General features: G+C 59.6%; 57 protein-coding genes and 2 pseudogenes (1 of these 59 only partly in view). 36 read left to right on the top strand and 23 right to left on the bottom strand.

All coding sequences use genetic code 11. From position 1 onward, the window contains the following. From ACESMW_RS04300 to ACESMW_RS04315, 4 genes are all read left to right on the top strand, one after another. The coding region (locus tag ACESMW_RS04300) for an ATP-binding cassette domain-containing protein (RefSeq protein ID WP_372985840.1) at positions 1 to 958 on the top strand (958 nt) is incomplete at its 5' end. 182 nt (positions 959 to 1140) lie between these two features. Continuing rightward, positions 1141 to 1710, top strand: coding sequence for a DUF1415 domain-containing protein (locus ACESMW_RS04305; protein WP_372985841.1), 570 nt, complete (start codon positions 1141 to 1143; stop codon positions 1708 to 1710). A 201-nt stretch (positions 1711 to 1911) separates the two neighbouring features. After that, the gene (locus tag ACESMW_RS04310) at positions 1912 to 2643 is read left to right on the top strand and encodes a spermidine synthase (RefSeq protein ID WP_372985842.1); all 732 of its coding nucleotides are present in this window, start codon (positions 1912 to 1914) and stop codon (positions 2641 to 2643) included. A gap of 16 nt (positions 2644 to 2659) precedes the next feature. After that, entirely contained in the window at positions 2660 to 3562 is a 903-nt protein-coding gene (locus ACESMW_RS04315) for an NAD-dependent protein deacetylase (RefSeq protein ID WP_372985843.1), read from the top strand. A gap of 182 nt (positions 3563 to 3744) precedes the next feature. Here ACESMW_RS04315 and ACESMW_RS04320 read toward each other — a convergent pair whose 3' ends face one another. Beyond that, complete coding sequence (locus ACESMW_RS04320; RefSeq protein WP_372985844.1) at positions 3745 to 5157, bottom strand: sodium-dependent transporter; 1413 nt, start codon at positions 5155 to 5157, stop codon at positions 3745 to 3747. A gap of 93 nt (positions 5158 to 5250) precedes the next feature. Then, the gene (locus ACESMW_RS04325; RefSeq protein ID WP_372985845.1) at positions 5251 to 6351 is read right to left on the bottom strand and encodes a Glu/Leu/Phe/Val family dehydrogenase; all 1101 of its coding nucleotides are present in this window, start codon (positions 6349 to 6351) and stop codon (positions 5251 to 5253) included. Positions 6352 to 6667: 316 nt separating this feature from the next. Between ACESMW_RS04325 and ACESMW_RS04330 the strand changes: the two genes are divergently transcribed. Together ACESMW_RS04330 and ACESMW_RS04335 are read left to right on the top strand one after the other, a co-directional pair. Further along, on the top strand, positions 6668 to 7408 hold the full coding sequence (locus ACESMW_RS04330) for an AzlC family ABC transporter permease (protein WP_372985846.1): 741 nt from the start codon (positions 6668 to 6670) through the stop codon (positions 7406 to 7408). Further along, the gene (locus ACESMW_RS04335; RefSeq protein WP_092001409.1) at positions 7405 to 7716 is read left to right on the top strand and encodes an AzlD family protein; all 312 of its coding nucleotides are present in this window, start codon (positions 7405 to 7407) and stop codon (positions 7714 to 7716) included. Before ACESMW_RS04330 ends, ACESMW_RS04335 begins: the two co-directional genes overlap by 4 nt. Here ACESMW_RS04335 and ACESMW_RS04340 read toward each other — a convergent pair. Then, positions 7645 to 8481 carry a DUF3750 domain-containing protein gene (locus ACESMW_RS04340; protein ID WP_372985847.1) on the bottom strand — a complete coding sequence of 279 codons (837 nt, stop codon included), beginning with the start codon at positions 8479 to 8481 and terminating at the stop codon, positions 7645 to 7647. The two genes, ACESMW_RS04335 and ACESMW_RS04340, sit on opposite strands and share 72 nt — an antisense overlap. An 86-nt stretch (positions 8482 to 8567) precedes the next feature. On the opposite strand from ACESMW_RS04340, the gene ACESMW_RS04345 reads away from it, so the two are divergent. The 3 genes from ACESMW_RS04345 to ACESMW_RS04355 are packed head-to-tail and all read left to right on the top strand — an operon-like array spanning position 8568 to position 10742. Further along, positions 8568 to 8783 carry a dodecin gene (locus ACESMW_RS04345; protein ID WP_092001404.1) on the top strand — a complete coding sequence of 72 codons (216 nt, stop codon included), beginning with the start codon at positions 8568 to 8570 and terminating at the stop codon, positions 8781 to 8783. Between the two features lie 55 nt (positions 8784 to 8838). After that, on the top strand, positions 8839 to 9387 hold the full coding sequence (locus ACESMW_RS04350; protein WP_372985848.1) for an isochorismatase family protein: 549 nt from the start codon (positions 8839 to 8841) through the stop codon (positions 9385 to 9387). Between the two features lie 17 nt (positions 9388 to 9404). Beyond that, positions 9405 to 10742 carry a nicotinate phosphoribosyltransferase gene (locus ACESMW_RS04355; RefSeq protein WP_372985849.1) on the top strand — a complete coding sequence of 446 codons (1338 nt, stop codon included), beginning with the start codon at positions 9405 to 9407 and terminating at the stop codon, positions 10740 to 10742. Between the two features lie 18 nt (positions 10743 to 10760). On the opposite strand, the gene ACESMW_RS04360 is transcribed toward ACESMW_RS04355, so the two are convergent. Together ACESMW_RS04360 and ACESMW_RS04365 are read right to left on the bottom strand one after the other, a co-directional pair. Then, the gene (locus ACESMW_RS04360) at positions 10761 to 11426 is read right to left on the bottom strand and encodes a hypothetical protein (RefSeq protein WP_372985850.1); all 666 of its coding nucleotides are present in this window, start codon (positions 11424 to 11426) and stop codon (positions 10761 to 10763) included. Between the two features lie 55 nt (positions 11427 to 11481). After that, complete coding sequence (locus tag ACESMW_RS04365; protein ID WP_372985851.1) at positions 11482 to 12636, bottom strand: GNAT family N-acetyltransferase; 1155 nt, start codon at positions 12634 to 12636, stop codon at positions 11482 to 11484. 171 nt (positions 12637 to 12807) lie between these two features. Here ACESMW_RS04365 and ACESMW_RS04370 point away from each other — a divergent pair, with 171 nt between their 5' ends. Together ACESMW_RS04370 and ACESMW_RS04375 are read left to right on the top strand one after the other, a co-directional pair. Continuing rightward, positions 12808 to 13494 (top strand): response regulator transcription factor, encoded by a 687-nt coding sequence (locus ACESMW_RS04370; protein WP_372985852.1) that lies wholly within the window; start codon positions 12808 to 12810, stop codon positions 13492 to 13494. An 8-nt stretch (positions 13495 to 13502) separates the two neighbouring features. Next, positions 13503 to 14810, top strand: coding sequence for a sensor histidine kinase (locus ACESMW_RS04375; protein ID WP_372985853.1), 1308 nt, complete (start codon positions 13503 to 13505; stop codon positions 14808 to 14810). Here ACESMW_RS04375 and ACESMW_RS04380 read toward each other — a convergent pair. Further along, complete coding sequence (locus ACESMW_RS04380; RefSeq protein WP_372985854.1) at positions 14769 to 14981, bottom strand: hypothetical protein; 213 nt, start codon at positions 14979 to 14981, stop codon at positions 14769 to 14771. The genes ACESMW_RS04375 and ACESMW_RS04380 overlap by 42 nt on opposite strands. Before the next feature lie 12 nt (positions 14982 to 14993). Between ACESMW_RS04380 and ACESMW_RS04385 the strand changes: the two genes are divergently transcribed. The 6 genes from ACESMW_RS04385 (at position 14994) to ACESMW_RS04410 (ending at position 21387) form a co-directional block, all read left to right on the top strand. Next, positions 14994 to 15599 (top strand): YigZ family protein, encoded by a 606-nt coding sequence (locus ACESMW_RS04385; protein ID WP_372985855.1) that lies wholly within the window; start codon positions 14994 to 14996, stop codon positions 15597 to 15599. An 86-nt stretch (positions 15600 to 15685) separates the two neighbouring features. Beyond that, positions 15686 to 16213, top strand: a complete 528-nt coding sequence (locus ACESMW_RS04390) for a DUF4136 domain-containing protein (protein ID WP_372985900.1) — start codon at positions 15686 to 15688, stop codon at positions 16211 to 16213. 24 nt (positions 16214 to 16237) lie between these two features. Continuing rightward, positions 16238 to 16591: a translation initiation factor Sui1 gene (locus ACESMW_RS04395; protein ID WP_372985856.1), complete on the top strand. Its 354-nt coding sequence runs from the start codon at positions 16238 to 16240 to the stop codon at positions 16589 to 16591. Positions 16592 to 16725: 134 nt separating this feature from the next. Next, positions 16726 to 17979: a D-amino acid dehydrogenase gene (locus ACESMW_RS04400; protein ID WP_372985857.1), complete on the top strand. Its 1254-nt coding sequence runs from the start codon at positions 16726 to 16728 to the stop codon at positions 17977 to 17979. A 236-nt stretch (positions 17980 to 18215) separates the two neighbouring features. Beyond that, positions 18216 to 19946, top strand: coding sequence for an alkaline phosphatase D family protein (locus tag ACESMW_RS04405; RefSeq protein WP_372985858.1), 1731 nt, complete (start codon positions 18216 to 18218; stop codon positions 19944 to 19946). A 10-nt stretch (positions 19947 to 19956) separates the two neighbouring features. Next, the gene (locus ACESMW_RS04410; RefSeq protein WP_372985859.1) at positions 19957 to 21387 is read left to right on the top strand and encodes an alkaline phosphatase PhoX; all 1431 of its coding nucleotides are present in this window, start codon (positions 19957 to 19959) and stop codon (positions 21385 to 21387) included. 96 nt (positions 21388 to 21483) lie between these two features. Here ACESMW_RS04410 and ACESMW_RS04415 read toward each other — a convergent pair whose 3' ends face one another. From ACESMW_RS04415 to ACESMW_RS04450, 8 genes are all read right to left on the bottom strand, one after another. Then, entirely contained in the window at positions 21484 to 23127 is a 1644-nt protein-coding gene (locus tag ACESMW_RS04415) for a fatty acid--CoA ligase (RefSeq protein WP_372985860.1), read from the bottom strand. Between the two features lie 153 nt (positions 23128 to 23280). Continuing rightward, a complete protein-coding gene (locus tag ACESMW_RS04420; protein ID WP_092001367.1) occupies positions 23281 to 23562 on the bottom strand; it encodes a pyrimidine/purine nucleoside phosphorylase in 282 nt (93 codons plus the stop codon). Positions 23563 to 23762: 200 nt separating this feature from the next. Then, positions 23763 to 24095: a Na+/H+ antiporter subunit G gene (locus ACESMW_RS04425; protein WP_372985861.1), complete on the bottom strand. Its 333-nt coding sequence runs from the start codon at positions 24093 to 24095 to the stop codon at positions 23763 to 23765. 9 nt (positions 24096 to 24104) lie between these two features. Further along, the gene (locus ACESMW_RS04430; RefSeq protein WP_372985862.1) at positions 24105 to 24374 is read right to left on the bottom strand and encodes a K+/H+ antiporter subunit F; all 270 of its coding nucleotides are present in this window, start codon (positions 24372 to 24374) and stop codon (positions 24105 to 24107) included. Continuing rightward, complete coding sequence (locus tag ACESMW_RS04435; protein ID WP_372985863.1) at positions 24371 to 24859, bottom strand: Na+/H+ antiporter subunit E; 489 nt, start codon at positions 24857 to 24859, stop codon at positions 24371 to 24373. Before ACESMW_RS04435 ends, ACESMW_RS04430 begins: the two co-directional genes overlap by 4 nt. Continuing rightward, a complete protein-coding gene (locus ACESMW_RS04440) occupies positions 24859 to 26376 on the bottom strand; it encodes a monovalent cation/H+ antiporter subunit D (RefSeq protein WP_372985864.1) in 1518 nt (505 codons plus the stop codon). Before ACESMW_RS04440 ends, ACESMW_RS04435 begins: the two co-directional genes overlap by 1 nt. Beyond that, positions 26373 to 26744 (bottom strand): Na+/H+ antiporter subunit C, encoded by a 372-nt coding sequence (locus ACESMW_RS04445; protein WP_372985865.1) that lies wholly within the window; start codon positions 26742 to 26744, stop codon positions 26373 to 26375. Before ACESMW_RS04445 ends, ACESMW_RS04440 begins: the two co-directional genes overlap by 4 nt. Beyond that, complete coding sequence (locus ACESMW_RS04450) at positions 26744 to 29545, bottom strand: monovalent cation/H+ antiporter subunit A (RefSeq protein WP_372985866.1); 2802 nt, start codon at positions 29543 to 29545, stop codon at positions 26744 to 26746. Before ACESMW_RS04450 ends, ACESMW_RS04445 begins: the two co-directional genes overlap by 1 nt. A gap of 405 nt (positions 29546 to 29950) precedes the next feature. Between ACESMW_RS04450 and ACESMW_RS04455 the strand changes: the two genes are divergently transcribed. Next, positions 29951 to 30970, top strand: a complete 1020-nt coding sequence (locus ACESMW_RS04455; protein ID WP_372985867.1) for a CNNM domain-containing protein — start codon at positions 29951 to 29953, stop codon at positions 30968 to 30970. 18 nt (positions 30971 to 30988) lie between these two features. On the opposite strand, the gene ACESMW_RS04460 is transcribed toward ACESMW_RS04455, so the two are convergent. Beyond that, on the bottom strand, positions 30989 to 31153 hold the full coding sequence (locus tag ACESMW_RS04460) for a hypothetical protein (RefSeq protein ID WP_372985868.1): 165 nt from the start codon (positions 31151 to 31153) through the stop codon (positions 30989 to 30991). 169 nt (positions 31154 to 31322) lie between these two features. Between ACESMW_RS04460 and ACESMW_RS04465 the strand changes: the two genes are divergently transcribed. Continuing rightward, positions 31323 to 33128: an acyl-CoA dehydrogenase gene (locus tag ACESMW_RS04465; protein WP_372985869.1), complete on the top strand. Its 1806-nt coding sequence runs from the start codon at positions 31323 to 31325 to the stop codon at positions 33126 to 33128. A 196-nt stretch (positions 33129 to 33324) separates the two neighbouring features. Here the strand turns inward: ACESMW_RS04465 and ACESMW_RS04470 are convergent, their stop codons facing one another. After that, the gene (locus ACESMW_RS04470) at positions 33325 to 34593 is read right to left on the bottom strand and encodes an alkane 1-monooxygenase (protein WP_372985870.1); all 1269 of its coding nucleotides are present in this window, start codon (positions 34591 to 34593) and stop codon (positions 33325 to 33327) included. Positions 34594 to 34793: 200 nt separating this feature from the next. Here ACESMW_RS04470 and ACESMW_RS04475 point away from each other — a divergent pair, with 200 nt between their 5' ends. The 4 genes from ACESMW_RS04475 to ACESMW_RS04490 all read left to right on the top strand — a co-directional run bounded on the left by ACESMW_RS04475 (position 34794) and on the right by ACESMW_RS04490 (position 38159). Next, positions 34794 to 35051 (top strand): hypothetical protein, encoded by a 258-nt coding sequence (locus ACESMW_RS04475; RefSeq protein ID WP_092001332.1) that lies wholly within the window; start codon positions 34794 to 34796, stop codon positions 35049 to 35051. A gap of 90 nt (positions 35052 to 35141) precedes the next feature. Continuing rightward, positions 35142 to 35447 carry a hypothetical protein gene (locus ACESMW_RS04480; RefSeq protein ID WP_372985871.1) on the top strand — a complete coding sequence of 102 codons (306 nt, stop codon included), beginning with the start codon at positions 35142 to 35144 and terminating at the stop codon, positions 35445 to 35447. Between the two features lie 155 nt (positions 35448 to 35602). Beyond that, a complete protein-coding gene (locus ACESMW_RS04485) occupies positions 35603 to 37642 on the top strand; it encodes a PhoX family protein (RefSeq protein WP_372985872.1) in 2040 nt (679 codons plus the stop codon). A gap of 154 nt (positions 37643 to 37796) precedes the next feature. Beyond that, the gene (locus tag ACESMW_RS04490) at positions 37797 to 38159 is read left to right on the top strand and encodes a DUF4870 family protein (protein ID WP_092001321.1); all 363 of its coding nucleotides are present in this window, start codon (positions 37797 to 37799) and stop codon (positions 38157 to 38159) included. A gap of 8 nt (positions 38160 to 38167) precedes the next feature. On the opposite strand, the gene ACESMW_RS04495 is transcribed toward ACESMW_RS04490, so the two are convergent. Further along, complete coding sequence (locus ACESMW_RS04495) at positions 38168 to 38548, bottom strand: DUF6316 family protein (RefSeq protein ID WP_343811130.1); 381 nt, start codon at positions 38546 to 38548, stop codon at positions 38168 to 38170. Between the two features lie 420 nt (positions 38549 to 38968). Here ACESMW_RS04495 and ACESMW_RS04500 point away from each other — a divergent pair, with 420 nt between their 5' ends. The 3 genes and pseudogenes from ACESMW_RS04500 to ACESMW_RS04510 form a co-directional block, all read left to right on the top strand. Beyond that, positions 38969 to 40027 carry an OmpA family protein gene (locus tag ACESMW_RS04500; protein WP_372985873.1) on the top strand — a complete coding sequence of 353 codons (1059 nt, stop codon included), beginning with the start codon at positions 38969 to 38971 and terminating at the stop codon, positions 40025 to 40027. A gap of 101 nt (positions 40028 to 40128) precedes the next feature. Next, positions 40129 to 40431 (top strand): annotated as a pseudogene (locus ACESMW_RS04505) (thrombospondin type 3 repeat-containing protein); the annotation flags it as partial. Between the two features lie 96 nt (positions 40432 to 40527). Continuing rightward, positions 40528 to 41445: pseudogene (locus ACESMW_RS04510) on the top strand (thrombospondin type 3 repeat-containing protein); the annotation flags it as partial. A 517-nt stretch (positions 41446 to 41962) separates the two neighbouring features. Here ACESMW_RS04510 and ACESMW_RS04515 read toward each other — a convergent pair. Beyond that, on the bottom strand, positions 41963 to 42253 hold the full coding sequence (locus ACESMW_RS04515; protein ID WP_372985874.1) for a hypothetical protein: 291 nt from the start codon (positions 42251 to 42253) through the stop codon (positions 41963 to 41965). A 129-nt stretch (positions 42254 to 42382) separates the two neighbouring features. Then, positions 42383 to 43696: an MFS transporter gene (locus ACESMW_RS04520; protein WP_372985875.1), complete on the bottom strand. Its 1314-nt coding sequence runs from the start codon at positions 43694 to 43696 to the stop codon at positions 42383 to 42385. A 170-nt stretch (positions 43697 to 43866) separates the two neighbouring features. Here ACESMW_RS04520 and ACESMW_RS04525 point away from each other — a divergent pair, with 170 nt between their 5' ends. From ACESMW_RS04525 to ACESMW_RS04535, 3 genes are read left to right on the top strand one after another with little or no spacing between them, the layout of a single operon-like run. Beyond that, a complete protein-coding gene (locus ACESMW_RS04525; RefSeq protein ID WP_372985876.1) occupies positions 43867 to 44703 on the top strand; it encodes a 23S rRNA (adenine(2030)-N(6))-methyltransferase RlmJ in 837 nt (278 codons plus the stop codon). Positions 44704 to 44734: 31 nt separating this feature from the next. Then, positions 44735 to 45997, top strand: coding sequence for a hypothetical protein (locus ACESMW_RS04530; RefSeq protein ID WP_372985877.1), 1263 nt, complete (start codon positions 44735 to 44737; stop codon positions 45995 to 45997). 9 nt (positions 45998 to 46006) lie between these two features. Continuing rightward, positions 46007 to 46816 carry a mechanosensitive ion channel family protein gene (locus ACESMW_RS04535; protein ID WP_372985878.1) on the top strand — a complete coding sequence of 270 codons (810 nt, stop codon included), beginning with the start codon at positions 46007 to 46009 and terminating at the stop codon, positions 46814 to 46816. Here ACESMW_RS04535 and dctP read toward each other — a convergent pair. Beyond that, a complete protein-coding gene (dctP, locus tag ACESMW_RS04540) occupies positions 46790 to 47890 on the bottom strand; it encodes a TRAP transporter substrate-binding protein DctP (protein WP_372985879.1) in 1101 nt (366 codons plus the stop codon). The genes ACESMW_RS04535 and dctP overlap by 27 nt on opposite strands. A gap of 164 nt (positions 47891 to 48054) precedes the next feature. After that, entirely contained in the window at positions 48055 to 48456 is a 402-nt protein-coding gene (locus ACESMW_RS04545) for a DUF4168 domain-containing protein (protein ID WP_372985880.1), read from the bottom strand. A 197-nt stretch (positions 48457 to 48653) separates the two neighbouring features. Between ACESMW_RS04545 and ACESMW_RS04550 the strand changes: the two genes are divergently transcribed. Genes ACESMW_RS04550 through ACESMW_RS04565 form a run of 4 tightly spaced genes read left to right on the top strand, consistent with a single transcriptional unit; the run spans position 48654 to position 52677 of the window. Next, positions 48654 to 50126: an ATP-binding protein gene (locus ACESMW_RS04550; protein ID WP_372985881.1), complete on the top strand. Its 1473-nt coding sequence runs from the start codon at positions 48654 to 48656 to the stop codon at positions 50124 to 50126. Then, a complete protein-coding gene (locus ACESMW_RS04555) occupies positions 50123 to 51508 on the top strand; it encodes a sigma-54-dependent transcriptional regulator (protein ID WP_372985882.1) in 1386 nt (461 codons plus the stop codon). The genes ACESMW_RS04550 and ACESMW_RS04555 overlap by 4 nt, the downstream gene beginning before the upstream one ends. Further along, positions 51501 to 52409: a DMT family transporter gene (locus ACESMW_RS04560; protein ID WP_372985883.1), complete on the top strand. Its 909-nt coding sequence runs from the start codon at positions 51501 to 51503 to the stop codon at positions 52407 to 52409. Before ACESMW_RS04555 ends, ACESMW_RS04560 begins: the two co-directional genes overlap by 8 nt. Next, a complete protein-coding gene (locus ACESMW_RS04565) occupies positions 52399 to 52677 on the top strand; it encodes a GIY-YIG nuclease family protein (protein ID WP_372985884.1) in 279 nt (92 codons plus the stop codon). The genes ACESMW_RS04560 and ACESMW_RS04565 overlap by 11 nt, the downstream gene beginning before the upstream one ends. Here ACESMW_RS04565 and ACESMW_RS04570 read toward each other — a convergent pair. Beyond that, positions 52655 to 53548: an alpha/beta hydrolase gene (locus ACESMW_RS04570; RefSeq protein ID WP_372985885.1), complete on the bottom strand. Its 894-nt coding sequence runs from the start codon at positions 53546 to 53548 to the stop codon at positions 52655 to 52657. The genes ACESMW_RS04565 and ACESMW_RS04570 overlap by 23 nt on opposite strands. Positions 53549 to 53627: 79 nt before the next feature. Between ACESMW_RS04570 and ACESMW_RS04575 the strand changes: the two genes are divergently transcribed. Both ACESMW_RS04575 and ACESMW_RS04580 read left to right on the top strand, forming a co-directional pair. After that, positions 53628 to 54626, top strand: coding sequence for an alpha/beta hydrolase (locus ACESMW_RS04575; RefSeq protein ID WP_372985886.1), 999 nt, complete (start codon positions 53628 to 53630; stop codon positions 54624 to 54626). A 54-nt stretch (positions 54627 to 54680) separates the two neighbouring features. After that, positions 54681 to 55337: an OmpA family protein gene (locus ACESMW_RS04580; RefSeq protein ID WP_372985887.1), complete on the top strand. Its 657-nt coding sequence runs from the start codon at positions 54681 to 54683 to the stop codon at positions 55335 to 55337. A gap of 61 nt (positions 55338 to 55398) precedes the next feature. On the opposite strand, the gene ACESMW_RS04585 is transcribed toward ACESMW_RS04580, so the two are convergent. Beyond that, positions 55399 to 55683, bottom strand: a complete 285-nt coding sequence (locus ACESMW_RS04585; protein ID WP_092001284.1) for a hypothetical protein — start codon at positions 55681 to 55683, stop codon at positions 55399 to 55401. A gap of 220 nt (positions 55684 to 55903) precedes the next feature. Between ACESMW_RS04585 and ACESMW_RS04590 the strand changes: the two genes are divergently transcribed. Beyond that, a protein-coding gene (locus tag ACESMW_RS04590; RefSeq protein WP_372985888.1) for a S8 family peptidase crosses the window boundary here: on the top strand, positions 55904 to 55923 show its start. It continues 1261 nt past the right edge of the window; the window shows 20 of its 1281 coding nt (coding positions 1-20); its start codon is at positions 55904 to 55906; its stop codon lies beyond the right edge, outside the window.

A 55923-nucleotide genomic window follows, 5' to 3' on the forward strand; every position in this document is an offset into this window, starting at 1 on the left:
CGATCGCCACTTCCTGAATAGCGTGTGCACCCATATGGCGGATCTGGACTATGGCGAACTGCGCCTGTTCCCCGGCAACTACGACGAATACATGACCGCCGCCACCCAGGCCCGCGAGCGCATGATGGCGGACAACGCCAAGAAAAAGGCGCAGATTGCCGAGCTGCAGCAGTTCGTCAGCCGCTTCTCCGCCAACGCATCCAAGGCCAAGCAGGCCACCTCCCGCGCCCGCCAGATCGACAAGATCCAGCTGGAAGAGGTGAAGCCCTCGAGCCGCGTCAGCCCGTTTATCCGTTTCGAACAGGGCAAGAAACTGCATCGCCAGGCGGTGACGTTGAATAAGCTGACCAAGGGCTTCGAAGAAAAGCCCTTGTTCGAAAACCTGGACCTGCAGATCGAGGCCGGCGAGCGGGTCGCCATCATCGGCCCCAACGGCATCGGAAAGACCACGCTGCTGCAGTGCCTGGCTGGCGCCTACGCACCGGACAGCGGTGAGGTGAAGTGGACCGACAGCGCAGAAGTCGGCTACTTCGCCCAGGACCACACCACTGACTTCGCCGAAGACGACACCCTGACCGACTGGATGGCCCAGTGGACCAAGGGTGGCGAGCAACTGGTACGCGGCACTCTTGGGCGCATGCTGTTCTCTGGTGACGATATTGGCAAATCGGTGCGGGTGATTTCCGGTGGTGAGCAGGGGCGAATGCTGTTCGGCAAGCTGATTCTGCAGAAGCCTAATGTCATGCTGATGGATGAGCCCACGAACCACCTGGACATGGAGTCCATCGAGGCGCTGAACCTGGCGCTGGAGAACTATCCAGGTACACTGATTTTTGTTAGCCACGATCGGGAGTTTGTTTCGTCGTTGGCTACTCGGATTGTTGAAATGAAGCCCGATGGAGTGACTGACTTCAGTGGGAGTTATGATGATTATCTTCGGAGTCAGGGGTACCTCTGAGCTCGTTGATTCGGCCTTGGGAGTTTGCGGACGTGTGGGTAGGCCTGTCCAAAACCCGCTCCTTCGGCACGTCCATGTGACGCTTGAGCTCCGCCATCCATGGCTCCGCACAGTTTTGGACAGGCCTACCCACACGTCCGCTCATAACTGTGAGTAGCCCTCTCTAGAAATTGGGAAAACACGTGAACGAAACCAATATTATTAACGCCACCCGCAAATGGGTCGAAGACGTGGTCGTCGGCTACAACTTATGCCCATTCGCCAAACGGGAACTGGTCCGGAACCGGGTGCGGTTTGTGGTGTCGGAAGCCGAGACCGAAGACGATCTGCTGCACGCTCTGCATTCCGAACTCCAGCGCCTGGACGATGAGCCTGAGATCGAAACCACCTTGTTGATCCATCCGAATGTATTGCAGGACTTTGGCCCCTACAATCAATTCCTCGACGCGGCCGACGGTCTGCTGGCTTACCTGGAAATGGAAGGCGTTTACCAGATCGCCAGTTTCCACCCGGACTACCAGTTTGCGGGCACCGAGCCGGATGCGGCAGAGAACTACACCAACCGTTCCCCGTTCCCGATGCTGCATCTGTTACGGGAAGCCAGTCTGGAAGCCGCGATCGACAGTTATCCCGATGTGGAAGGAATCCCCCAGCGAAATATCGAGTTGATGGAGAAGCTGGGTGCAGAGAAGATGCGGAATATCCTCAGGTCGTGTCTCAGTGGATCTTCCCCAGAGAGACCAGGGGAGTAGAACAAAGAGCCGGTGGGCAGGGCCGTCCAAAACTGTGCGGAGCCATGGATGGCGGAGCTCAAGCGTCACATGGACGTGCCGAAGGAGCGGGTTTTGGACGGCCCTGCCCGCCGGCGACTCCACGGACTACCAGGCTGCAGACGGCAAACTCGGAAGCATCGGTTTAGCCGCAAACCAGATCAGACGAAAGAGCCAGAATCAATGGGACTGCTTTTCGAACAAATAGACAGCCAACCCTCAGTGATCGGTGAGATCACCCTCAGGCGACGCCGCATCCCCGCCATCGGTGACAGGGACATCTACGAGGTGAAACTGGGCGAGGAATTCCTCATGTCCAGCATGTTCGTGGACGCCGAAATAGCCCTCTCCGACCTGGGACTGAACGCAACAAAAGGCGACAACCTGAGCGTCGTGGTTGGCGGCCTGGGCCTTGGCTACACCGCCGTGGCGGCACTGAAACACGAGCGGGTGAGCGAACTACTGGTGGTTGAATATTTGGAGCCGGTCATCCGCTGGCATAAGCAGGAACTCGTGCCGCTGGGCAAGGAAATCAATGCCGACCCCCGCGCCCGGTATATCCACGGCAGCTTCTTCGACCTCGCCGTAGCCGATCCCGAAACCGGCGGCTTTGATCCCGATGCCCCGGGCAAACAATTCGACGCCATCCTCCTGGACATCGACCATTCGCCCCGGGCACTGCTCCACGATTCCAACGCCAGCTTCTACACCGTCGACAATATCGGCCTCATGGCTCGGCAGCTCAAACCCGGCGGCATCTTTGCCATGTGGTCGAACGAGGGTGAAGACGACGAATTCATGGCCGTGCTGCGGGACGGGTTCATCGATGTTGACTGCCACGTCGTAAAGTTCTACAACCCGTTCCAGAACCGGGAATCGTTCAACACCGTTTACGTTGCCCGAAAGCCGGGCTGACCGAGCCGGAGTTCCCATGCCAGTGACCACGCATCGTACTCGCCCCTTCAGTGCCAGCCAGCGCCTGCCGGACGCTGACCGGCCGCTGGCCAACCACGATCCGGAAGAGGCCGGCGAGCTGCTGGCGGGTTTCGTTCGTCGCCATCCCAGGCTCATGATTTTGACTGGTGCCGGGGTAAGTACCGACTCCGGCATCCCGGACTACCGGGACGGCGACGGTGCCTGGAAGCGCAAGCAGCCGGTGCAGCACCAGGACTTCATGGAAAATTTCCAGACCCGCCAGCGCTATTGGGGCCGGAGCCTCATCGGCTGGCCTGTGATGCGCAATGCCACTCCCAACCCGTCGCACTTCCACATCGCCGATCTGGAACTGCTCAATCACAGCAGCCTGGTGGTGACCCAGAACGTGGATCGCCTGCACCAGAAAGCGGGATCCCGCGCCGTGCTCGACCTCCATGGCCGGGCCGATGAGGTCCTGTGCATGAGCTGCGGCTATCGTTGCCCGCGGGATGAGGTGCATGACCGCTGTGCCGATCTCAATCCCGGATTCCGGCAGTACACCGCCACCACCGCGCCGGATGGCGATGCGGATCTGGAAGTGGATTTCTCGGATTTCCGCCCGGCGGACTGCCCGAAATGCAGCGGGATTCTCAAGCCGGATGTGGTGTTCTTCGGAGACTTCGTGCCGAAACAGCGGGTCACCTCGGCGCTGGATATGCTCAAGGCCAGCGATGGCTTGCTGGTGATTGGCTCCTCGCTGATGGTGTATTCCGGCTTCCGGTTCTGTCGTTACGGCAAGGAATGGGGCAAGCCCATGGCCACGCTGAACCTGGGCCGCACCCGGGCCGAGGAGCTGGTGGACCTGAAGCTGAATGCCCGCATCGGGGAGACGCTGGCTGCAGTACTCAGGCAACTCTGATGAAAACGGGGTCAGATGAAGGCTTTCATCAGACCCCAGGTTCACGGACGGAAACCTGCAGCCAACTAACCCGGGGTCAGATGAACGCCTTCATCTGACCCCTTTTTCATTCACGGGAATCTGCAGTTAACTCCGGGGTCAGAAGAAAGCCTTCTTCTGACCCCTTCTTCACCACCGCAGCATCAGATCAGGTTATAGATAAACACCACAGCCACAGCCACCGGCGTAACGAACCGCACGGTCACGAACCACAGGTTGAACACCGGCGCCGACATCGACAGCTCGTTCTCCATGGCCTGCTTCGACATCACCCAGCCGGCGAACAGCGCCACCAGCAGGCCACCCAGGGGCAGCAGGATGTTGGCGGTGAAGAAGTCCAGCAGGTCGAAGATGGTCTTGCCTTCCAGCATCGGAATGAAGCTCAGTGGTGCCACGTCAGACCAGAGGTTCAGGGACAGGATCGAGGCAATACCCAGAGCCCAGCAAACCACGCCGGCACCCAGGGTGCTCACGGTACGGTTCAGGCCTTTCTGCTCTTCCAGCCACTCCACGATCGGCTCCAACAGGGAAATACCGGAGGTCCAGGCGGCGAAGATCAGCAGCACGAAAAACAGGGTGCCGAAAAAGCTGCCCATGGGCATCTGACCGAAGGCCAGTGGCAGGGTCTGGAAGATCAGGCCCGGGCCGGCACCCGGCTCGAGGCCGTTGGCAAACACGATCGGGAAGATGGCCAGGCCGGCCAGCAGCGCCACGCCGGTATCAATGATGGAGACGGTGATGGAGGTCTTGGCGATGGAAATTTTCTTGGGCAGATAGGAGCCGTAGGCCATCATCACGGCCATACCCAGGCTCAGGGTGAAGAACGCGTGGCCGAGGGCGACCAGAACGCCGGAGGTGGTTAGCTTGGAGAAGTCCGGCTGGAACAGGAAGGTCACCGCCTTGCCGAAGGAGCCGGAGGTCATGGCATAACCCACCACGATCAGAAGCAGGATGAACAGGCCGGGCATCAGGATACTGACAGCGCGCTCGAGGCCGGAGCGAACGCCTCGGGCAACCACCACCATGACCAGCGCCATGAACACCGTGTGCCACAACAGCAGGGTAAGCGGGTCACTCAGCAGGCCGGAGAAGATCGCGCCAATGGCATCCGCCGACTGGCCGGCAAGCTGGCCGCTGGCGGCGGTGCCGACATAGGAGACCGCCCAGCCGCCAATCACCGAGTAGAAGGACAGGATCAGGAAGCCCGCCAGGACGCCGACCGCTCCCACCAGTTTCCAGGCCGGATGGAGTTTGTCGCGCTCGGCAATCAGGCGCAGGCTGTTGACCGGACTGCGGCCGCCGCGCCGGCCGATCATGACCTCGGCCATCATGATGGGAATGCCCACCACGGCAATACACACCAGGTACATGATCACGAAAGCACCGCCGCCGTTCTCGCCGGTGATGTAGGGGAACTTCCAGATGTTGCCCAGGCCCACGGCGGAACCGGTTGCCGCCAGGATGAAGGCGAGCCTCGATGACCAGAGCCCGCGTTTGGCGTTGGAACCCTCAAGAGCCTCCGAATAGGTGGCGGATCCTGATGAAGTGACAGACATGACTATCTCCTGTGATACTTGTTTTTGTGTCAGGGCGAAAAAGGAGAGCCGCAGAAGTCTGCGGCCCCCAAGGGGGATGGCACCGGTGTCAGGTCAACCGGTGCGAGCCAACCGCGAAGGCGCCAGCCCGGCACCTGCGGTGTGTTTGCGGAACCGCTCTTCGGCCAGTTCGTTGGCAATTTCCCCGGTGGGAAGGCCCGAACTGTCGGAGCGGTTGAAGATTTCGGTGAGGGTGTCTCCGATGGTGTCCACGTGGGCGCGGACCTTCTCGGGAGTGGCGCCGGTGCGCTCGTAAAAAACGTCGATGATGCCACCGGCATTGATGGCGAAATCCGGCGCGTAGAGAATGTCGTGCTGTTTGAGCATGGCATCGTGCTCGGGGCGGTCCAGCAGGTTGTTGGCAGCCCCGGCAATGACGTTGGCCCGGATCTCCGGAATGCTGTGATCATTCAGAACCGCACCCATGGCACAGGGAGCGACCACGTCCACAGGCAGGAACAGGATATCCTCTGCGGTAGCGGGCTTTGCGCCCAGCTGCTCCACCGCGCGGCGCATGTTGTCCTCATGGATGTCGTAGACCCAGAGCTCGGCACCGGCTTCCTTCAGGTGGCTGGCCAGGCGGAAACCGACGTTGCCGATGCCCTGGATGGCGACCTTCAGCCCAGTGAGATCGTTCCGTCCCAGCTTGTGCCGGACCGCAGCTTTCAGGCCGATAAAGGTGCCATAGGCGGTGGCAGGGGAGGGATCGCCGTTACTGGGGTTGCCGTCAAATCCGGTGCGGGTGGCAATGCCGGCCACATGGCGGGTGTGCCGGCTCATTATTTTCAGGTCGGGCACGCTGGTACCGGAATCCTCTGCCGCGATGTAGCGGCCGCCCGGGCTTTCCAGATGCCGGCCCATGGCTTCCAACAGGGCCTCGGTCTTATGCTTGCGCGGATCGCCGATAATCACTGATTTGCCGCCGCCCAGGTCCAGGTTGGCCAGGGCCGACTTGTAGGTCATCCCACGGGACAGTCGCAGAACGTCGCGAAGCGCTTCTTCGTCCGTGGCATAGGGAAACATTCGGCAACCACCTAGGGCGGGGCCCCGGGAGGTGTTATGGATGGCAATGATGGATTTGAGTCCGGTTTCCGGGTCACAGAAAAAGGACAGGTGTTCGTGGTTATCGAACTCCGGATGGGTAAACACGTTCATGGCGAAATCCTCTCCCACCTGGCCGGATCGCGGCGGTAGGTCTGTCTTGTTCTTGTCATCCCGGCTTATGGCCGGAAGCTTGATTTCATGTGTCCATGCCCGATGGATTGTGTCGGGCGTGCCCTTGTGAGGCTGGACGGAAAACAAGCTAGCCTTGATTTACGTTAACGTCAACGTTTAATTTGGTGGCAGGTTTCGGCCAGTTTGGCAGGTTATATGAGTTTCTCATGCAACTGTTTGAGCGCAGGAAAATTTTCAGGAGGGGTTGTGGTTTCTACTTATACGAATAATCAGGTTTCCGGCTTAGCTTTCTTCGATGCCTAACCATTCATATACTTATCAGCTCCAGTCCCGGAAGGTACGCTCGGAGTTCGTTCGCCTTTTCCCCATCTCGTTGTTCGTGGTGGCGTTCGGTACTGCCTTCGGACTGGCCGCGATCCAGTCCGGTCTGGCGCCGCTGGAAGCAATCCTGATGAGCACAACGGTGTTCGCCGGCGCCTCCCAGTTTGCCGCGCTCGAATTGTGGGGGGCGGAAGTGCCGGTTCTGCCCCTGATTGCCGTTGTCTTCGCCATCAACTCCCGCCACCTGCTGATGGGCGCATCGCTCTACCCGATGCTCAAAGACCTGCCGCCCGGCAAACGCTACGGCCTGCTGCTATTGCTGACCGACGCTAACTGGGCGGTCTCAGCCCAAGAATACCAGAACGGCCGGCGCAACCTGGAGGTCATCCTTGGTGGCGGGCTGGTGCTCTGGCTGGCGTGGATTTTCGGTACCTGGTTGGGCGTCTATTTCGGTGGGCTGTTGCAGAATCCCAAGAACCTGGGGTTGGATATGGTGCTCGGCTGTTTTCTGCTGTCCATGGCGTTGGGGGGCAAGAAGTCGCCCCGGGTACTGGTGTCCTGGGGCGTGGCTGCAGTGGCGTCACTGGCGGCCTGGAAATGGCTGCCTCCGAACACCCACGTGGTTACCGGAGCCCTGGCTGGTGGCCTGATTGGATACTTCTGGCTTGAAAAGAAACCCACCGCGCAGGCGTCACAGGAGGCGGATCAGTCATGACGATTACCACAACGGAAATGGGCGTGGTGTTGCTGATTGCCATCATGACAGTCGTCACCCTGGTGACCCGCTTTGGTGGCGTCTTTGCCATGTCCTTCGTGCGTATCAGCCCTCGCATTGAGAGCTTTATCAACACCATGGCAAGCTCGGTGCTCATTGCGATCATCGTACCCATGGCGTTCAGCGGTGATGCCGGGGCGATCGCCGCGCTGTCGGTGACCGCCGTCACCATGCTATTACTCCAGAAGCCGCTGCCCGCCATCGCTGCCGGTATCGCTTCCGCTGCTCTGGTCCGCTACCTGTTCTGAATCTGCGGCCGCCATGGGATTCGGGTTTCTCAGGGCCAGCTCGCCAATCCCCGGCAGCTTGATGCCGAGGGCCAGGGGGTTAATGCCCAGGGACAGGCCTAGTACGTTCAGTTCCAGTCCCTCGCGAACACCGGCCAGCACGTCGAAGTAGCCGCCCAGGGAGAGCTGGTAGCCGGCACCACCGGGGACCTCCGCCACGACACCGTTGCCCAGGTAATCCTTACCAATGGCATGGTTGGGCAGGGCGACATCCAGCCCCGGTACCTGCCGGATCACCCAGGCCGTGAAGGTATTGCTGTTCGGCCCGGGCCAGGCGTCATATTCCGTAGGGTAGGGATAGTCCTCGACGGCCCGGTAGATCTTCGGAATCAGCTCGGCGGCCTCATCGCCCCGGATATCGGCATAGAGTTCCGGTTCCGCCCCGTACCACCGGCGATCGGGTATGGACGGGCGGGAATTCACCACGTATCGGCGCCAGCCGGTAACTTCATGAACCCGGTACTGGCTGGCACCGGCCTCCTTGGTCGCGATCCAGGTGTGTACCGAGAAATAACCCCGCCAGCTCCAGGCACGGGCACCGTATACCTGGACGATAGCCCCTTCGTACTGCTCAGGTTTTGGGGCAATATCGGTGCTGTCCCTGCTGGCGGTCTGCCAGCTTTCCGCACCCTGTAGCGTGCCGCTTGTGGCCATGAGGGCCGGTCCTGCCAGCAAGGTCAGCAGGCTGGCGAAAATCCAGGCGGCACTGTGTTTCAGTTTTCTCATAGGGGTCATTCTCCGGCCGTCATTTGCTGGCCTCGGGCTTGTCTTCTAATCTCAAAGTACAACGTTTATGTACTGGGAGATAGCCAATGTCCGATCACCATGTCTACAAAAAAGTGGAAATAGTCGGTTCCTCGAAAAAGAGCATCGAGGATGCGATCGAGAATGCCCTGGCCGAATGTGGCAAGAGCGTCCGCAACATGGAGTGGTTCGAGGTAACCGAAACCCGAGGCCACATCGTGGACGGCAAGGTCGGCCATTACCAGGTGGCGCTGAAGATCGGCTTCCGGATTGCAGGGAGCTGAACTCTCCCCCTGTTGCCAACAGAGACTCCGGTGAGCCTGGCAGGAGGTGAGTGATATGCCCGCTGAAAACAAAGCCCTGTTGTTGGTGGATATCCAGAATGACTTCTGTGAAGGTGGTTCACTGGCCGTCGAAGGTGCCAGTAACATTGTCCCGGTGGTCAACCGGACGATCTCGGAGGCGGAACAGGGCCACCAGCTGATCATCGCCAGCCGGGACTGGCATACGGTGGATCACTGTAGTTTCCAGGACCGGGGCGGGCCCTGGCCGCCGCACTGCATTCAGGACACCCGGGGCGCTGCCTTCCATCCGGACATGGCGCTTCCGGACACTGCCGTGCGGGTCAGCAAGGGCACGGGGTTTGATACCGATGCCTACTCCGCCTTTGACGGTACCCAGCTTGAAAGCTTCCTGAAACGCCACGGAATAACCACTCTCCGCATCGCGGGCCTGGCCCTGGATGTATGCGTCCGGGCCACGGTGCTGGATGCCCTGAAACACGGCTTTCAGGTGGATCTGGTCAGCGATGGCTGCAGGGCGGTGAATCAGCAGAAGGTGCCGGAGGTACTGGACGAACTTCGGGCTGCCGGCGCGACCATTTCATGACGCCGGGAGGCCCGCCTTTGATTCGGGAACAGGATCTGCCCCTGCTGGTTGACCTCTACGAGCTGGCCATGGCCCAGGCCTACTGGTCCGAGGGTATGCATGAGCGCGCCGTGTTCAGCCTGTTTTTCCGGGATATGCCCGAGCACCGTAACTTTGTGCTCGCCTGCGGCCAGCGCAATATCTGCGAGGTGCTGGAAAACCTCCGGTTCACGGATGCGCATATTTCCCGGTTAAGGCAGCTGAACCGGTTCCAGGAGGGATTTCTGGAATGGTTAAGGGGCTTCCGCTTCAGTGGCACCGTGCGCGCAGTACCCGAGGGTACACCGGTGTTCCCCCAGGAACCGTTACTGGAAATCGAGGCTCCCATCGCCGAGGCACAACTTCTGGAAAGCCTGGTGATGAACTACGTGCACCTGGAATCCGTGCTCGCCTCCAAGGCGGTGCGGGTGGCCTTGGCAGCCCGGGGCCGCTCGGTGGCGGACTTCGGCTTGCGGCGGATGCACGGTGTGGATGCCGGGCACCGGAGTGCCCGCGCCTATCGTCTGGCCGGGTTGTCGGCCACCAGCAACGTCCTGGCGGGAATGGATTTCGGCCTTGAAGTGACCGGCACCATGGCCCACAGCTTCGTGCAGGCCTATCCCCGGGAGCTGGAGGCCTTCAAGATCTACGCCACGCTCTACCCGGGCACAACATTGCTGGTGGATACCTACGACAGCCGGCGGGCGGTCAGGCGTATTGTGGAATGGCTCAAAAGCGATCCCGATGCCCGTGTCGGGGCGATCCGGCTGGACTCTGGGGACTTGGGCGCCGAAGCGAAGGATTGCCGCAAAATCCTGGATGACGGCGGCTATCAGGACATCAAGATTGTCGCCAGTGGTGGCCTGGATGAGTACGGCATCGCCCGGTTACTGGAAGAAGGCGTGCCCATTGACGCCTTCGGCGTTGGCACCTCCATCGGCGTCGCGGTGGATGCCCCCTCACTGGAGCTTGCTTACAAACTCACGCAATACGCAGGGGAACCGAAGATGAAAAGCTCTTCGGGCAAGGTGTCCTACCCCGGTGGCAAGCAGGTGTTCCGACAGTTCGACAGCAGTGGTCGGGTCAGGGGAGACATTGTGGCCCTGATTCATGAACAGCACGAAGGAGAGCCGCTACTGGAGGTGGTGATGGAGAATGGCCGAATAGTGGCGGGCGCGGTTCCGCCCCTCGACGAACAGGTCCGGCAGGCCGGTGCCCTGTTGAAAGCCCTTCCGGAACGCCTCCTCGGAATCGAGCCGGCAGAACCGCTCAGGGTGACCATCAGCGAGGAACTCAAGACGCTCCAGGCCGAGACACTCGCCCGGGTTTCAATCTAGGTTTCAGGCCCCTGACGGTTAGCCGTTATTCAGGGTTCGCTTGCGAATGACCTGTACCAGCTGGGTCATCAGTTCCCGTGCCTCGTGGTCGTGCAGGGCGCTGCATTTATCCCTCATCACACGGCGGTCATGGTCAGAGGGACGGCCTCCGGCGTCCTTGAGGTCATCCAGGTATTGGCAGGCGGTCAGGTGGGCCTTGATCTCCACATCAATCAACTGAGTGATCAGGTGCTCGGCTGTATCGCAGCAGAAGGGGCGGTTGTGGTTGAGTCGCGACCTGGCGTCCAGTGCGGCGTTCCGGGCGTCAAGCCGAAGCTCACCTGGCGGGTCTCCGGCTTCCACGGCCCGCAGGAAGGCGCCCACGCGGTCATACAGGTGCCAGACCTGGGGCCAGAGTCGGTCATAGGCCGCTTTCTCGGTGCGGTAGCGCGCGTCGCTGTTCTGTCCCTCGGGGTTTTCAGTCAGTACCGGGGGCTCGCTGTCGAACCCGGTCACTCTCATTTCGTCCACTTCCCGCCAGAGGGTAGAGGTTTTCTCTTCCAGCAGTTCCACCCTTTCCTGGTAGGCATTCCGGATCCGGCCCGCCTGGAATACCGCGATAACCGCGATGACCAGGGCGGCCAGGGCGATAATCATCAGGCTGCTTTGCGAAAGGAGAATGTCAGGCAGGAGCTCACGAATCATGGCAGTGCATCCCGTTCAGACCCGAAAGTTGATTTGGTTCACACCAGTATAGAAGTTAATCCGGATCCTGTTGGCGATAGGGGAGGAGTGTGAGTGCTTCCCGGTAATAGGCCTGTACCTGCGCAGCTTCGTCTTCGGTAAATTCCTGGATGGCCTCCCGGAAACCCGGATGGGTGATGCCGTGCCAGGAGTGAGTCAGGGTCGGCTCGAACCCCCGAACCAGCTTGTGCTCGCCCTGGGCACCGGCGTCAAAACGCTTGAGCCCGAGTTCTATGGCCAGTTCGATGCCCTGATAGTAGCAGGTTTCGAAATGCAGGTGGTTGTACTCCTCCAGGCAGCCCCAGTAGCGACCGTACAGGGTGTCCGCACCACTGAGGAACAGCGCGCCGGCGATCATCTGGCCATCCCGCACCGCCATGATGATGTGCAGGTGTTCCGGCAGGCGCTCGCGCAGCAGGGTGAAGAAGGTTTTGTTCAGGTACGGGCGCTGGCCTCGTTTGAGGTAGGTGGCCTGGTAGAACACATAGAAGGCGGACAGCACGTGGTCGGGAATATCGGTTCCTGAAAATCGTTCGAAGCGGATGCCCTGTTCGGCCACCTGGCGCCGTTCCTTGCGGATGGATTTGCGTTTGCGGGAGGTGAGTTCGGCCAGGAAGTCGTCAAACCCGGAATAGTCCCGGTTGTGCCAGTGAAACTGGCAGCCGATCCGGTGCAGCTGGTCCGGGTGACTGAGCAACGCCTGATCCCGGTCATCGGGAAACAGCAGGTGCCAGGAGTGGGCTCCGAGTTGAGCGATAAGACCTTCCAGTAACTCCGCCATGGTGCCGCCCGACAGGTTGACCCTGAGACTGTCCTCGAGCAACAGGCGAGGTCCACGGGAAGGGGTAAACGGCACGGCAATCAGTAGCTTAGGGTAATAGTCCTGGCCATAACGCTGATAGGCATCCGCCCAGGCCCAGTCAAACACATACTCACCCATGGAATGATTTTTGAGGTAGCCGGGGGCAACGCCGACAATAGTGCTGCCTTGCCGGAACACCAGGTGGCAGGGTTGCCAGCCGGTATCTACGGTGGTGCAGCCGGATTCCTCCAGGCTCTGGAAGAATTCGTAGCGCAGGAACGGATTGGTGCGACCTGCCAGGCGTTCCCAGTCTTCCCCGGGAATCTCGGTGATGTTTGTGCAGGTCTGCAGGGTCAGGGATTCGGCCATGGCTCGGATACATTGTTGATGCGTTCCCGATACCATACGCCAGAACCCGCCGACTGATCACTCCCGTTTGGCGGTAAGGCGTTCTGTAAAGGTTGTGCAAAGCGGGGCCGGGAAACCGGAGTGGTTCGGGCGCCATGTTAGACTTCTGGCAGGTCAGTTGGAGATACGCGAATGCAGGACAGGGTTTTGCTGGTTGAAGACGATCAGGAGCTGAGGGAGCTTCTCGCACGCTATCTGGCCAATCAGGGCTTTACCGTGCGGGAGGCCGCCAACGGCCACGACGGCCTTGCCCTGGCCCTCGGCCAGGACTGTGACATAGTGGTACTGGATATCATGCTGCCGGATATCAGCGGGCTGGATGTGTTGCGGGAGCTGCGCGCCCAGACCCACCTGCCGGTGGTGTTGCTCACCGCCCGGGGGGATGAGACCGATCGCATTGTTGGCTTCGAGGTCGGCGCGGATGATTACATTCCCAAGCCCTGCAACCCGAGGGAACTGGTGGCCCGACTGCAGGCCCTGCTCCGGCGCATCGCCTGGGACCAGAAGGCGGAGGTCAACGACAACCGGGAATATGGCGACCTGAGGGTGGAGCCCGCCCACCGTCGCATCTATCAGAACGACCAGCCTCTGGACCTGACGGCAACTGAATACGAGGTGCTTCAGGTCCTGCTGGCCCATGCCGGCAGTGTGGTGCGCAAGACCGATCTCATGCAGTGGGCCCTCGGGCGTCGTCTTGAAGCCTATGACCGGACCCTCGACATGCACATCAGTAACCTTCGCAAGAAACTGGGTAATGACGATCCACCACGGATCGAAACCGTGCGCGGGCTTGGCTACAGCTATCGGGTGCCCGTGTGAAGAAACCCATGACGTTTCCGCTGTTCTGGCGGATTTTCCTGTCCATCTGGCTGGCCATGGCGGTCACCGTCGTTGCCAGCAATCTCGCCACCCGCTACCTGCTGGATCGCGAGCGCCAGGCCATTGAGCGGCAGGTGGGCCTGCGGGACCTGGGTATGGAAGCCATCGATATCCGGGAGCAGGAAGGCAGGGGCGATGCCTGGCGCTTCCTGCGCAGCCAGGGCGAGCGGCTGGATCTGCACCTGATCCTGATCGAGCGGGATGAACAGGACGATCGCCTGCCCGAACCGATCCGGGAACGGATGCGGTCAAGCTGGAACCCTCAGAAACCGGCGGTGATCGATGTTTCCGACGACTACCGGCTGGTGGCCTGGCCCAGGCTTAGCGGGGAGGGCTGGCTGGATCCGGGTTTCTTCAAATTTATCGAGTTCGCCCTGGCGGCCGTGCTTATTACCCTGGCCTGCTGGTGGATCGCCCGCCTGGTATCCCGCCCGCTCAAGCACATGGAAACCACGGCGCAGGCCATTGCAGCGGGCAAGAATTCCCTCCGGGTGAACGAGGAAATTGCCCGTCGCCGTGATGAGGTGGGCCAGTTGGCAACCGCCTTCAATGCCATGACCGATCAATTATGCAACCTGCTGGATCGGCAGACCCAGCTGCTCCGGGATATCTCCCACGACCTGCGCACGCCACTGGCACGTCAGCGGGTGGCCATCGAGTTGGCGAGCGAAAGCGGTGCGGATGCGCCCCTGATGGCCAGCATCCTGCGCCAGAACGAGCGGCTAGAGGCCATGACGGGGCAGATCCTGACCCTTTACCGGATCACCGAGCAGGGCGAGGAAATTGACCGGTTGCCGGTAGAACCGCTGCCTTTGGTAAACCGCGTCCTGGAAGATGCCGCCGACTATGCCAGGCACCAGAAGGTAGACTGCAACATGGTAGCGGCTCCTGACGTTGCCAATGTCCGATTGCTCGGCGATGCGGGATTACTGCAACGGGCGGTCGACAATATCCTGCAGAATGCGCTGGATCACACACCGGGGGCCAGGGCGGTCCACCTGAACCTTGCAAAAGCTGCAAAACAGCTGGTTCTGGAAATTCGGGATCAGGGGCCGGGGGTACCGGAGGAAATGCTGGGCCAGTTGTTTGAACCCTTCTTCCGGGCCGACAAATCCCGGGGTGGCAAGGGCTGGGGACTGGGGCTGGCCATTGCCCGCGACATTGTAACTGCGCATGATGGTACCATCACTGCCAGTAACAGTGCCGAGGGCGGACTAAGAGTGACGATCTGCCTTCCGGTTTCTACGACCGGGTAAAGGACGTTGAGCCTCTGGTAGTTCCTCGTCCTCGGGTTTGAGCGCAGCGGCACCCGAGAAGTCGATGCCTTCCTGCAGTTCGTCCTCGTCAAAACGGATACCGCAGGCTGCCTTGCGGACTTTTGCCGGTTTGGCGGTACCCGGCGCGTTTGTATCGTCGTCGTTTGTCACAGGTTTTTCTCCATGAGTAAAGATTACCCGGTACCAGCAGGATACCTCGAACGGGAAACGGAAGTTAAGAAAAGCCGATTCATAGCCCGTGTCGCCCCGGTCAGTTCCCGGGACGAGGTCCATCAATGGCTGGAACAGGCTCATAAGGACCACCCCGATGCCCGGCACATCTGCTGGGCCTATCAGATTGGCCGTCCGGGGTCGGCGGCGGAAGCGGCCATGAATGACGACGGTGAGCCCTCCGGAACGGCCGGCAAGCCCATCCTGAACGTGATACAGCACAAGGATATGGGGGATGTACTGGTGATGGTGATCCGCTATTTCGGCGGCATCAAGCTCGGTGCCGGCGGCCTGGTGCGGGCCTATGCCGGGGCGGCAGAGAGCGTGTTGTCGGCGGTGGACCGGGTTGTCCAGAAGCCGGTGACGCCGGCCCGGGTCACCATGTCCTTTGCCGATGAGCAACCGCTGCGGCATTGGTGCGAGGTGCATGGTGCCAGTGTCGATGGCATCGATTATGGAACCTCCGTTCTGGCCAGGCTGTCTGTGCCCATGGACAAGCTGGAGGAGTTTACGCAGTTCTGCAACGCCCAGAAGCTGGATTACGTTCTGGAAACCTGAGGATCGAAACGGCATCGCCCTGCGTGTAGCAGGCGTATACTTAACTCAGTCACACTCCATACGAGCTGTGTAAGGAGCCAATCATGATGCGTTTTCTGACAATAGCGTTCACCGGGTTGCTGCTGGCCGGATGCGCCGCCAATGTGGTCACCGATTACGATGATGCGGTGGTGTTCGGCAATTATTCCAGCTGGGCCTTTGCGCCGAGTGCGGGCAACTCTTCCTTCGTCTCCCTGGACGGCAACCGGGTGCGCCAGGCGGTTGAGCGGGAGCTGAACCGGAAGGCCATGCGCCAGGTGGCTGAAGCCGAGGCCGATTTACTGGTCAACTGGCAGATTGTCGAGGAAGAACGGCTGGAACAGAGTGGTGTCGGCCTGGGGTTCGGTTTTGGTACCGGCCATTTCGGTTGGGCGCTGGCGGCCCCGCCCCCCGTGCGTGAGATCGATGAGGGCAAACTGGTCATTGAACTGGTGGATAACGGGACAGACCAGGTGGTCTGGCGCGCGGCCAGCCGTCGCTATCTCCGGGAGAGCCAGTCACCGGAAACCCGCAGCGAGCTGATTGATGAGGTGGTGTCCGAGATGTTTTCGAAGTACCCTCCGGGCCTTGAATAAACGGAGGAATCTCTCGGAGGCACCATGAAGAATCGGTCTGGCGGTCTGGTCTATTCCACGGAGCAGGGCAAGATGTGCCCGGAATGCCGGAATCCGGTCGATCAGTGTACCTGCGGCAAACCCTCGCGACCGGTGGGTGACGGGGTTGTCCGGGTCAGTCGCGAAACCAAGGGGCGCAAAGGCAAGGGCGTGACCCTGATAACCGGTATTCCCCTGGATGAGAAGGAGCTGAAAGCTTTCGCCAAGTTTCTCAAGGCCAAGTGTGGTACTGGCGGTACCATCAAGGATGGCGTGGTGGAGATTCAGGGGGATCACCGTGACCTCCTGGTGCCCCTGCTGCAACAGAAAGGCTGGACCGTCAAGAAAGCCGGTGGCTGATCGTCTGATACGCAATCCTTTTTCGCTCACGTTACAATAAGGCGTGAATAAGCGTTTCCCCGAATTCTGAGCAATCAACGAAATCCCTCACTCCGGTACCCCGGGCTGAGGGATTTCTGTGACCGGAGGCAAGCATGCATATACTGGTTCTGGGTGCAGGTGTGGTAGGCACAACCACCGCCTGGTTTCTGCAAAAACAGGGACATCAGGTCACGGTGGTGGACCGGCAGACTGGCGCCGGCCTGGAAACCAGTTATGCCAACGGCGGCCAGATTTCAGTGTCCCACGCCGAACCCTGGGCCAATCCGTCGGCACCGCTGAAGGTTCTGAAGTGGCTGTTCCAGTCTGATGCGCCGTTGTTGTTCCGGCCGCGGCTCGATCCGGCCCAGTGGCGGTGGGCGCTGGCTTTTCTGGCTGAGTGTACTTCCGCCAAAGCGGCCCATAACATCCGCCAGATGGTCAACCTCGGTACCTACAGCCGCAGCCAGCTCCAGGCGTTGCGGACAGAGCTGGGCCTGGATTACGACCAGTTGGAAAAGGGAATCCTCCACTTCTACACCAATCCCGAAGAGTTCGATGGGGCCCTGGAACCCACCCGCATCATGCAGGACCTGGGCTGTGATCGACAGATCATCGATGCCAACCGGGCGGTGGAACTGGAGCCGGCCCTGGCGCCAATCAAGGACCGCATTGCCGGGGCGACCTACACTTCCGAGGACGAGTCCGGAGACGCGCGAAAGTTCACCCAGGTGCTGGCCAAACGCTGCGAAGAGGCCGGCGTCGAGTTCCGTTACGGCACCGAAATTCTCGGTTTTGACCAGGCCGGTGACCGGATTCTCGGTGTCCAGACCCTGAGGGAAGGCCACCACGAAACCCTGCGTGCTGACAGCTATGTGCTGTGCCTGGGAAGCTACAGCGCCATCCTGGCGCGGCAATTGGGTATCACACTGAATATCTATCCCGCCAAGGGCTATTCCATCACGGTGCCGGTAAAGATCGAGGAAGCGGCGTTCAAGGTCAGCCTGACCGACGATGAGTACAAGCTGGTCTACTCTCGCCTTGGCGACCGGCTCCGGGTCGCCGGCACCGCCGAGCTCAGTGGTTACAGCCGCAAGCTGAATCTTACCCGCTGCCGCGCCATCGTTCGGCGCACCGCCGAAGTCATGCCGGAGGCGGGCGACTGGGACCGCGCCGAATTCTGGACCGGCCTGCGCCCGGCCACCCCTTCCAATGTGCCCTACATCGGCAAGAGCCACTTCGCCAACCTGTACCTCAATACCGGCCACGGTACCCTGGGCTGGACTCACTCCTGCGGCTCAGCCGCGGCGTTGGCGGATATCATTGCCCGGCGGAAGCCGGAGGTGGATTTCAGCTTCGCCGGGATGTGAAAACGGGGTCAGAAGAAAGCGTTCTTCTGACCCCAATCTCGCCTCGAGCTTCTGCCTTCCCCAGGGGGCTGATGAAAACCTTCATCTGACCCCAACTTAGACCCTATCTCCTCCCTTCTGGCCCGAAATGCCGGGCAACTGTCAACAACTGGCAATAAACTCCTCCCAATCTGTGACCTCCTCACAACATCCGGCCGGTCTGGTTCCGGCCCTGGCAAACAACAACGGAGAGCAGAATGGACAGGCAACGTCGTGCGGTCGTCAAAGGGCTCGCTGCTACGTCTTTCACTGCGCTGACCGCCTGTGGCGGTAGCAGTTCAAGTTCCTCGCCTTCAACCGGTGAATCTGATTCCGGAGTCGTGAACGGTGACACCGACAGGGTCCCGGCGGTGGCTTTCAACCATGGCGTTGCCTCGGGAGATCCTCTCCCGGATCGCGTCATTCTCTGGACTCGTGTCACGCCCACCGATGCCTTGGCCCGGGACGTCGAAAACGTGCCGGTACGGTTGACCGTTGCCCGGGACCGGGACATGCGGGAGCCGGTTGGCCAGATCAATACCTCCACGGGCCCGGACCGGGATTTCTGTGTCAAGGTGGATGTGACCGGGCTCCGGCCGGATACCTGGTACTACTACCAGTTCGCCGTGGGCAACGAGAAATCGGGGGTCGGACGCACCAGGACCTTCCCGGACACCACAATGCCGGCGGAGCGTGCCCGGTTTGCCGTGGTGTCCTGCTCCAACTACGCCTACGGCCTGTTCTCCGTGTACAAGGCGGTCAGCGAACAGGCGGATCTGGACTTCATCCTGCACCTCGGCGATTACATCTACGAGTACGGTCCCGGTGAATACGGTGATTTCCCGGGGCGGGATCCGCTGCCGGCCCATGAAATCATCGAGCTGTCTGATTACCGCCAGCGTCATGCCCAGTACAAGACCGATGCCAATCTCCAGGCGGTGCATCAGCAGTTTCCCATGATCTGTATCTGGGATGACCACGAGTCGGCCAATGACAGTTACCGTGACGGCGCCGAGAACCACGATGAGGCTACCGAGGGTGGCTGGAACGAACGCCGGGCAGCGGCAATACAGGCCTATTTCGAATGGCTGCCCATACGGGAAGTCGGTACCGAACGCGGGCGGGTCTGGCGGAAATTCCAGTTCGGCAAACTGATTGATCTGTTCATGCTCGACACCCGTCTCGAGGGAAGGGACGGGCAGGTGTCATCGCCGGCGGATCCGGGCCGCTTTGATGAACAACGCCGGATCATGAGCGAAGAGCAGATGGATTGGCTCACCCGGGGCCTGTCCGAATCTGCGGCCAACTGGCGGATGATCGGTCAGCAGGTGATGTTCGCCGAGCTGAACATTATCCGCACCCTGGACGCTGCCCGTACCCTGGGCGTGGAAGATGTGTCGGCTTTCAACGGTCAGCTGCTGTCCCTGAACATGGACCAGTGGGACGGGTACGTCGCGGACAGGGAAAACATTCTCCAGACCCTGGCCGGAGAGAGTATCGGCAACACGGTGATCTTTACCGGTGATATCCATACCTCCTGGGCCAATGAGGTCTATGCGGACTCCGGCAATCTGCTGGAGAACACGCTCGCCCCTCCGCTGGCGGCGGAGTTTGTAACACCTTCGGTAACCTCACCGGGCTTTCCCGAGGAAATCGCCGGACTGGCGGAGGTCGCCGTCCAGCTTTCCAATCCGCATATGAAGTATGTGGAGCTCAAGACCCCCGGATTCATTCTCGTTGATGTGACAACAGAGCGGACCCAGGCGGAATTCCTTTACGTCCGGAGTATTTCCAGTGTGGACGACCTGGGAACAATTGACCCCGGTATGACCAAGGTTGTGGGTGTCGATAGCGGTAACAGCCGCATCTATCAGGATCGTCCCCGGTCCGAGCCGAGAGCGGTACGCACCGCGATGTTTCACCCGCCAGTGCGCCAGTCTGTGAGTTAAGGAGGTTCTGATGACCCGTGCAATTATCCCGGAGGGAAACCGCTGGAAACGTCGCGATGTATTGCGAACCCTGTTCTTCACCGCCGGCGCGGTCGGTTCGGCGTCGTGGCTGACAGGGTGTGGCGGTTCAGATTCCATGAGCCCTGTTACACCACCTGTTACCGGTGAATTGCCAGATGGTGGTGAGCTTCCGGGGGAGGTCGAAAAACTTTTAGGCCGGTTTGCGGATCTGGGATCGCTGCGTGATGCGGATATTCACGGTGTTCGCACTCCGGAGGGCTTCGCTACCCGTGTCGTGGCAATCAATGGTGAGCTCCCGCAACCGGAAGGCATGGCCGTCAGTGGCCCACAGACGGGTGGTATCGGTAATCGCCCCTGGCATATTTTCCCGGACGGGGCCGGGGTCGTGCCCAGGGAAAACGGAGGCTGGATCTATATCAGTAACAGCGAGGTTCCCGGCGTTGGCAGTATCGGTTTCTCCTATCCCGAGCTGGCAGGACTGACCAATATCATCGAGGAGTTTACGCCTGGCCTGGCCCAGGTGGGGACGCTGGTCTTCGATCCAGACGGCACCATTGTCGACTCCTACACCATTCTCAGCGGAACCACGTTCAACTGTGCCGGCTGTGTGACACCCTGGAAAACCTGGCTGTCCTGTGAGGAATTCCCGAACGGTCAGGTCTGGGAGTGTGATCCCTTCCAACCCGGTGAGGGGCTCGCAAGACCAACCCTTGGCTTTTTCTCCCATGAGGCCATTGCCATCGATCCGGGCGAGCGCCTGCTGTATCTGACCGAGGATATGCCCGATGGTCGGTTCTACCGGTGGGTACCAGACCCCTCTGACTGGCCCGAGGGCAGTGAGCGGGCCGCTTTGCAGTCCGGCCGGTTGCAGGTCCTGTCGGTTGGCGGTGATGGTGTCGAAGCGGCGCTGGATTCGCCCCAGCCGATCGAATGGCTGGATGTTCAGAATCCCCATGAGCCCCAGCATGAAAACCGGCTGTCGGAATCAACCGTGTTCGACGGGGGTGAGGGCGTCTGGTTCTTCAACGGTATCGTCTACTTTGCCACCAAAGGCGACGACCGTATCTGGGCAGTGGACACCCTGTCCCAGACCATCGAGGTTATTTATGATCGCGCTACCGCCGTGGCTCCGAATGACATCCTCTCCGGCGTGGACAACCTGTTTGTGACCGATCAGGGGGACATTCTGGTGGCGGAAGATGGCGGCGATATGCAGGTGGTGGTGATCCTTCCGGACCGCACCCTGAAGCCGTTGCTGCAGATAGTCGGGCAGGATGCCTCCGAGATAGCCGGTATTGCGTTCTCGCCGGACGGGCGGAGGATGTACTTTACGTCGGACCGTGGGGGCAGGGATGGTTTTGGTGGGTTTACCAATGGGTTGGGGATGGTTTACGAGCTGATTCTGCCCGAGGGGTTGTGAGTGAAAACGGGGTCAGAAGAAAGCCTTCTTCTGACCCCAATCTCGCACCCCAGGGGTCTGATGAAAGCTTTCATCTGACCCCGAGTTCGCGGACATTTACTTCAATTGATCCCGAATCAACTTCTTGTTGATCTTGCCAACACTGGTCTTGGGAATATCATCCACAAAGTCCATCTGCTCCGGGATGGCCCACTTGTTGATGTCGCCGCTGTCGACAAACTGCTGCAGGTGCTTCTGGATATCCTCCTGGCTGGCGTTTTCACCCGGCTTCAGGGTGACCAGCGCATAGGGTCGTTCGCCCCATTTCTCATCGGGAATACCGACCACCGCAGCACCGGCGACGGCCGGGTGCTGGCTGATCAGGTTTTCCAGGTCCAGGGAGGACAGCCATTCGCCACCGGTCTTGATCACATCCTTGATGCGGTCCTTGATGGTCAGGGTGTTGTCCGGCTCCATGCTGGCGACGTCACCGGTATGCAGCCAGCCGCCTTGCCAGAGCTCCTCGCCTTTCTCCGGTTCCTTGAAGTAGCTCTGGGTCAGCCAGGGTGCACGGGTGACCACCTCGCCTTTGGCTTCGCCATCGTGGGGGACCGGCTTGCCATCCGGATCGACGATTTCGATCTCCACCATCGGCACGGCGATACCGGTCTTGACCCGTTTTTCGGTCTGCTGCTCGAGCGGCAGTTCCAGGTCTTCCGGCTTGAGGTGGGTCGCACTCAGCAGCGGGCAGGTCTCGGACATGCCGTAACCGGTGTACATACGGATGCCGAGCTTCGCGCCGGCATCGCATAGGCCCTTGGTCAGGGCACTGCCGCCGATCAGCACGTGCCAGTTGCTCAGATCCGCGGTCTTGATGGATTCGGTGGCCATCATCATCTGCATGATGGTGGGCACACAATGGGAGAAGGTGACCTTGTGTTCCTTGAGCAGGTCCACCAGCAGCTCAGGCTCATAGCGCCCCGGGTAAACCTGTTTGATGCCCATCATGGTGGCGGCGTAGGGCACGCCCCAAGCGTGCACGTGGAACATGGGAGTAACCGGCATGTACACGGAGCTGGAACGCAGCAATGGCATTTCATCATAGGCCGCCAGGGAGCCGGTCATCGCCAGGGTATGCAGGACCAGCTGCCGGTGGCTGAAATACACACCTTTCGGATTACCGGTGGTGCCGGTGGTGTAGAAGGTGGTGGCGACGCTATTCTCGTCGAAATCCGGGAAATCGAACTCGGTTCCCGCCTGGCTGAGCAGGGATTCGTATTCACCGGCGGTGTCCAGGCTGGTGTCGGCGGCGGAGTCTGAGTCGGTCAGCTGGATGTAGGTCTTGACCGTCTCGATCTCGTCCTTCACGCCCTCGATGATGGGCAGGAAGTCGTCGTGGACCAATACCACGTCATCTTCGGCGTGGTTCATGGTGTAGACAATCTGCTCCGGGGAGAGGCGCACGTTGATGGTGTGCAGGACGGCTCCAATCATCGGGATGGCAAAGAAGCACTCCAGGTAACGGGGAGTATCCCAATCCATGACCGCCACGGTGTCACCGGGCTTCACTCCGGCGTCGGTCAGGGCATTGGCCAGACGGTGAATGCGCTCCACCAGGGTGGTGTAGGTGTACTTGCTGCGGTTGGCGTAATGGATTTCCTGGTCCGGGTTATAACGGGGGCCCGAGAGCAGGAGCTGTTTGATAAGCAGGGGGTACTGATAGGCGTTCTTGGCCGGGGACAGAATTCGGGTCTGTGCCATCTTGTGTTCCTCTTTCTCTGCTTGTGCTTGTTTTTACGATGAGAAAGATAAATCTGACACAGTTTGGAAAAAACGGAAACCGGTGAAAGCGAAAAAATCGCAGAACGTACGCGTCAGTTTTGGTGCAACGGGTACGCTCTGCGAATCTGGATGTTACTGATAGGTGCAAAGATAGGCAGTATCGATATCCGCTTTCGCCTTGAAGCTGGCCTGGCCGGCAACGTCAAAGCTTTCGCCCGCGCCGTAGGTCATCCACTCTTCCATGCCGGGGAGCAGCACGGTCAGGGCTCCGCTGATCACCGTCATGGTTTCCTTCTTGGTGGTACCGAACTCGTACTCACCGGGGCTGATCACACCAACCGTCGCCGGCAGGGTGGCCGTCTGGAAGGCAATGGATTTGGCTTTGCCGTCGAAATACTCGTTTACTTTAAGCATACGCTGGCCTCCTGAAATGGATTGGGCCGACTACTATACGGCAAAACGTTATAAGTCCAATGACATTTTTGAGAACGTAGGCGGAGGTGAAGATGGGGTCAGATGAAGGTTTTCATCTGACCCCGGTTTTCGCCCAACCCAGGGAGGGTGGCCTCATGCTCTGGGGTCTGATGAAAGCCTTCATCTGACCCCGTTTTCAATCACTGCTCCCAGGGCTTCCCCTCGGTCCCATCCATGGTCCTCACGCCGATATGCATCGCCGCCTTGGCCAAAATGTTGGCACTGACCGGTGCGGTCATGAACAGGAACACGGTGATCAGTACTTCCGAAATCCCGATACCGTCCCCCCGTGCGGTGAAGTAGATCACCGAGCTGAGCATGATGGCGCCCACACCCAGGGTGGTGGCCTTGGTGGGGCCATGCAGCCGGGTGAAGAAATCCGGAAGGCGCGCCAGGCCGATGGCGCCGACCAGGGTAAAGGCGCCCCCGAGCAGGAGCAGGAAAGCAATGGTGTATTCGGCAATCGGATTCATGAGGCTCTCCTATTCGATCACGCTGCCGCGCTTGAGGTACTTGGCCATGGCAACGGTACCGACAAAGCCCATCACCGCGATCAGCAGGGCCGATTCAAGATACATGCGGGTGCCCAGGGTAATGCCCAGGAGAATGATCAGGGCAATCGCATTGATGTAGAGGGTATCCAGTGCCAAAACGCGGTCGGGGGCATCCGGCCCCTTGATCAGGCGATACACGTTCAGCAGAGCGGCCAGGGTGACCATGGCGATGGTGATGTAGAGGGTAATGGTGATCATTTGAACATCTCCAGCAGAGGCTGTTCATAGCGTTTTCGGATAGTGCTGATCACTTCCTGTTCATCCTCGGTGTCCAGGGCGTGAATCAGCAACAGGCGCTGGTCGTCACTGATGTCGGCGCTGACCGTGCCTGGCGTCAGGGAAATGGTGCTGGCGAGAATGGAAATGGCCAGGGGATGCTCCAGTTCCAGCGGGTAGCAGACGAACGCAGGGCGCGGCTTGCGTGGACTGATGATCAATGCAGCAACCTCGAAGCTGGCAATAATAATGTCCTTGAGCACCCGGGCCAGGTATTTCGGCATCAGCCAGAACCGCATAAATGCAGGTGGCTCCGGCCAGAATCCCTGGGTCATCTGCGGGATGCCCCATGCGAGGATCAGGCCGAGCACCAGGCTGCCCCCACTGATGCCGTCACTGAGGAACTGCCAGGTGACAAACAGGATCAGGCTGAGCCAGGGCTGGGGAAAACTCAGTCGGTCAAGCATCAGTTCTCCTCCCCGACCATCGGAGTCTGCAGGATTTCCAGGTAGGCTGAGCGGTTGTGCAGCTGTGCTGCGGTCGCGTCGGTGTATTCGTTGATCGGGCCTGCAAAGGCAACGATAACCAGGCTCAGGCCAACCAGGGCGCCGGTGGCGGCCCGCAGGTTACCCTTGAGCGGTTTCGGCTCCTCGATATGGCCGTCAACGGTTCGCCAGAAGACGATGCTGCCGGCACGGCTGTAGGCAATAATGGTAAAGAAGCTACCAATGATCAGCACAGACCAGAGCCATGCCATCTCGGGGCCGGAAGTCACCGAGTTGAGGATCAGGACCTTGGCAAAGAAACCGCTCAGGGGTGGCAGGCCGGCAGCCGCCACTGCACCAACGAGGAACAGAACGCTGATCATTGTGCGGTTACGCATACGTGGTGCTGTCACGATCTTGTCCAACGCACTGCCTCGCTGACTGGCCACCAATTCCGCTACCAGGAAGAGCCCGCCGACGGTCCAGGTGGTGTTGAGCAGATAGAACAGCGCTGCGGAGATGCCTTCCTCGGAACCCAGGGCAATTGGCGCCAAGAGGGTGCCCACTGAAATGATCACCTGCCAGGCCACCAGAGTCTTCAGGCTCTGGGCACCCAGGGCACCCACTACGCCCATGATCAGGGTGATCAGGGCCAGCGGGAACAGCCAATCCATGCCCAGATTGGCCAGGGCCCCGGCATCGTCGCCGAATATCAGCAGGTAAACCCGCAGGATCGCGTAGATGCCGACCTTGGTCATGACCGCAAACAGAGCCGCCACTGGTGCAGTGGCACGGGCATAGGCTCTCGGCAGCCAGAAGCTCAGGGGCAGGAGGGCGGCCTTCAGGGCGAACACCACCAGAAGCATCATGCCGCCGGCCTTGACCAGTTCCAGTTCCTCACCGGAGAGCAGCAGCACCCGGATGGCCAGATCGGCCATGTTGAGCGTGCCGGTAACGCTGTAGATCATGCCGACACTGATCAGGAAGACGGCCGAACCCACCAGATTGAGCACCACGTAATGCAGGCCCGGCACGGTTCTCGCGGTGCCGCCGCCGTGCATCAGCAGGCCGTAGGAGGCGATCAGCAACACCTCGAAGGCCACGAACAGGTTGAACAGGTCGCCGGTCATGAAGGCGATGTTCAGGCCCATCAGCTGGAACAGGAACAGGCCATGGAATTGCCGGTTGCCTTCATCTGCCCCTCCAATGGAGAACAGGTGGGCGAACAGGGCCAGAACGGCCGTCATGACCAGCATCAATGCGGCCAGCCGGTCCAGCACCAGGACAATACCGAACGGAGGCTGCCAGTTGCCGAACGCATACAGGCGGTAGCTGCCATCATTGGCCATCACCAGCAGCACGATGGTGGAAACCAGCAGGAGAACTGTGGTGCCAAGTGCCAGCGTGCGCCGCAGGCTGATCGGGGCATAGCCCATGAACGCCTGCAGGACGCCACCGAGCAGGGGAATCAGAATCGGAGCGATGAGCCAGTGGTTCATTGACTGCGTTCCTCCCCGTTCTTCTGCTCCGGTTTTTCCGGTCGTTCGCCCTGGCGGCCATCCACATGGTCGTCCTCGTTATCCGCGAGGTTTCTCAGTGATAGCACAACCACAAAAGCCGTCATGGCAAAGCCGATCACGATAGCGGTCAGTACCAGTGCCTGGGGCAGGGGGTCAGAATAGTTTTCCGTGCTGCCAAGGATGGGCTGGCCACCGGTCGCCAGCCGTCCGCTGGAGAACAGGAACAGGTTGACGCCATAGGAGACCAGAGTCAGCCCGACAACCACCGGGAAAGTCCGGGCCCGCAGCAACAGGTATACGCCCGAGGAGGTCAGGGCGCCGATGACCAGCGCGAAGACAAGCTCCATTATGCACCCTCCTTCTTGGGCTTGATGGCAGAGTGGGGTGACAGCCGGCCAATGCTGACCAGGGCAAGCAGCGTGGCGCCGATAACGGTCAGGTAGACGCCGAGGTCAAACACCAGAGCCGAGGCCACTTCAAACTTGCCCACCACCGGCCAGGTGATGTAGTCAAAGGTTGAGGTCAGGAACGGATAGCTGAAGGCCAGGCTGCCGGCGCCGGCAATGATCGCGAACAGCAGGCCCAGACCGATCACATTGTGATACTTGATGCCGATCCGCTCCTGGGTCCAGACCATGCCGCTGGCGATGTACTGGAGGATCAGGGCCACAGAGGTAATCAGGCCGGCGATAAAACCACCGCCTGGAAGGTTGTGGCCTCGCAGGAAGATGAACGCCGATATCATCAATGCCAGCGGCAGCATCGGCCGGGCAATCTGCTTGAGCATCATCGGATGGGCATCCCGGGTCCAGGGATGGCCCATGCCATCGCCCGGAGGCGGCGTCAGCGCGGTATCCTTGAGCATGGCGTAAATCCCGAGGGCGGCAATCGCCAGCACCGTGATCTCGCCCAGGGTATCGAAGCCCCGGAAGTCCACCAGGATGACGTTCACCACGTTGGTGCCGCCACCGCCGGTTTTGCTGTTCTCCAGGAAGAAGTCGGAAATCGAACTGAAAGGCTGTGTCAGCATCGCCAGGGTGACCAGGGTCATACCGACGCCGGCAACCAGTGCAATCACGGCATCCCGCCCACGCTGGCCGCGAGTGCTCTCCAGTGGCGTCCAGGATGGCATGTAGAAGAGCGCCAGCATCAGCAGCACGATGGTGACCACCTCCACGGACAGCTGGGTCATGGCCAGGTCCGGCGCCGAGAAACGGGCAAAGGCCAGCGCCACGATCAGCCCCACCACACTGAGCAACACCAGGGCATAGAAACGCTCCCGGTGCAGGAAGGCAGTCAGCAGCGCACACACAATCAGTACTCCCGCCGCGACCGCGGTGGGAACGTCAACGGGACTCAGCCCCAGCTCGCCGACAAAGATGCCGACATTCATCAGAGGCGCTGCAGCCACGGCGATGACGCTCAGTACCAACAACAAGGCGTAGCGTTGCAGGGAGCCGTTCTCGATACGGGCGGTCAGGTCGTGGGAGAAAGTCGCAATTCGTGACACCACTGCTTCGAACACCGCTTTTTCATCAATTTCCTTGAATCGGGCATGGAAATCGAAGAAGCGCTGGCGCTGGGTATACATCAGCAGGCCACCGAAGAAGGCGACAAAACTCATCAGCAACGGCAGGTTCAGGCCGTGAACCACGGCGAGTTTGTAGTCCGGCACATCACCGCCGAGGGTCGCAGAGGCCGCGGAATAAAGCAGCGGTCCGACAGAAATCGCCGGGAACATACCCACCATGACACAGGCAAACACCAGGATTTCCACCGGGATCTTCATGTAACGCGGTGGTTCATGGGGCGGATACACCGGCAGGTCTACCGGCTTGCCATTGAAGAACACGTCGTGGATGAAGCGCGCCGAATAGGCGACCGCGAAGATACCCGCCAGGGTGGCCACAATCGGCGGCAACCAGGCCCAGAGCCCGGGCAGGTTCAGTTCCAGGGACTCGGCAAAGAACATTTCCTTGCTCAGGAAGCCGTTCAGCAGGGGAACACCGGCCATCGACGAGGCTGCCACCATGGCCAGGGTGGCGGTGTGCGGCATGTAGCGCCAGAGCCCGTTGATCCGGCGCATGTCCCGGGTGCCGGTTTCATGGTCGATGATGCCGGCCGCCATGAACAGCGAGGCTTTGAAGGTGGCGTGGTTGATCACGTGGAAGACAGCGGCCACGGCGGCCAGCTGCGTGCCCATGCCGAACAGCAGGGTGATCAGGCCCAGGTGGCTGACGGTGGAATACGCCAGCAGACCCTTGAGATCGTGCTTGAACATGGCGATGTAAGCACCGATCAGGAGGGTCGCCATCCCGGTGAAGCTCACCATGTAGAACCACTGCTCAGTACCCGCCAGCGCCGGGTACAGCCGGGCCAACAGGAACACGCCAGCTTTTACCATGGTGGCCGAGTGCAGATAGGCGGATACCGGTGTCGGCGCCTGCATGGCGTGAGGCAGCCAGAAGTGGAACGGGAACTGGGCCGACTTGGTGAAGGCGCCGAGCAGCACCAGCGTCAGCGCGACCGGATACATGGCGTGGGCCTTGATCTGGTCGCCCGCGGCGAGAACGTCGTCAAGCTCGAAACTGCCGACAATGTTGCCGATGATCAGGATACCGGCCAGCAGCGCCAGGCCACCGCCCCCGGTGACCGCCAGAGCCATCCGGGCGCCGCGGCGGGCGTCTTGCTTGTGGGTCCAGTAACTGATCAGCAGGAACGAGACCAGACTGGTGATCTCCCAGAAAATCAGCATCAGCAGGAGGTTGCTGGACATCACGATGCCCAGCATCGAGCCCTTGAAGCAGAGCAACAACGCGTAGAACTTGGCGATGTTTTCCTTCGGCTTCAGGTAGTAACGGGCATACAGGATGATCAGCAGCCCGATGACCAGGATCAGCAACGCAAACAGCAGCGCCAGGCCGTCCAGACGAAAACTGAGCGAGATGCCCAGGGCCGGCAGCCACTCCTGGTGGAACAGAACGTAGCCACCGTCGGCTAACACCTGCCAGTTCGGGTAAAGGGCGGCCAGTGCAATCAGGGCCGGAACGGAAGAGGCAATGGCAATTGCCGTTCGCCCCCCCTGGGCGAACAGGGGCGCAGCAATCGCCCCCAGGAAAGGCAGTAAAACAACCAGCGGTAGCGACATCGCAACCTCGTTATCGGTTTTTTTCTTCTACGTATGTAAAAAGGCGTGTGTGCAGAAGTCTAGCCTCCGGATGCGGACCCTGCATGGCTTATAAGGCAGCAGGAATACGCAGGAAGCCCGGGATCAGATGAAGGGCGGATCCGGGAAATAGGGCAGACGACCGCGGTGGCGGGCGATATCAGCCGTTACAGGCGGGCGAATGGTCTGTTTGCAGCCGAAGGACCTTTCGGTCATTGGTTGCTCCGTCAGTCAAACTTGGAAACTGATGATACGTGCCCGGAGGGCAAGGTCAAGTCACATTGTGATTAATCAATTCTATTGATCCATCTCGACCGTCAATAAAGGTTGCTGCAAAAATGGCTGCCTCGCTAGAATGGCCGTTCTGCATCTTTTGCCTGAGGCTCTATGACACTGCTGATCGCGTTTGCGGTTATCTCCATCGGTTTTTCCTTTCTCTGCTCCATTCTCGAGGCTTCCTTGCTGTCGATCACACCGAGCTACATAGCCTCACTGAAAAAGGACAACCACGCGCTTTTCCTGAAGCTGAGGAAACTCAAGAGCGACATCGACGATCCGCTTGCGGCCATACTCACGCTCAACACCATCGCCCATACCGCCGGTGCGACGGGTGTCGGTGCCCAGGTGGCGGTGGTTTTCGGAGAGGCCTGGCTGGCTGCAGCCTCTGCCATCATGACCCTTGCGATTCTCATATTGTCCGAGATCATCCCAAAGACTATTGGTGCCAAGTACTGGCGTGTGATTGCGCCGAAACTGCCGGCAACGCTAGGCTTCATGATGACGTCGCTCAGGCCGTTTATCTGGTTGTCCAAGATGATCACCCGCCGGATTGCGGCCGGTGAGGACGATACCGACATCCGTGGTGAAATCAGCGCTCTGGCCGAGATTGGCCGGGACCAGCAAGCCCTGGATGAAGACGAGCGCCGGATCATCCAGAACGTACTGCGTTTCCATGAAATCAAGGTCAGTGGCGTGATGACGCCGCGGACCGTGTGCAAATTCGTCTCTCCGGACACGACTGTGCCGGAATTCCGGGAGCAGGTGCGTAAATCCCCGTTCTCCCGTTACCCGGTCATCGACGAGGAAGGCGAAGCGTTGGGTTACCTGCACCGATCCGACCTGATTTCACTCCCGGATGATGCCGATCTGATGGAACACCTTCGAACCATCAAGCGGGTCAAGGGCAATACCAACATCGAATATCTGTTCTCCGATATGCTGCGGGAGCGGCAACACATCGCCATCGTTTACGACGAGCTGGGAACCTGGCTGGGAATAGTGACGCTGGAGGACATATTGGAGACGCTTTTGGGCACCGAGATCATGGACGAAACTGACAACGTCTCCAACCTTCGCCGGTATGCCAAACAGCGCTGGAGCCGGCGACTGCGCAAAATGGGATCCTGAGGGATCCGCCAACCGGCGTCAGCGGATCGACTTCAGCGCCGAGAAGATCGCCTCGGCTTCTGCTTCAAGTACCTGACAGCGAAAGGGATTGCCTTGCTGCAGCGCCCGGGCGAGTTGCTTCTGTTTCATATCATAGAGCCGGCTGAGGACATCCGCCCGACCCGACTTCGCTGGTGCGTTCATGGAATGCTACCTCCCCACGTGAACACCCTGTGTCAATAATCTTTACGTTCTTCAGGGCCTGATGGCCTTTACACAGATTAGATGCATAACACGGGCCAGTGTTACAAGGCGGGTTCCAACACAACCACCGGTTATGCGAATCTAGGCAGCAATAAACAGGAGACCCAGAATGACCGACACCCTGATTGACCGCCGAGACCTGGCATTTCAGCTCTACGAAGTACTCGACACCGAATCCCTGATCACCCGCGAGCGCTTCAGCGAACACAACAAAGACACCTTCGACGCCGTCATCGAAACCGCCGACAAGATGGCCCGCGAACAGTTCGCCACCCACAACAGCGCCGCCGACAAGGACGAACCCCGCTTCGAAGACGGCCAGGTCAAAATGCTGCACCAGGTCAAACAGGCCTTTGACGCCTACGCCGAAGCCGGCTTCATCGCCGGCCGGTACGACTACGAGCTTGGTGGCATGCAACTGCCCGAATCCGTCATGGCCGCCTGCAACGGCTTCTTCACGGCCGCCAACCCTGGCACTGCCGGCTACCCGTTCCTGACCACCGCGGCCGCCAACCTGATCCGCATCTTCGGAAACGAACAGCAGAAAGCCACCTATCTGCCCCACATGCTCTCCGGTCGCTTCTCGGGCACCATGGCCCTGACCGAGCCCCACGCCGGCTCAAGTCTCGCGGACATCCGCACCTCCGCCAGCCCGACCGACGAAGGCCACTACCTGATCAAAGGGGCCAAGATCTACATCTCCGGCGGCGAGCAGTCCATCACCGACAACATCGTCCACATGGTCCTGGCCAAAATCAAAGGCGCACCGGCCGGGGTGAAAGGCATCTCCCTGTTCATCGTGCCCAAGTTCCGGGTCGATGCCGAAGGCAGCCCGGGCGAACGCAACGGCGTCAGCCTCGCCGGCCTGATCCACAAGCTTGGCTACAGAGGCACCACCTCCACTGCCCTGAGCTTCGGCGATGACGCCCCCTGCCATGGTTACCTGGTCGGCGAGCCCCACCAAGGCCTCAAATACATGTTCCAGATGATGAACGAAGCCCGCCTGGGTGTGGGATTCGGCGCTGCGGTCATCGGCTACCGGGGCTACATGCACAGCCTCGAATACGCCAAAGACCGCCTGCAGGGCCGCAAACCCTCCGAAAAGAACCCGGAAAGCCCCCAGGTGCCCATCATCGAACACGCCGATGTACGCCGAATGCTGTTGGCGCAAAAAGCCTACAGCGAAGGCGGCCTGGCCCTGTGCCTCTATGGCGCCCGCCTGGTGGACGACCACAACACCCACCCGGACGAGCAGAAACGCCTGGAAGCCGGCAAGCTGCTCGACCTGCTGACCCCGGTCATGAAAGCCTGGCCGTCCGAATACGGCCCCAAAGCCAACGACCTGGCAATCCAGGTCTACGGCGGCGCCGGCTACACCCGGGAATACCCGGTGGAACAGTGCTGGCGGGATAACCGCCTCAACCCCATCCACGAGGGCACCAACGGCATCCAGGCCCTGGACCTGCTCGGCCGCAAAATCTGGCAGGACCAGAGCCACGGCCTCCAGCTGCTGATGCAGGAAATGCAGACCGACCTCGAAGCTGCCACCACCGACCGCTGCCAACAGTGGGCCCTGTCGCTGAGCGAAACCCTGCAGCAGGCGGTCAAAGTCACCCAGAGCCTGGGCAAATCCCTCATGGGCGGCGGTAACCCCGACGACGTCCTGGCCAACGCGTCCTGTTACCTGCACCTGTTCGGCCACATTACCGTGGCCTGGATGTGGCTGCGCCAGGCCAACGCCTCGGCGAAGGCTCTGGAATCCGCTGCCAGCGAAGACGAACAGAATTTCTACAACGGCAAGCTGCAGGCCGCCCAGTACTTCTTCCACTGGGAACTGCCCACCGTCGCCCAGGACCTGGTACTGCTGCGCAACCAGGATGACACCTGCCTGAACATGAAGGCGGAGTGGTTCTGAGGGAAGGAAAGTCAGTAGTTGCTGGAAAGACGAGATGCAGATATCGAGGGAGGATAACTCCCGGGTCTGAGCGGGCGGCTGGCCCCTTCTCCCGGGACTGTGTGCAGCAGGGAAGCTGCACACAAGCCTACAGGGACGTATTCACGGCGTGTCCCGGGAGAAGGGGCCAGCTGACCGCCGTCACCCAAGTCTATATTCACGCGGCTTCATCTGAAGCTGAGGCCTCTCTCCGTGCTTTGGCCTCGGCTGCCACCCTCGCAGCATAATCCGCATACCTGGCCATCAGCTCCTCCTTCCGATCCGGATCCCAGTTGATCTTGCTCAGATCACCCTCGTAATGGTCAATCACCCGCTTGTCCATCTCCTCGTACCACCAGTTCGGCACGTAAGCAGGCAACAGCATCGACGCATAGCCACCCGGCAATTGTGGCGCCTTCTCAAAGTGGCGCAACGCCTGGAAACTCCGGGTCGGATGGGCATGGTGATCGGAATGCCGCTGCAGCTGATACAGGAACAGATTGGTCACAACGTGATTGCTGTTCCAGCTGTGCTCCGGCTTCGTCCGCTCGTACTTGCCGTTCTTGTCCTTCTGCCGTAGCAGACCATAGTGCTCGATGTAATTCACGCTCTCCAGCAGACTGGCACCATACACCGCCTGCGCCGCCAGGAACGGAACCGCCCGCGGGCCACACACCAGTGTGGTGGCACCAAAGAACCCGGCGCTCATCGCCCAGCCCTGCAGCAACTCGTTATCCAGACTCCAGAAACCCTTGCCCTTGCGAGCCAGGCGCGCCTTCTCGATTTTGACTGACGACTTGATACCCCCGATCACCGTACGGGGCAGGAACTTCCAGAAACTCTCACCCATGCGGCTGCTGGCCGGGTCTTCCGGTGTGGCCACCCGCTTGTGATGGCCAAAATTGTGCTCCACCACAAAGTGGGTGTAACCGGTCGGCGCCAGTGCAGCCATGGCCAGGATCTTGTTCAGCTTGTTGGACTTGTGCCCCAGCTCATGGGCCGTGTTGATGCCCACGCCGTTGATGGCACCGACCGTCAGGGTCAGCCCGATCTTGTCCTCGATGGGGGTCTTCTTCCGGCTGGCCAGCCAGGCACCCATGAAGGTCATAGCGTACTGGGTCGGGATAAACGCCTTCACAATACGATCGTAGTACTTATCCTGCTCCAGTGGTTTGACCGCGGATTCAGGCGGGTTGCTCTGATCCTCACCGATGGCCCGGTCCAGGGCGGGAATGATCCCGTGTACCAGCGCCGGACCCGTCCAGGCCAGGGCTTTCAGTTTCTTCGGTGCGATGGCATACCCGGTCAGGGCCGCCAGTCCGATGCCGGGCAGGGCGGGGCCCAGGAGCCACAGGTAACGCTTCGGATCTTTCCAGTCTTTGCCGTCCTGCTGGGAGGCTTTCTTCTCTTCATGTTTTTGCACCGCGTCGTTGACCTTGGCATTCATATCCGGATCTCCGTCTTGTTCATTGTTTGATCCAATTTATGTCGGACAATCGGGCAATTCAAGAATTGTCGGACAATTTTTCCGGGTTGGCATGAAATGACAAGCAAAGAGAGAGTGGCGAATCCACGACAACTGAACCAAACTTTGTGCAAACAACAACAATCAGCTCGGCCGAACAGAGCGACAGGGATGATTCAGCCATGACACCTCAAGATACCCAGGGCGCCGTCGCCCATTGGTCCGTTCAGGATATGCTCCGGGAATACCTCACCACAGGCAGAATGGCGGAAGTCGTGTACCGGGATGGAGCCGGCCAGGTCTGTATTGCCCACGATATTATTCGCGACGTTTTCAGTCGCGCAGGCAAGGACTTTATCCTTCTCGGCAGGGGCGAGATGGTGGGTGTTGATCATGTCATCACTATCGATGGCAAGTTTCCCACCGTAAGTTGCTGCTAACCAAAGGGTAATGCCCTAGTAATTGTGTTATCCGAGGCCATGGGCGTAATCTCCTCCCCGTTGCGAATGATCTTCAACGGAGGGAACGTTATGAAAAAGCAAATGCTCGTAGCTATGGCACTGGCCACTTCAGTGGGCCTGGTTGCCTGCAGCTCAGAGGAAGAGGAAGCCAACCAGGGCGTGGACTTTGAACAGGCTGCTGACAACGCCGGTGATATGGTCGAAGAGGCCGGCGAATCCGCCCAGGACACCTATGACGAAGCCACAGGCCAGAATGACAGCGCCTGGGAAGAGACCAAGGACACTGCCGAAGAAGTCGGCGATGAAGCCAAAGATGCCGCAGACGAAACTGCGGAAGCGGTCGAAGAGGGATACGACGACGCGACCCAGCAGTGATTTTCACGCGCCAGCCTCCCACGAAGGAGGCTGGCGCGTGACTGTCAACGAACGGTCACGAATTTGTCTTCAAACATCTCAGATTCTGTCATATTTCTTGCCGAAACTGACCTCTCCAAAACAACTTCCCCTGACCGTTGTGAGAGAGGCAAGAAATGGCGAAGCACGATCTTGATCCGAACTACCTGGACCCGAACTACGAGCCGGTAGTCAACCATTCCGAAAACACCCCGTTCCACCAGGTTCTGGCTGCCCGCATGCAGCGCCGTACCGTTATGAAAGGCACCGTGGGTGCCGCGCTGGCCAGTGTTATGGGACTGGGACTGGCGGGTTGTGGTGGTGACAGTGACAGTAGCTCCACTACCAACACAAGTGATACGCCCGATGTGGATGTCGCCAATACCGAGCTGGGCTTCAAGGCGGTACCGGTTTCAACCGCCAACGAGATCAAAGTCCCTGAGGGTTACACGTCTCAGGCCTTCCTGCCCTGGGGCACCCCGATCACCGGTTCCTATCCCGCATACAAGCTGGACGGCACTAACACCGGTGCTGATCAGGAACAACAAATGGGTATGCACCATGACGGGGTGCATTTCTTCCCGATCGATCTGAAGGCCGGCGGCAACAGCTCTACGGAAGGCCTGTTGGTGATGAACCATGAGTACATCAACCAGGGAGCTCTGCACGCCAACGGTGCTACCTATAACAGCAACGGCAACCGCCCGACTGATGAAGTCCGCAAGGAAATTGCCGCTCATGGCGTTTCCGTTGTTCATATCAAACAGGACAGCAACGGAACCTGGGATATCGTATTCGGTAGCCCCTTCAACCGCCGCATCACAGGTGGTACGGAGATGGAAATCCGTGGCCCTGCTCGCGGTTACCACAAACTGTTCACCAAGTTCAGCCCGAACGGCAATCGCACCCGCGGCACCCTTAACAACTGTGCCATGGGGCCGACTCCGTGGGGCACCTATCTCGCAGCCGAGGAAAACTGGCATGGCTACTTCAAGACCAGTGCTGCCGAACGTCCTCGCGAGCAGGTTCGTCATGGTGTTGACGGTACCTCCCGCTATGATTGGGAGCTTGCCGAGAACCAGGCCGACGCATACGTGCGCTTTGACGTAACGCCTGGTGAAGGTTCAGCGACCGATGACTACCGGAATGAGGCCAACACCTTCGGTTACATGGTCGAGATTGACCCGTTCACTCCGGAGAGCGCTCCCCAGAAGCGTACAGCGCTGGGCCGGTTTGGCCACGAGGGTGTGATCTTTGCGCCGGCGAAAGAAGGCCAGCCGGTGGTCTGCTACTCAGGTGACGACTCCCGTTTTGAATACATCTACAAGTTTGTTTCGTCCAAGCCTTATTACGCGGCAACCGCCGGCGGCTATCTGCTGGATGAGGGCACCCTCTACGTAGCCCGATTCAACGAGGACGGCACTGGCGAATGGTTGCCGCTGGATCTGAATGATGCTGATTTTGCAGCCAAAGTGGCGCAGGCCGTCACCGATGGAGCTGTAGGCGGTATCCCGTTTGACGGCTTCGAGAATCAGGCTGACGTACTGGTGAACACTCGCCTGGCCGCGGACATCGCCGGTGCCACCACCATGGACCGCCCTGAGTGGGGCGCAGTGGATCCGAACAGCGGAGAAGTCTATTTCACCCTCACCAACAACTCCAATCGTGGCAAGGAAGGCTACGATGGCGTAAACGCTGCCAACCCGATCGTGGAGAACCGGACAGGTCATATCATCCGTTGGGCGGAAGCAGGTAATGATCACACCGCCACTTCTTTCGAGTGGGATATTTTCGTGTTCGCCGGCGAGCAGGGCACGGAAACCGTTGTTGATGATGAAGTAATCGTCTCTCTCACCGACGACAACATCTTCAACAGCCCCGACGGACTCTGGTTCGATTACAACGGTCGTCTCTGGATCCAGACCGACGGCTCAGATGCAGCACCGTACCAGAACAACATGATGCTGGCTGCCAATCCGGAGACACGTGAGATCAAGCGATTCTTCGTCGGCCCCGTCGGTTGTGAGGTAACCGGTGTGACTGGTACTCCCGACATGAAGACCATGTTCGTCAATATCCAGCACCCGGACGGAAACTGGCCGGATTCCTCCGATCCGCGTCCTCGCGACGCAACCGTCATCGTTACCCGTGACGACGGCGGTGTTGTTGGCGCCTGATAGATCAGAATCAGTAATAACCTCATTAAAAGGCCGGCCCCGGACAACCGGGGCCGGCCTTTTCTTTTATTGTGCGAGTCCGCGAAAACCACGGGTCGGCCCCGGGAAAGGCTGTGTTAGACTTCTCGAAAATCGATTGTAAGGAGTAGTGACCTTGCCCGAACCGGAATACATCCCCGCAAACGACGACCCCATGCAGCGCCGCTCCGACTCCGGGCGGAACCTGGCTGTGGCCGTTTATATCCTTCAGGCACTTTCGTTCTTCCTGGGCGGGATCACCGGTCTGGTGGGCGTGATTATCAACTATGTAAAGCTGGATGATGTCCGCAATACCTGGATCGAGCGTCACTTTCGCTGGCAGATACGGACCTTCTGGATCGGTTTGCTGTGGACGGTGATCGGCATTGTCACCACACCCCTGATCATCGGCTGGTTCATCCTGCTGGGCATCTCGATCTGGATCATCTACCGGATTGTGAAGGGCGCTCTGGCCCTGAACGAAGGCAAGGTGGTCTGACGCAAGTATCAGCCGGTCTGGCCTGACCGGGCCCAATAGCGAATCTCGGCGCAGAGTGCGCAGTGCTGTTTCTGGCAGGTTTCTTCGTCGTGGATCTGTATGCCGTGGAGCTGCAATGGCTGGTAGCGGCGCAGGGAATGTTTGTTGCCATGGCGCTTCAGATAATCATCCAGGGCAGCGCGGGCCTCTGCCTCTGAATCGAAGGGGCCCAGATCCCGGGCCTCGCGTGTTCTCACAAACCAGCCAGCGGGCGTTTTCAGAAACCGGTTGCTCTTGACCGGTCCATCCTGGATATGACCGGGATCTTCCGCCACCGATTCTACAAGTCCCTCGACCCTCTCCTTTTGTCGTGCCTGTTTTGACAGGCGCTTCAGTCCCTTTCTGATCATTCTGGTTCTCTCGTCTTGCTATGCGTCGCGGTGCTCGAAGTAGCCCGGTGCAAAATATATCAGCTTTCGAAGTGGTTTGTGACGCAGTTCACAAAAAAGTCTAAGTGCCAATAGGAGAACGGGGGCAAAAATCTGCTCAGAGGCGCTGTTTTTGTAAAAACCTGTAAAAAATCGGGCATTTTGAAGGGAGAGGTTGCTATCGATAACTCATCACCCATAAGTAAGTGTATGGTTCTAAAGATATAACGATCGCGTCACAAAAAAGAACATTCCAGAAATTCTGAATTGGTAAATTTGACGTAGGGCAATGCGGATTAAGGCCAAGTAATGTTTTGCCCATTTGGCCCAAACTGCCAATGTCGAAAAACGATCACGGGTGTGGTCACAAGGAAAAATCCTACAAGAGAAAGGAGTGGTTGCATGATGAGACGGCGAGCATTGACCTCTGTAATTGCCGCAAGCAGCCTCGCGCTGACCGCGCAGGTTGCCCAGGCTGAGACGGTCAAGCACGAGACCGAGGTATCGCTGCTGGGCACTTACATTGAGCCTGACAGTGACCGCACCGATGAATACGGCTCGGCGGTGCGGGGCATGTTCAGTATCCGGATGGGCAAGCACTGGTGGGTTGAGCCCCAGTTCTACAGCGGTGTCATTGAGACCGGCGTAAACGGTGGCGCTGACTACTATCAACAGGGTCTTGGAGCTGACCTCAGTTACCGCCTGTGGGAGAGCGACTCCTTCACGCCTTACGGCTCTATCGGCGGTGGTGTCTCGCGCAATGACGTGGCCAATAACTCAGCGAGCGAATTTGGCGGATACGCCAACGCCGCCCTGGGTCTCATCAGCAGCCCCTTCACCCAGTCCGGTCTCCGGGTGCGCGCCGATGCCCGCTACGTCTACGACTCCTACGACGATGGTCTTTCGGACCTGCATTTTAGCCTGGGTGTGACGGTACCTATTGGCGTCACCCGTACCCGCATCGTCGAGAAAACCACCGTTATCGAGAAACCCGTGGTTGTCGAGAAAGACTTCGCCGACTCCGACAAGGACGGCGTGGTGGATGGTGTCGACCAGTGCCCGAATACCCTCGAGGGTCTTGAGGTCAACTCCGTGGGCTGTGTTGAAACGGACAAAGCCCAGTCCGTGGTCTTGCAGGGCGTAACTTTCGAGTTCAACTCGGACCGCCTGACCGCAAACGCCCGGGACATCCTCATTCCCGCCGCTGACGCGCTCAAGGGCCAGTCGGACCTGAAAGTGGAACTGGCCGGCCACACCGACAGCGTGGGTTCTGAAGCCTACAACCAGCAGCTGTCCCAGCGGCGCGCGGACTCTGTGCGCGACTACCTGCTGGATCTTGGCGTTGATCCTGACCAGCTGACCGCGGTCGGCTATGGCGAATCCAAACCGATTCGCAGCAACGACACCGAGGAAGGCCGCGAACGGAATCGTCGCGTTGAATTCAATGTTGTCTCCGAGTGAGATGTAGAGGGAGTTTGAATATGAATTTCAAAAACTATAACTGGCCTTTGATTTTGCTGGTTGCCGCGCTGCTTTCGCTGGCGGGGTGTAAGTCTGACAGTATGGTGGTTCCGGACAATAGCGTCGGTGGCGATTCCCAGGTGTTTGACGCAGATGGGGATGGCATTCCGGATAATGAGGACTCTTGTCCTAACACTCCCAACTCGGGTGTGGATGCCGATGCCGATGGCATCGATGATGCCTGTGATGGAGAGGTAACCACCAACGACCTGGACAGTGACGGGGTGCTCAATAGCGAGGACAACTGCCCCCTCGTCAAGAATCCTGGCCAAGGCAATAAGGACAGTGACCTGTATGGCAATGCCTGCGATACCGATGCCGATGGCGACGGGGTCGATGACAAAACGGATAATGGTGATGGAACATTCACCGATATTCCGGTTTCAGAGGGTGGCGATAACTGCCCACTGACACCGAACAGCAGTCAGGCTGACCAGGATGGTGATGGCATCGGTAATGCCTGTGACGATGACATTGATGGTGACGGATTCAACAATGATGAGGATGCTTGTCCATACGTGATAGGTAATGATCCGGCTGCTTGTGATGCCTCTGCAGATACAGACGGAGATGGGATCCCCGACAGCTCGGATAACTGTCCTGCCATCGTGAACCCTGACCAAGAAGACTTGGATAATGATGAGGTTGGTGATGTCTGCGACGATGATACTGACGGAGATACCATACCTGATGAGAACTTCCTGGGGCAGCCTGAAGACAATTGCCCCTTGGTGCCTAACCCGGACCAGGCTGACACAGACGGCGATGGAATTGGTGACGCGTGTGATCTCGTCAACGATGCCGAGTATGCCTGCGATATTGGTGAGGCGAATTCGCCCATGTTGACCAGCGACACCGATATTCAGGCTTCAGCATCCAAAGATCTTTCCGGATGCCTGCTCGGGCTGGGTCTGGTCTGCGACGTCGAAGAGCCGGGCAATGTGGTCGATGATGATCTGGCCAACTTTGCCACAATGCTGAATACCGATTTGCTTGGACTGTCAACGGTGACCCTTCGTGTGGCAACGACTACCGGCTTTGCCTACCCGGGGAGCAACGTGGTTGGTGTGGCCTTCAACGAAAGTGCTCAGTTGCTTCAGGCAGATCTTCTGGGCGGCCAACTGATTGTTCGGACGCTTCTTGATGGTGCCGTTCAGGAGGAGAGCACAGGAACAGGAGCACTGGATCTTGATCTTCTGGGGGCATCAGGGCTTTTGGGCGGGACAGACACCTCGTTCCTCGTATTCCAGACGGAGCAGCGGTTTGACAGTGTTGAAGTGGAATTTGCCCCATCATTACTCTCACTGCTCAATGAGGTCAACGTCCAGGCAGTGTGCGCAGCTAAAGAGGGTCTTTAAACCCACTGGCAGCACATGAAAAGTCGAATCAGGGCCGGCAATTTGCCGGCCCTTTTTTTAGATTTGACTCCCCACCCAACTAACCGAAGCCAGCCCGGCGACAAATACCAGCACCGCAATTATCACCCGCTTACGTCGATGCCTTGGGACAAGGCTGGTCTCAACAGCGTTACCTTCAGTCATGCCACTCATAACGACAACCTCCCGAGCCTGGCGAAGGGTACGAAGGATTGAACGGAATGTCGGTGGGAAGATTTCTTTGCGGAGTCGGGAGTTCCACCCGCCAGCGTTTGCTGGCCAGGGGGTAAGTCGGAAAAGCACCGGGCGTGTAACTGCTGCCCTTTTGTGTCGATTCGCATATTCAATCCTTCTTCGGGATCGGAAAACAACTACACGAAATGACACATCCCTGTCGGATCGGATCCATTGGATTGACTATAGACCATCTGGTTGCTGTCAGTATAAAAACATGTGAAATATGCGAATTTGGTCTGAATCCAAACCATGGCGTCCCGGATCAGGCAATAGCCTGAAAACCTGCGAATGTCAGCGCCTCGGCACATCTACCGCAGTTGTTCTTTGCACAGTTTTCCGGATCATGAACGGTGAACCCGGAATAGCGGTCTTCAGGGTTGCGCGGATTCAGGCCTGCATGAACCCTGATGTGATCCACCAGTGCGTTGGAGGCCTGTGATTTGGTCGGGAAGGGGCCCAGGTCGGTGGGCTCCCGGGTCAGGGCGTACCAGCCAAAGGGGGTGTGTACGAAGCGTGAGTGGTCGAACTGCGGGCCTGCTGTATCGGTTCTCATGTGCAATGCTCCAAGGCTGATACCGTCACGAAAATGCACATCCCTGTTCAGTAGCTTCCAGGTATTTAACTTACACCATTCAAAGCTGGCTTGAATTGATGTTTGTGACGCAGGTCAAGGTTACTTGGGTCAGTCCTCTGTCACTTCCTTCAACCGAATTGCACTGAACATCCCGGCCAGCCCCATCAAACCCAGCACGATGATGACGGCCACCTCGGAGAACACCGAGATCGCGGCGGTCAGACCACCAGTGACCAGTAACAGCACCCCGATCACGGTATTGCTCACGGCGGTGTAGTCGGTGCGCTTGTTGCCACCGGCCATGTCCACCAGGTAGGTCTTACGGCCGAGGCGGACGCCGGCGTGAGCGATGCTGAGGACAAAGAAGGCGACCGGGTAGAACCAGACGCTGCCGATATCTTCCCCCACGATCAGCGCGGTGATGCCGACGGCCAGGCACACAAAACTGGCCATGGCAGCGCCACGGATCATGACCCGGCGGCTGGAGGTGTCTGCCGCCCAGCCCCAGAAGCTGGCACTCAGGGAACTGGCAAGACTACTGGCGAGAAGGAAAACACCGAGCATCCAGCCCATGTCGGATTCCTTCTGGGCCAGTACCACAAAATAGGGTGAGGCGAGGGCAGAGCCCAGTAGCAGCGCCCGGGTAATCACGAAATGCCGGAATGGCGCGTCGTCGCGCAGCAGGGAGAGGCTGTGAATGGCTTCGGTCAGGGCGTTACCACCGCCTCCGGTTTCACCGTCGTATTCCTCGACATTGGCGAACAGGAATCCGGCAATCACCCAGAGCACCGCTGCCAACAGCAGCAGAGCCGTGTAGAAGGCCAGGGTGGGATCGCCGCGATCCCAGAACAGCAGGACGGTCATGATGACGGTGGCGGTGCCGCCGATGGTCGCGGCCAGCCCTGACAGACGCCCCCGGCGGGTCTTGGGAATGCATTTGCCCTGCACGTCTTTCATGGAGACCGAGCAGAACCCCCGGGCCAGGGAAAACACGATCAGTGCCGCCACAATGCCGCCCCCGGCGGCGTAGCCTTCCAGAAACCAGACACTTGCGGCCATGGCCGCCACGCTGACGGCCTGACCAAAGCTGCCCAGGGTCCAGAACCATTTGCGCACCGCCTTGCGGCGAATCCAGGCGGCAATCACCATTTGCGGCACCATGGAGCCGGATTCCCGGATCGGCACCAGCCAGGCCACCAGCGCCGGCGCGCCCACGGCACTCATCAGCCAGGCCAGCACGGTCTTGGGGCTGATCAGCAGGTCGCCAAGCTTGGTCAGCACGTTGCTGGCGAGGATCAGGAAAAAATTGCGGGGCACCTCCCGACACGCTTCCTCAGGGATGTCCTTGCAGACCCGTGCGTCTTCCTCGTTTGCAATCAGGCTATACAGCTGGTCGATGGTGTCCTGGTTCCTGGCTGGCAAGTGGCCGTCCTCCGGAAGAAATTTGGCAAGAGGATACCAGTAACAGCGGTATCCCTTAAGGGCGGAGTACGGCCGCTGCCGTTAAAACAGACCAGATGATGGCCTGAGTGTAGATCTTGCACATCCGGCGGCTGCTCGGGCTTAATGGGCGCAAACCAAGGAGTTTTTTAATGCTGAGCTATCTGCACGCCTTCCATGCCGGCAACTTTGCCGACATCCAGAAACATGCCGCGCTGACCCTCGCTTTATCCATGATGCACTCCAAACCTTCGGGGATTGCCTGTTTCGATACCCATGCCGGCAGTGCGGTTTACGATCTGGGGAGTGAGCGGGCCCGGAAAACCGGCGAGGCGGATGCCGGGGTGCAGAAGCTCTGGCGGTTGCGTGAAAACCTGAAGTCGCCGGACTGGCAACCGGTAATGGAGCTGCTGGCCAAGCTGAACGCCGGCGATGGTCAGCTGACGACCTATCCTGGCTCTCCGTTCTGGTTCCGCCAGTTTCTCCGGGCCGATGACGCACTGACGACGTTCGAACTGCACCCGTCCGAGAGTGAGCAGCTGGCGGGCTGGGCTGGCCAGAAGGTTCGGGTGATGCGGGAAGACGGGCTGAAGGGGCTGCTCGGGCAGCTGCCACCGAAACAGCCGCGCCTGCTCGTGCTGATCGATCCTTCCTATGAAATCAAGGCCGATTATGGTTCGGTCGCCAAAACCCTGCAAAAGGCATGGCAGAAATGCCGACATGGCGTCTATCTTATCTGGTATCCGGTATTGACCTCCGGCCTCGAGGAACAACTCGCCGACGAGCTGCGTTCCGGGCCGGTCCGGAAAATTCTACGCAGCGAGATACACCTCAACCATCCTCCGGAACGGGGAATGACCGGTTCCGGCATGCTGGTGGTCAACCCGCCCTGGGGCTTTGATGAGCGTCTCGGCGCAATGATGGACGAGGTGTCCGGCGCGGACGGACTCGATGTCCGGCATGAGCTGGGCTGGTTGGTTCCGGAGTAGATTCCGGCCACAGATTGCAGGAGCTGTCTTTTTGAAGGACGAAAACACGACCGAGCATTCTCTCTCGCTTCCCGGTGGTCTGGTTCCCGTGGACCAGTGGAAACTACCGGAATCGTCTGTGCGACGGACGCTCAAGGATGCGCTCCGCCACCTGATGGCTCAGCTCCGGGCAGGTATCTCGCCTGATGAAGAGCCGTTCCAGAGCCTCGATGACCTGCCATCGCTCTCGGACAAACAGACAGGGCATATCGCCCCGAACCCGGACTTCACCTGCCTGGCTCAGGCCGTTCTTGCCTCCCTGGATGAGCTCAGGCAAGCGGAAGCTCTGCACCGGGACGTGGCATTGTTGGTCGCGCCGCCATTTGCCGGTATCCGGGAAGCGCTGGTGAGGCTGCCGGGGCTTGGAGCGGGTGCGGGCGAGGGTAAGGCTGGTCGCTGGCACCTGGTTGCGCCTCCCGACAACCTGCTGATGAACCGGGAGGAGGCCCGCCGATGGTGGGATGGCCAGGACCTGTCCGGTCCCTGGGTGATTCCAGAGCTGGCGGACTTCTGGCTCCGGCATAGCTCCGGTTTTGCTGTGGTTCGCGAGTTGTTGCAACGTGTTGCGTCCGGGCAGGTTGGGCCGGGTCTGGTGGGCTGCTCCAGTTGGTGCTGGCAGTTCTGGGAGAGCTATCTGCCGGATGCGCATTTCGGGGCACTGACAACCGCCCCGCTGGATGCCGAGCGGCTCGGGCATTGGCTGGAATATCTTGCTAGCTCGCGGGGCCAGCGTCCGATCACTGCCAGAATGACGAACGATGGTTTATATGTGCTGCCGGTCGAGAATCCGCCGGATGTGGGAAGACGCAAACATTCCGGCTTTTTACGGGATCTGGCGACAGCCTCCCGTGGTATTCCCGGGGTTGCCCTTTCGATCTGGCAGCATTCCTTGCGCGCCCGACCGGAGGACGATATGGAGGCGGCCGAGGGTGGCGGAGAGCAAAAAAGCCAGGGCCGAAGCTGCTGGGTGGTACCGCTGGATCAGCTGAGCCTGCCCGCCATGCCTAAAAGTGCCGACCGCGCGATCGGTTTTGTACTGCACGCACTTTTGCTTCATGACGGTCTGGACGACGAACGGATTGCCCTGGTCACCGGCATCCGTCAGCCGGAGTTGCAGCTGGCCCTGGCCCGGCTGGCCCGGGCGGATGTGGTGTTTTTCGGGGAGGCGTCCGGACGCTGGCATGTTACGCCACTGGGGTATCCCACTGTCCGGCGTCACCTGCAAGGCTGGGGCTACCCGGTGGATGCATTCTGAGGAGGGGTTATGGAAGATATGGGGCAGGGGCTCAAGGAGACTTTTTCCGCCATTACCTGGGAAGCGTTGGTGGAGGCCTCGCTGGTGGTCGCCGCCGCGGCGCTGCTGATATTCCTTATCCAGAAACTGGTTCCACGGGTTGCCGGCAAGCTCGGTGGCAAGTCCCGGCTGTATCTGCTCGCCTCGGTGCCACTGGCGCGGTTGCTGATCATTATCATCACGGTCATCGTGGTGGTGCCGATACTGGTGGAGCCGTCCTTCGAGAACATGATTGCGATTTTCGGGGCTCTCGGGTTGGCGCTGGGCTTTGCCTTCAAGGACTACGCCAACAGTCTGATTGCCGGTATCGTCACTCTCTATGAAATGCCCTATCGGCCCGGTGACTGGATAGAGGTGGATGGCAAGTACGGTGAGGTCCGTTCGATCGGCACCCGGGCCGCAGAGATGGTTACGCCGGATGATACCGTCGTCATCATCCCCCATGGCAAACTCTGGAATGCGCTGATCGGTAACGGCAACGACGGTTCGGAAAACCTGATGTGCGTGGCCGAGTTCCATCTGGCGCCACATCATGATGTCCGCCGGGTGATGGCGTTGCTGCGGGATGTGGCGTTTGCCTCGCCCTATACCAAGACCATGAGACCGGTCGTGATTGTGGTGGCCAACAAGGCCTGGGGCATGACCTACCGTCTTAAGGCCTATCCCCTGGAGCCAAGGGACCAGTACCCGTTTATCAGTGACCTGACGGCAAGGGGCTCTGAGGTGTTGGCGGGGGAAGGGTTAACCTTTGCATCAGTCCCCGTTGCCGTCAGTGCCTGAGGCCTGCTGGCGTTCCAGTTCCGTAATCATGTTCTGTAGTGATTCCAGAATCTGCTGGCCCCGTTCGCCGGCTTGCCTGATATAGGCGTCTCGTGCCGACTGGCTTGCCTGCTGGAACGCGTCCCGCTCCTGTTCGGTGAGCCTTATCACCGAAAGCTGGCCTTCTTCGAGCATGGATTCCAGCCTGGTCTGATTCAGTTCCTCCTGGATCTCCCACGCTTCCCGACCGACCTCGACCAGGGCCGTAGCCAGCCAGTTCTGCTGCTGTTCCGATAACTGGGCATACCAGTCGGGATTGGCAACAACGGACGAGATGAAATGGGCGGCCCGGGCCATGGTCACGGTGTCCTGGACCTCATAAAAACCCATTTCCTCGATGGCGAAGATCGGGTTGGTCTGGCCATCGATCTGCTTCAACTGCAGGTCGCTGTAGACCTGGGAATAGGGCGTCTGCACTGGATCAGCGCCATAGCTTCGGAAGGCCTCGGCTGACATCTGTGAGGTCATGGTCCGGATTCTCAGGCCTTCGAAATCGGCGGGCGTCTTCAGCGGCTTGTTGGCTGTCCATGCCATCCACCCCTCGGGCACAAACCCCAGGAGGGTCAGCAGCTTTTCGTTATAGGCGGCGGAGAACAGCCGTGTCAGTTCGTTCCCGGCAAACAGTGCCCGAGTGATGGCTTCGTCATCCGGCAAGACATAGTGCAACGTGAAAATCCCGGTTTCCGGGATTAGATCGGCCAGGTGCCCGGGAGAGGCAAAGGCCAGATCAACAGAGCCGTTGCGCACCAGTTCGGTCAGCTGGGAGGAGGTGCCCAGGGAACCGTAGGGGAAAATGTCCAGCTCCACCTTGCCGTCGGAGGCTTCTTCGATATGGCTCTTCAGTGCTTGGGCATAGGCGTGCTGGACACTGCCTTCAATCTCTTCCAGGGCAAATCGCCAGGTTTCCGGATAGTCCTCCTGGCTGGATGTAGAGGTGGGGGTCGTGTCCCTGTCTTCAGGGGCATCGGAACAGCCCGCGGCAAAGAATGCCACAACTGCAAACAATGACCAGATCCACGGGTGGGGGCGTTGCATTTCTGGACTCCGGGTGAATTCCTGGCGGTCGGGTTTATTCGGCAAAGGTAACACAAGATACCACCCGGGGTTATATCGGTTACCCGGTGGCCCCAAAACAAAAAAAAGCCCCGCAGAGGCTGCGGGGCAAAACTGATGAGCATGGGTTGCTGCCCGTTGCGTGCTTACATCAGGGCGTCAACGCGGTTACGAACCTTCGGCTCGCTGTTATACGCGGTGGCAATGGCATTGTAAGTGGGGATGTCCATGCCGGCATCGCGGATGATCTCGACCATGTGGTCGTTGGCTTCCATCTGGAGTTGCTTGGCCTGCTCCTGGGAGTCAGCTGACTCGATTTTCTCGATGTATTCCTCGCGAACCTCCATCAGGCCGGACTGGGCTTCTACAAACTGGCGCAGTTCGGCATCGCTGTAATTGGTTTTCTGGGTTCCGGCAGCCTCGGGATTGGCGTAACCATCGGACTCTGTAGCAACCGGTTCGCCGTCCTGGTTCTGTTGCTGGGCGACGGCCGGTGCGGCTGCGAGCAGTGCCAGTGAGGCGGTAACGGATACGAGCAGTTTATTCATCGGATGCTCCTTTTCGGTTTGCGGTATGTGTGAGTGTAACCAATGGGTATCAAACGGCGTGCCAACTTTTGATTGTTTGGAAAGTGCTTTGATTTCAGTATGTTGTATTCTTTGTGCGGTTACGCTTCTGTAATTCGTGTTGTGGCAAAATGTCACATGTGGCAAAAAGGTGTGACATTTATGTCGAAAGGTGAGCCATGAGACTGTCGCTGCGAGAAGCGAGTCGCGTTTTTCGTTCCCTCCAGATCACCCTGCTGCTGAGCATTGTGGTGCCACTGTTGTTGATCAGTGGTATTGCGATCTATGTCGGCCTCGGTGCCGTGGAGAAGAATCTCAATGACCGGCTTCGGGAAGATCTGGAGTTGGTCGCCAGAGCGGTAAGCGGGCCGCTCTCGCAGGCGTTGTCGGATGACAATGAACTGGTCATGGGGGAATCACTCAAATCCATCTTCCGTATTGGCCGGATCTCGGGCGCCTCGGTGTTTGATGACCAGGGCAACCGGATCGACAGCCTGGGGCTGGCGGACCGTGACGTAACCGACAGCGCCAGTGCCGAAGAGGTCATAGTGAGTGGCCGCCTGGGCGGGGCCTTCCGTCGGGTGGAGGGTGAGTCGGTGTTTTCCCAGTTTACCCCTCTGGTGACCGAGGATGGCCGGATTCAGGGCCTGTTACAGGTCACTCGCAAGCGTAGCGACTTTCATGAACTGGTTGCTTCCCTGCGAATCTGGGCGGTTTCAATCTGGTCGGTGCTGGCGGTTGCCATCATTCTGGTGGTGATACTCGGGCATTACGGCACCGTCGGGCGCCATGTGGGGCGGCTGCTATCGCTGATGTCGGCCATGGCGCCCGGGCAGTGGCGGGTCACGGAACCCGCGTCCGGCCCCAGGGAGCTTCAGCAGATCCATGCGGGCCTGTCCGCCATGGGCGAACGCATGGCCAGGGCAGAATCCGAGATCGAGGCCCGGATCGAGCGGGAGCGGGAGCTGGCGGAACAGCTCCGGCATCAGGAAAAAGTCGCCATGATCGGCAGAGTCGCCGGCGGTGTCGCTCACGAGCTGGGTGCGCCCCTGAATGTGATTCACGGTCGGGCCAGCATTCTTGAACGTCAGGATTTAGACGAGCCGATGCGCCGGCAGGTCCGTGATATCCAGCACCAGGTTGCCAGGATGACCACCATCATCCAGCAATTGCTGGATTGTTTCCGGCATGTACCCGACTCCCGGCGGCCGGCCGTGTTAGCCAGCATGGTTTCCGATGCGCTGACCCAGGCCCGGGAAGATGAACGCTGCCGGTGCCAGCAGCTTGACAGAGAAGGCCTGGAGTTGGAAGCACAGGTGCGTGCGGAGCCGATCCGGGTGGAACTGGCGTGTCTTAATGTGATCCGAAATGCCTGTCAGGCGGCCAGCAGCCGGGTGCGGGTAAGTGTCCTGGCGCATGAACGGGAGCTGGAGGTGCGGGTGGATGACGATGGCCCGGGTATCGTCCCCGATCGCCGGGAAGAGATCTTCGAGCCCTTTCACACCTCGCGCGCGGCGGGGGAGGGGACGGGTCTTGGGCTGGCAGTGGTCAGTAGTGTCATGAAAGAGCATGAAGGGCGAATCGAGGTCACGGACAGTGATCTTGGCGGGTGCCGCATGAGCCTGTTTTTCCCGAGGGAGGACGATAAATGAATTTCCCCGGCGCAAACATTCTGTTGGTGGAAGACGACCAGAGCCTTGGCCAGTTGCTGGCCGAAGAACTGGAAATGGATGGCTACCAGGTACAGGTCTCCGGCTCGGTCCGTTCGGCAGGGCAGTGCCTTGATGAGGCGACCCCGGACCTGGTGGTCTCCGACCTGCGGCTGCCGGATGGTGATGGCTTGCAGGTCCTGGGCAGGCTCCAGAGCGAGGGTGGAAATGTGCCGTTCATCGTGATTACCGCATTCGGGACGGTGGATCAGGCGGTGGAGGCTCTCAAGGCGGGCGCCGATGACTTCCTGACCAAGCCGCTGTCCACGGACCATCTGCGGCTGAAGATCCGCCGCCTGCTGGCACAGGCGGATATCAGTCGTCAGTTGGCGGAGATCAAGGGCCGGGAGCAGGGTGACAGCACCTTCGGACTGCTGGGAGAGAGTCGTGCCATGGATCGCCTGCGGACGGAAATCCGGCAGGTGGCGCGGAGTCACGCTGCGGTTCTGATCAACGGTGAGAGCGGCACCGGTAAAGAACTGGTGGCCCGTGCCATTCACCGGCAGAGCGACCGCAAGGACATGCCTTTTGTGGCGGTCAACTGTGCGGGCATCCCGGCGGAGCTCATGGAAAGCGAGTTTTTCGGCCATGAGGCGGGCGCGTTTACCGGTGCCCGGCAGGCCCGCAAGGGACTGTTTGCCGAGGCGGATGGCGGAACCCTTCTGCTGGATGAGATCGGGGAAATGCCGATGGCGTTGCAGGCCAAGTTGCTCCGGGTTCTCCAGGAAGGCAGGATCAAACCCGTGGGTGCAGATCAGGAAGAGCCGGTGGATGTGCGTATACTGGCGGCCACCCACGTTGATCTACACCGGGCCGTGGCTGACGGCAGCTTCCGGGAGGACCTCTATTACCGCCTGGAGACCCTGGCAATCAGCGTTCCGCCACTGCGTGAGCGTGGTGATGATATTGACCTGCTGGCCATGCATTTTCTCAGGGATGCCGCCAGGCGCCAGGGTCGGGGATTCATGAAACTGAGTGAGGTGACCTCCCGGTTATTGATGGATTACCCGTTTCCGGGCAATGTCCGGGAACTGGCCAGTGCCATGGAGCGGGCCGTCACTTTCTGTGAGGGGGACACCATCCAGCCAGAGCATCTGCCGGACCGGATCCGCAAGCGCCGGGCCGAAGTGGCTGCCGATCCGCCGCCAGCCGGGGATGGTAACCTCGCCCGATGGCCGACCCTGGAACAGCTGCAGCAGGATTATGTATCCCGCGTGATGGATGCCGTTGATGGAAACAAGAGACGGGCTGCTCAGGTTCTGGGCATCAACCGCCGAACACTTTACCGTTGGCTCGAAAACCAGGGAGAACGCGCCAGTGACTGATCAGAAACAAGCTATGTTGTACGGCCTTGCCACGGTTCTGCTGTGGTCCACGGTTGCCACCGCGTTCAAGCTGGCGCTGCGGGATCTGGCACCGATGCAGATGCTGCTGATTGCCTGCGTGGCTTCGATCATTGTGATGGCGATTATTCTGAAACTCCAGGGGCGCTGGCATCTGGTGTTTTCCCTGTCTTGCCGCCAATACCTGCAGTCCGTGGGGATGGGGCTGGTCAATCCATGCCTGTATTATTTCGTCTTGTTCGGCGCCTTTGACCGGCTGCCTGCCCAGGAGGCCCAGCCTCTCAACTACACCTGGGCACTGGTGCTCGCCTACCTGTCGGTGCCCTTTCTGGGCCAGAGACTTCGGCGGGTGGATATCCTGGCGGGGCTGGTCTGCTATGCCGGCGTGGTCGTGATCGCCACCCGGGGCCAAGTGACCTCGCTGACCTTTTCTGATCCGCTGGGGGTCGGCTTCGCCCTGGGCAGCACCCTGGTCTGGGCGTCCTACTGGATCATTGCTACCCGCGATGAGCGCGATCCGGTGGTAGGCCTGTTCCTCAACTTCCTGTTCGGGCTACCGGTGATTGCGGTGATCTGCGGGCTCACCGAGGGCTTCGAGATGCCGTCCGGAACCTCCCTGGCCGCGGCCATTTACGTGGGGGTATTCGAGATGGGGGTGGCGTTTGTGCTCTGGTCCTACGCCATGAAGAAGGCGGAAAACACCTCGAAAGTCAGCAACCTGATCTTCATCTCGCCGTTTCTGTCGCTGGTGTTCATCTATTTCATCCTGGGCGAGATTATCCTGCCATCCACCTACATCGGCCTGGTGCTGATCATGGGTGGCTTGTGGCTGCAGCAGCTCAAGGTCAAGGCCCGGGAGGCGGAACTGGCCCGTGAGCAGTGACTGGCATCTGTACCTGGTGCGAACCGCTTCCGGCGCACTGTATACCGGTATCTCAACGGATGTGGAGCGGCGCTTTGCCGAGCATCAGGCCGGTGCTCCGAAGGGTGCGCGCAGTCTGCGCGGCAAGGGACCCCTGGAGCTGGTCTTCCGGGCGCAGGCAGGAGATCGCAGCCGGGCTTCCCGGCTGGAGTGGTACATCAAGCGCTGGCCGCGCTCGCGCAAGGAAGCATTGATCCGGGGCGAAATCAGCCTGTCAGATGTGCCCTGATGTGATCGCCAGCGGTCCGTACTGCCTCGGTCGCCCGGCGCAGCTGGCCGCCGTGGACCTGGAAGACGTGCCAGAGGCTGTTGTAGATTTCCAGCTCGACTGCCACCCGGTCCCGTTTCGCCGCCTGAGTCAGGCGTTCGGCGTCGTTAAGCAGGATCTCATCGCTGCCGACCTGGATCAGTAGCGGCGGCAGGCCTCTGAGATCTCCGAATACCGGTGATATCAGCGGGTTCTTGAGGGCCTCGCCGCCGGCATAGTGTTTGGCTGCCTTGGCGGTCCAGGCCGGTTGCAATACCGGTTCGGACTCGGGCTGATAGAGCTGCTCCTGGGTAAGATCGGTCCAGGGCGAGAACAGTGTCAGCGACGAGGGCAACGGCTGTTGGTTGTCCCGCAGGCGCATGGCCAGGGATACGCACAGGCCGCCTCCCGCGGAATCGCCGGCCAGGGCGATCTGCCCGGCTTTGTAGCCTTCGGCCAGCAACTGGAGATAGGTGGCTTCGGCATCGTCGAGGGCCGCCGGGAAGGGATGCTCCGGCGCCAGCCGGTAATCCGGTGTCACCACCAGGCACTGACTGGTTTTGGCCAGGTGGCCGGCAATGCCGCGGTGGGTATCGGCCGAGCCGATGATGAAGCCGCCACCGTGCAGGTACAGGATGACGCCGTCCTGCTGTTTGCCACAGCTGGTGCGGACTACCGGCACACCGGCCAGGGTGCCATGGCTGAACCGGCAGCCACGGGGTGGAATCGAGCTGCGATAGGCCTGCCGGATCAGGGCGCGCTGGACCCTGATGGGCACCGCTGGTGTCAGTATGGGGCGCACCAGACGGTTCATGGTTTGCCGAAGACCGGCCTCAAGAAGAGGTTGCAGCATCTGTGTTCTACTCCCGCTATGCGATAGGATGGCAGTCGATTTATCTTATTCCTGAATCATGACAGGCGTTTAACTCTACGTGTACTGGAAAACGGATACCATAGAAATACCCGACTGGGACAGGCACTCGCTGTTGGAGCGGCTTGAGCCCTTCGATCCGCAGGGCGATCGGGAGCTGGGCGACGAGATGGTCGCGTACTGCCGGTTCTACGGCCTGGATCTCTGGGTGGAGCACTCGGAGGTGCATTACCATCAGGGCTACGTGAATGCCGGTGAGCACGAAGTCATGGTGCACTATTACCGGCTGCCGGAATCCCGGGGCACGGTCTTTATCCTGCACGGCTACTTCGATCACGTCGGCCTGTACAGCCAGCTGATCGACCGTTGTCTGGGGGCGGGCCTGGATGTCCTGGCGTACGATCAGCCGGGGCACGGTCTCTCCAGCGGCACGCCGGCGGCGATCGGCAGTTTCCTGGAGTACCAGCAGGTGCTGACAGCGGTGATGGATCAGGCCCGGGGCAAGGTGCGTGAGCCCTGGTTTGCCGTGGGGCAGAGTACCGGCGGCGCGATACTGATTGACTACCTGCTCTCGAACCAGCACTCGACGGAAACCTCGGATTTCAAGGAAGTGGTTCTGCTGGCGCCCCTGGTCCGGCCCATGGGCTGGCTTGGCGCGAAGTTTCTGCACACGCTGGTCAGGCCGTTCATCAGACGCTGGCGTCGGGTCTTTGCAGAGAACAGTGGTGATACCCGCTTCCTCCGCTTCCTGAAGGACCATGACCCGCTGCAGGCAAGGGCGGTGCATGTGGACTGGGTCACGGCATTGCGGCAATGGGTGCCGCATATTGAATCGGCCCGGCCGATAAACTTTCCGGTTACGGTGGTGCAGGGCGAGAAGGATCTGACCGTGGACTGGCAGCACAATCTGCGGATCATTCGCAATAAATTTTCCTCGGTAGAGGAACTGAGAATCCCGGATGGGCGTCATCATCTAGTGAACGAAGCCCAGGATTTGCAGGCAACGGTATTCAATACCATCATTGATACATTCACCAGGAAGGCGGTGAATGCGGCCTGAGTCGGTCGCATGTCACATACACCGCCGGGTTTTATAATGGCGCAGGAGAAAGCTGTGAAAAAAACGATTCTTGCATTTGCAGTAGCTACCGTGGGTCTGGGTGGCTGCATGACCTACGATCCCTACACCGGCGAAGAGAAAACCTCGAGCGCAACCAAGGGCAGCATCATTGGTGCGATCGGTGGTGCCGCAGTGGGTGCCGCAACTTCCAGCAGCAGTGACCGGGGCAAGGGCGCCCTGATCGGTGCGGCCAGTGGTGCTGCTATCGGTGGCGGTATCGGTTACTACATGGACAAGCAGGAAGCAGAGCTGCGTCGGAAGCTCGAAGGCACCGGTGTACGCGTGGTCCGTAACGGTGACCAGATCGAGCTGGTCATGCCGGGCAACATCACCTTTGACCTGAACCAGTCCTCCATCAAGCCGTCCTTCAGCGGTACCCTGGAGTCCGTAGCGCTGGTTCTGAAGGAATACGACAAGACCGTCATCCAGATCGAAGGCCACACTGACAGCTCAGGCTCTGACAGCTACAACCAGATGCTGAGTGAGCAGCGTGCCGGTTCAGTACGGGATTTCCTGCTGAATCAGGGTATCGAGCCCAAGCGTACCCGTGCGGTAGGCTACGGCGAGCGTTATCCCATTGCTTCCAACGACACTGACGCCGGGCGTGAGCAGAACCGTCGGGTGGAACTGACCCTGGTACCGATGCAATAAGGGTCAGGGAATCCAAAAAGGCTCCGGGTGTGAAAACTCCGGAGCCTTTTTTGTGTCTGGCTCAATTGGTGTTGCTGGGCAGCCACTCGTCGATACGCTGTTTGAGATTGTCCAGCTGATCCTCGCCTGATTCCTTGAGCTCACCGAGCTTGGTCCGGGCGGTTTCTATCTGGTCCTCGAGGGACTGGATCTTCTCCGAAAACTCTTTCTGAATTTCCGCTTCCGCCTTGTCATCCTCGGCCTTGGCCATCTTGGCGTCCGCCTCTGCCCGTAACTGGTCGATCTGCCTGCTCCAGTGTTCGGTCTGGGTTTGCAGTTTGTTCAACAGGGACTCCCTGAGTGACATCGATTTTCTCCTGTCGCGTTATGAATGGGCTGGTCGGAACCAGCCTCTACTCTAACCATGGCTCGTATCCCCGCTTTCTCAAGGGAAAATCCGGGATTTTTCATTAAATCTCTGAAAACCAGCGTTGTATTGGCCCCTTCTGCATGGACTTCGTGGCGTTCTGACGCAACCTTGTTCGGGTAGTTCCCCAACAAAACCACGAAGCAAAGGAGCCGATACCATGATAAGAACAACCCTGAC

It is taken from the genome of Marinobacter sp. (genome assembly GCF_041690455.1).
Classification (GTDB): Bacteria; Pseudomonadota; Gammaproteobacteria; order Pseudomonadales; family Oleiphilaceae; genus Marinobacter.

Bases quoted from the DNA above. Each gene is read 5' to 3' on its own strand.
- ACESMW_RS04395 (WP_372985856.1), top strand. From the start codon at position 16,238: ATGAAGAATCGGTCTGGCGGTCTGGTCTATTCCACGGAGCAGGGCAAG.
- ACESMW_RS04515 (WP_372985874.1), bottom strand. From the start codon at position 42,253: ATGAGAACCGATACAGCAGGCCCGCAGTTCGACCACTCACGCTTCGTA.
- ACESMW_RS04425 (WP_372985861.1), bottom strand. From the start codon at position 24,095: ATGAATCCGATTGCCGAATACACCATTGCTTTCCTGCTCCTGCTCGGG.
- ACESMW_RS04405 (WP_372985858.1), top strand. From the start codon at position 18,216: ATGGACAGGCAACGTCGTGCGGTCGTCAAAGGGCTCGCTGCTACGTCT.
- ACESMW_RS04325 (WP_372985845.1), bottom strand. From the start codon at position 6,351: ATGAACGTGTTTACCCATCCGGAGTTCGATAACCACGAACACCTGTCC.
- ACESMW_RS04375 (WP_372985853.1), top strand. From the start codon at position 13,503: ATGACGTTTCCGCTGTTCTGGCGGATTTTCCTGTCCATCTGGCTGGCC.
- ACESMW_RS04390 (WP_372985900.1), top strand. From the start codon at position 15,686: ATGCGTTTTCTGACAATAGCGTTCACCGGGTTGCTGCTGGCCGGATGC.
- ACESMW_RS04545 (WP_372985880.1), bottom strand. From the start codon at position 48,456: ATGAATAAACTGCTCGTATCCGTTACCGCCTCACTGGCACTGCTCGCA.
- ACESMW_RS04365 (WP_372985851.1), bottom strand. From the start codon at position 12,636: ATGGCCGAATCCCTGACCCTGCAGACCTGCACAAACATCACCGAGATT.
- ACESMW_RS04385 (WP_372985855.1), top strand. From the start codon at position 14,994: ATGAGTAAAGATTACCCGGTACCAGCAGGATACCTCGAACGGGAAACG.
- ACESMW_RS04465 (WP_372985869.1), top strand. From the start codon at position 31,323: ATGACCGACACCCTGATTGACCGCCGAGACCTGGCATTTCAGCTCTAC.
- ACESMW_RS04535 (WP_372985878.1), top strand. From the start codon at position 46,007: ATGGAAGATATGGGGCAGGGGCTCAAGGAGACTTTTTCCGCCATTACC.
- ACESMW_RS04330 (WP_372985846.1), top strand. From the start codon at position 6,668: ATGCCTAACCATTCATATACTTATCAGCTCCAGTCCCGGAAGGTACGC.
- ACESMW_RS04585 (WP_092001284.1), bottom strand. From the start codon at position 55,683: ATGTCACTCAGGGAGTCCCTGTTGAACAAACTGCAAACCCAGACCGAA.
- ACESMW_RS04470 (WP_372985870.1), bottom strand. From the start codon at position 34,593: ATGAATGCCAAGGTCAACGACGCGGTGCAAAAACATGAAGAGAAGAAA.
- ACESMW_RS04360 (WP_372985850.1), bottom strand. From the start codon at position 11,426: ATGATTCGTGAGCTCCTGCCTGACATTCTCCTTTCGCAAAGCAGCCTG.
- ACESMW_RS04415 (WP_372985860.1), bottom strand. From the start codon at position 23,127: ATGGCACAGACCCGAATTCTGTCCCCGGCCAAGAACGCCTATCAGTAC.
- ACESMW_RS04430 (WP_372985862.1), bottom strand. From the start codon at position 24,374: ATGATCACCATTACCCTCTACATCACCATCGCCATGGTCACCCTGGCC.
- ACESMW_RS04335 (WP_092001409.1), top strand. From the start codon at position 7,405: ATGACGATTACCACAACGGAAATGGGCGTGGTGTTGCTGATTGCCATC.
- ACESMW_RS04320 (WP_372985844.1), bottom strand. From the start codon at position 5,157: ATGTCTGTCACTTCATCAGGATCCGCCACCTATTCGGAGGCTCTTGAG.
- ACESMW_RS04500 (WP_372985873.1), top strand. From the start codon at position 38,969: ATGATGAGACGGCGAGCATTGACCTCTGTAATTGCCGCAAGCAGCCTC.
- ACESMW_RS04400 (WP_372985857.1), top strand. From the start codon at position 16,726: ATGCATATACTGGTTCTGGGTGCAGGTGTGGTAGGCACAACCACCGCC.
- ACESMW_RS04480 (WP_372985871.1), top strand. From the start codon at position 35,142: ATGAAAAAGCAAATGCTCGTAGCTATGGCACTGGCCACTTCAGTGGGC.
- ACESMW_RS04555 (WP_372985882.1), top strand. From the start codon at position 50,123: ATGAATTTCCCCGGCGCAAACATTCTGTTGGTGGAAGACGACCAGAGC.
- ACESMW_RS04460 (WP_372985868.1), bottom strand. From the start codon at position 31,153: ATGAACGCACCAGCGAAGTCGGGTCGGGCGGATGTCCTCAGCCGGCTC.
- ACESMW_RS04475 (WP_092001332.1), top strand. From the start codon at position 34,794: ATGACACCTCAAGATACCCAGGGCGCCGTCGCCCATTGGTCCGTTCAG.
- ACESMW_RS04420 (WP_092001367.1), bottom strand. From the start codon at position 23,562: ATGCTTAAAGTAAACGAGTATTTCGACGGCAAAGCCAAATCCATTGCC.
- ACESMW_RS04410 (WP_372985859.1), top strand. From the start codon at position 19,957: ATGACCCGTGCAATTATCCCGGAGGGAAACCGCTGGAAACGTCGCGAT.
- dctP (WP_372985879.1), bottom strand. From the start codon at position 47,890: ATGCAACGCCCCCACCCGTGGATCTGGTCATTGTTTGCAGTTGTGGCA.
- ACESMW_RS04485 (WP_372985872.1), top strand. From the start codon at position 35,603: ATGGCGAAGCACGATCTTGATCCGAACTACCTGGACCCGAACTACGAG.
- ACESMW_RS04570 (WP_372985885.1), bottom strand. From the start codon at position 53,548: ATGCTGCAACCTCTTCTTGAGGCCGGTCTTCGGCAAACCATGAACCGT.
- ACESMW_RS04350 (WP_372985848.1), top strand. From the start codon at position 8,839: ATGCCCGCTGAAAACAAAGCCCTGTTGTTGGTGGATATCCAGAATGAC.
- ACESMW_RS04550 (WP_372985881.1), top strand. From the start codon at position 48,654: ATGAGACTGTCGCTGCGAGAAGCGAGTCGCGTTTTTCGTTCCCTCCAG.
- ACESMW_RS04525 (WP_372985876.1), top strand. From the start codon at position 43,867: ATGCTGAGCTATCTGCACGCCTTCCATGCCGGCAACTTTGCCGACATC.
- ACESMW_RS04340 (WP_372985847.1), bottom strand. From the start codon at position 8,481: ATGAGAAAACTGAAACACAGTGCCGCCTGGATTTTCGCCAGCCTGCTG.
- ACESMW_RS04445 (WP_372985865.1), bottom strand. From the start codon at position 26,744: ATGGAGCTTGTCTTCGCGCTGGTCATCGGCGCCCTGACCTCCTCGGGC.
- ACESMW_RS04495 (WP_343811130.1), bottom strand. From the start codon at position 38,548: ATGATCAGAAAGGGACTGAAGCGCCTGTCAAAACAGGCACGACAAAAG.
- ACESMW_RS04345 (WP_092001404.1), top strand. From the start codon at position 8,568: ATGTCCGATCACCATGTCTACAAAAAAGTGGAAATAGTCGGTTCCTCG.
- ACESMW_RS04440 (WP_372985864.1), bottom strand. From the start codon at position 26,376: ATGAACCACTGGCTCATCGCTCCGATTCTGATTCCCCTGCTCGGTGGC.
- ACESMW_RS04370 (WP_372985852.1), top strand. From the start codon at position 12,808: ATGCAGGACAGGGTTTTGCTGGTTGAAGACGATCAGGAGCTGAGGGAG.
- ACESMW_RS04435 (WP_372985863.1), bottom strand. From the start codon at position 24,859: ATGCTTGACCGACTGAGTTTTCCCCAGCCCTGGCTCAGCCTGATCCTG.
- ACESMW_RS04315 (WP_372985843.1), top strand. From the start codon at position 2,660: ATGCCAGTGACCACGCATCGTACTCGCCCCTTCAGTGCCAGCCAGCGC.
- ACESMW_RS04455 (WP_372985867.1), top strand. From the start codon at position 29,951: ATGACACTGCTGATCGCGTTTGCGGTTATCTCCATCGGTTTTTCCTTT.
- ACESMW_RS04450 (WP_372985866.1), bottom strand. From the start codon at position 29,545: ATGTCGCTACCGCTGGTTGTTTTACTGCCTTTCCTGGGGGCGATTGCT.
- ACESMW_RS04310 (WP_372985842.1), top strand. From the start codon at position 1,912: ATGGGACTGCTTTTCGAACAAATAGACAGCCAACCCTCAGTGATCGGT.